The organism is Ralstonia pickettii (genome assembly GCF_016466415.2).
Lineage (GTDB): Bacteria > Pseudomonadota > Gammaproteobacteria > Burkholderiales > Burkholderiaceae > Ralstonia > Ralstonia pickettii.
In genome coordinates this window covers 623,881-681,551 of sequence record NZ_CP066772.2, presented here as the reverse complement: position 1 = coordinate 681,551, position 57,671 = coordinate 623,881, and the positions used below count along the sequence as shown (strand labels likewise).

The window sequence follows — 57,671 nt, the reverse complement described above, 5'->3', positions numbered from 1 at the left end:
GCTGCACGCCGGCGCCGACATCCTCCTGCACGGCAGCCGCTTCGAGCCGTGCGGCCTGACGCCGCTCTATTCGATGCGCTATGGCACGGTGCCCGTCGCGTCACGCGTGGGCGGGCTGATGGACACCATCACCGATCGTGGCTCGCCCGAAGCGGCGCTGCACGGCGCCACGGGTTTCCTGTTTGACGGCGACACCGCCGACGCCATGGTCGCCGCAGTCGAGCGCGCGTTGCACGTCTTCGCCCAGCCGCAGGCGTGGCGCATCCTGCAATACAACGGCATGACGACCGACTTCGGCTGGTCGCAGCCTGCCCGCGAATACATCGCGCTGTATCGCACCCTGGTGCCGGCCGCTACGCCCATGCCCGCTGTGGCGCTGGTACAAGCGCCCGTCGCACCGGACGCTGTGCACACGCCCCGCCCCGAACAACCTGTGCGTACGCCGGCGCGGCGACGCTCGACGGCGCTGTCCGACGAGATCCGAGCGCACGCGGTGGCGCGCGCCGCCAGTGCCGAAAAGATCCGTGCCTGACCGCGCCTGACGCCCTGCCCCGCTTTCACGCATGCCAGAGACCAAGTCGCCCAAGCCCGTTACGCCTCGCAAAACCACAGCCGCACTGAAGGCGACCAAGCCGCCCGGCAGCAAAGCCAAATCGGTCGCGAAGCCGGCCGCCGTGCCCGCCGAGGGCCCGCCGACTGCGGTGGAGCCCGCGTATGCACCTGCAATCTGCTACGTCCATCCATTGCAGTTGGGTAGGCTCGACCGCTGGGACGGCGTGCTCGACCGCATTGCCGCCCTGGGTTTTGACCATGTGTTGATGGCGCCACCGTTTGCCGTGGGCGCGGCCGGCAACGTCTTCGTCACGCGGGACCATGCGCAACTGCATGCCGCGTTGGGCGGTGGGCCGGCCGACGCCGCGCTCGCCACGCTCGCCGAGGGCTGCCGCTCGCGCGGGCTGACGTTACTGCTGGATCTCGTGATCGATCGCGTGGCGATTGATGCGCCGCTGCGATCCGATCATCCCGACTGGTTCATCAGCCACGCCGAAGACGGCGACGCGCTGGACCCGCGCCTGCCGCCGTCCCACCTGGAGGTCGCCTCCTTCCGACACGACGACCCGCGCACCGCCGATGCCATCCTGACGTGGTGGACGCAGCAGTTGCGCAGCTGGGCCGCATTGGGCATCGGAGGCTTCCGCTGCGAAGCCCCGGCCCGCCTGCCTGCCGAACGTTGGCGCACGCTGATCGCCGACGTGCGCAAGGAGGCCGCCGCCATACGCTTCCTGGCGTGGACGCCCGGCATGGATGGCGCGGCCGTCGATGCACTGGCAGGCGCAGGCTTTGACGCGACGTTCTCGTCGCTGCGCTGGTGGGATTTCCGCGCCGGCTGGATGGTGGAAGAGCATGCCCGCCTTGCCGCCGTGGCTCCGCCCATCGCCACCGTGGAAGCGCCGTTCGGCACGCGCTACGGCCAGGCATTCGGCGACGCGATGATCCGCGAACGGGCCTACCGCCGTCTCCTGCACGTGGCGGATACGCTCGATGCCGGCTGGCTGATGCCGTTGGGCTTTGAACGCGGGGCACTGCTGCCGATGCTGGCCGAGCGTGGCGATCCATCCGACCAGCAATGGATTGACGCGCATGCCGCGTTCGACCTGAGCGATGCAGTGCGTGATGTGAATGCAACCATCCGCGCTGCCCGCGAGACGAATACCGTCGCACCGCATGCGGAACTGCGCATGCTGACGGGCCCGGACGCGCCCGCCACCGCCCTCTTGCGCGCTGATGGCCCCGACCTGCGTGCCGGCGATGCCGCCACGCTGACGGTCATCAACCCCGACCTCTACATGGGCGTGTCGGTGCATGCCGACCACTTCCTGCCCGGCGTGGCCGGCGGCTTTACGCGCGGCGTGGCGCTCGATCTGCTGACGGAGCCCGTCGGCAGTTGCGACGACACGCTGCGTGCCAATGCCCGGCCCTTGGCCGAGATCGATCTGCTGCCCGGCGATGTGCAGGTCTGGCGCGTCTTCCGCAATGCCCCGGTGCGCGCTCCCGCGGCCGCCAGGCCAGCCAAGAGCCCGCGCGCCAAGGCGGGCGAAGCGAAGGATCCTGTCAACGCAGCCATCGCCTCGCCGCGCATCGGTATCGAACAGGTGCAGCCCTCCGTTGAAGACGGACGCTTTGCCGTCAAGCGCCTGGTGGGCGACGACATCGTCGTCGAGGCCGACGTGCTGATGGATGGGCACGACAAGCTGGCCGTCCAGCTGCTGTGGCGCGCCCAGGATGAAGACTCCTGGCAGCACGTGCCGATGGTCGCGCTCGGCAACGACCGCTGGCGGGGCGCATTCCGGCCGGAGCGGTTGGGCCGGCACGTGTATGCCGTCGCTGCGTGGCGCGACGCGTTCGGCACCTACCGGTCTGAACTGGAGAAGAAGCACACCGCCGGCGTGGACGTGACACTGGAGCTGGAAGAAGGCGCGCGGCTGGTCGCACAGGCAGCCGAGCATGCGCCCAAGAATGCAGCCGCCGACGCGCTCCACAAGCTCGCCCAACTGCTGTCGGAGCCAGACCAGGCGCACCGTCTCAAGCTGCTGCTGGACCCCGTGACGGCGCTTGTGATGGCGCAGGCCTCGCACTACCGGCCGTTCTATGTCGAAAGCGTGGCGTACCCGCTCGACGTGGAACGCGCTGGCGCGGCATTCGCCAGCTGGTACGAACTGTTTCCCCGCTCGGCATCGGATGACGAACAGCGGCACGGCACGTTCGACGACGTGATCCGCCGCCTGGGCGCCATCCGCGGCATGGGCTTCGACGTGCTGTACTTCCCGCCGATCCATCCCATCGGCCGCACCAACCGCAAGGGCCGCAACAACAGCCTGCGCGCGGAGCCCGACGACCCCGGCAGCCCGTACGCGATCGGCGCTGCCGAAGGCGGACACGACGCCATCCATCCGCAGCTCGGTACGTTGGAGGATTTCCGCCGCTTGATGCGCGCGGCGCGTGAGAAGGGCCTGGAGCTGGCGCTGGACTTCGCCATTCAATGCTCGCCCGATCACCCTTGGCTGCGCGAGCACCCCGGCTGGTTTGCATGGCGCCCTGACGGCAGCATCAAATACGCGGAGAACCCGCCCAAGAAATACGAAGACATCGTCAACGTCGACTTCTATGCCGACGACGCCAGGCCCGGTCTGTGGACCGCACTGCGCGATGTGGTGATGTTCTGGGCCGACGAGGGCGTGCGCCTGTTCCGCGTTGACAATCCGCACACCAAGCCGCTGCCGTTCTGGGAATGGATGATCGGCGAGGTGCGCGCACGCTATCCGGATACGGTGTTCCTGTCGGAAGCCTTTACGCGGCCCAAGGTGATGTACCGGCTGGCGAAGGTCGGGTTCTCGCAGTCGTACACGTACTTCACGTGGCGGCACACCAAGCAGGAATTCATCGATTACCTGACCGAGCTGACGCGCACGCCGGTGCGTGAATATTTCCGCCCGCACTTCTTCGTCAATACGCCGGATATCAACCCGGTGTTCCTGCAGACATCGGGCCGGCCGGCCTTCCTGATTCGTGCGGCGCTGGCGGCCACGCTGTCCGGCCTGTGGGGCGTCTATAACGGCTTCGAGCTGTGCGAAGGCGCCGCGGTGCCCGGCAAGGAGGAGTACCTCGACTCCGAGAAGTACCAGTTGCGCGCGTGGGACCACAACCGCCCCGGCAACATCGTCAAGGAGATCGCACTGCTCAACCGCATCCGCCGAGCCAACCCAGCACTGCACTCGCATCTGGGTGTGACGTTCCAGCCCGCCTCGGGCGACCGGATCCTGTTCTTCAGCAAATCGACGCCGCCCGTGCTGCCGGCGCGGCTGGAAACCGCACCGGCCGAACTGGCCGAACCGGCCAACGCGCTGTCGCCGGACCGCTTTGGAGACAACACGGTGTTCGTGGCGATCAACCTCGACCCGCACCACGCGCACGAATCCGACATCGAACTGCCACTGTGGCAATGGGGCCTGCCCGACCACGGCGCGCTGATGGCCGAGAACCTGGTCAACGGCCAGCGCACCGTGTGGCGCGGCAAGTGGCAGCACATCCGTCTTGAACCCGAGCATCCGTTTGCCATCTGGCGCGTGCGCCCGGCCCTGCCATCGGAGGAACAACCGTCATGACGCGCAATCCGACCGCGCTGCTGGTGGACGACGCGCTCTGGTACAAGGATGCCGTCATCTATCAGCTGCACGTCAAATCGTTCTGCGATTCCGACAACGACGGCGTCGGAGACTTTCCCGGTCTGATCTCCAAGCTCGACTACATTGCCGAGTTGGGCGTGGACGTGATCTGGCTGCTGCCGTTCTATCCGTCGCCGCGCCGCGACGACGGCTACGACATCGCCGAATACCGCGGCGTGCACCCCGATTACGGCAACATGGCCGACGTGCGCCGCTTCATTGCCGAGGCGCATGCACGGGGCCTGCGCGTGATCACGGAACTGGTCATCAACCACACGTCGGATCAGCATCCGTGGTTCCAGCGTGCGCGGCGCGCCAAGCCGGGTTCCGCGCTGCGCGACTTCTACGTGTGGTCTGACAACGACAAGAAGTACGCCGGCACGCGCATCATCTTCATCGATACCGAGCCGTCCAACTGGACGTGGGACCCGGTGGCCAACGCCTACTACTGGCACCGCTTCTATTCCCACCAGCCCGATCTCAACTTCGACAACCCGCGCGTGCTCAAGGCCGTGATCGGCGTGATGAAGTTCTGGCTGAACCTGGGCGTGGACGGCCTGCGGCTCGATGCCGTGCCCTACCTCGTGGAGCGCGAAGGCACATCGAACGAGAACCTGCCCGAGACGCACGAAGTGCTGCGCAAGATTCGCGCGGCCATGGACGGCGAGTTCAAGAACCGCCTGCTGCTGGCCGAGGCCAACCAGTGGCCGGAAGACACGCAGGAATACTTCGGTGCCGGAGACGAATGCCACATGGCGTTCCACTTTCCGCTGATGCCGCGCATGTACATGGCGATCGCGCGTGAAGACCGCTTCCCGATCACCGACATCATGCGCCAGACGCCGGAGGTGCCGCCCGGCTGCCAATGGGCCATCTTCCTGCGCAATCACGACGAATTGACGCTCGAAATGGTGACCGATGCCGAGCGCGACTACCTCTGGGAGGTCTACGCCAGCGACCGCCGCGCGCGCCTGAACTTGGGCATCCGCCGCCGGCTGGCACCGCTGCTGGAACGCGACCGCCGCCGCGTCGAGCTGATGAACAGCCTGCTCTTCTCCATGCCAGGCACGCCCGTCATGTATTACGGCGACGAAATCGGCATGGGCGACAACATCCACCTGGGTGACCGCGACGGGGTGCGCACGCCGATGCAGTGGTCGCCCGACCGCAACGGCGGCTTCTCGCGCGCCGACCCAGAACAGCTCGTGCTGCCGGCCATCATGGGCTCGCTGTACGGCTATGAATCGGTGAACGTGGAAGCGCAGAGCCGCGACGCGCATTCGCTGCTGAACTGGACGCGCCGGCTGCTTGCCACACGCAAGCGGCATCGCGTGTTCGGGCGGGGTTCGATCCAGTTCCTGCAGCCGTCCAACCGCAAGGTGCTGGCGTATATCCGCGCGCTCGAGGGCGAAGCGCCCATCCTCTGCGTGGCGAACCTCTCCCGCGCCTCGCAGGCTGTGGAGCTGGATTTGTCCGCCTTTGCGCAGCGGGTGCCCGTCGAACTGATTGGCGGGACGGCATTTCCGCCCATCGGCCAGTTGTCGTATCTGCTCACGCTGCCGCCGTACGCCTTCTATTGGCTGGAGCTGCGCGAGAACGAGCCTGGCCCAACCTGGTCGCAACCGGCCTCAGAGCAATTGCCCGAGTTCACGACGCTGGTGCTGCGTGCCGGCCTGGATGCCCTGGCCGATACGCGACAGCGCGAGGCGCATCGCCAGTTGATCGAGCGCGAAATCCTGCCGAGCTATCTGCCGAAGCGGCGCTGGTTTGCCGCCAAGGACAGCGTGCTGCGGAGCGCGAAGTTTGCCTGGGGCGCGCCCGTGCCGGTGGATGCCGCATCGACCAACCGCCCGCTGGCTGGGGCGACGCGGCCGGAGGTGTTCCTCAACGAAGTGGCTGTCACGCTGGGCAGTCCGGACGGCACCGAGCGCGTCGAGCGCTACCTGCTGCCGCTTTCCATCGCATGGGAATCATCCACGCTGCCGGCGCTGCCCATCCAGCTTGCGCTGGCGCGCGTGCGGCGCGGCCGCCATGTCGGCTACCTCACTGACGCTTTCACCACCGAGACCTTCGCCCGAGCGCTACTCACCAACCTTGTGCGCGGCACCACGTTGGAGGCCAATGACGGCACCGTGCATTTCGAGCCTGAGCCGAACATCGCAGAACTGGCGGAGCCGGCCGGGTCGGCTGCCAGCCCCGAAGCCGGCAGCACGCGCCCCGCGCCGCTGCCGCTTGCGCCCGACACGCCCATCCAGTGGCTGGCGGCCGAGCAATCGAACAGCTCACTGGTGATTGGCGAGTCGGTCATCGTCAAGCTCATCCGGCGTATCGCCACGGGCATCCACCCCGAGGTGGAGATGACGCGCCATCTCACGCGCGTGGGCTATGCCAACACGGCGGCGCTGATCGGCGAGGTCTCTCACCACGCTGCCGATGGTGAACGCGCCACGCTGGCCGTCATGCAGAGCTTCGTTCCCAACCAGGGCGATGCCTGGACATGGGCATTGGACTATCTGCGTCGCACCATCGACGAGCTGGCCGTGCAGATGGAGGGCGTGACTTCCGGCGATGGTGAGTCGTCTCCGGTTGCCGTGTCGGAGGCGCGCGTGGATACCGACGAGGCGCTGGCCGGCTACGTCAACTTCATCGGCGTGATCGGCACGCGGCTGGGCGAACTGCATGCCGCGCTGGCCGCGCCCACCGAAGACCCGAGCTTCGGCGCGCGCATTGCAGACGCCGACGATGCCGCCTACTGGACCGCCCGCGTGAGCGAACAGCTCACCCGCGCGCACGACAACCTGACGGCATGGCAACAGCAAAACCCCGACAGCCCGCGGCAAGCCGATGTGCAGTGGCTGCTGTCGCAACACCAGGCGCTGCTCGACGCCGCGCGCACGCATGCCGAAGACGGCCTGGGCGCCACGCTCTCGCGCATCCACGGCGATTTCCACCTCGGCCAGGTACTGGTGGCGCAGGGCGATGCCTTCCTGATCGACTTTGAAGGCGAGCCCTCCCGCCCGGTGGAAGAACGCCGGCGCAAGACCAGTCCGCTGCGCGACGTGGCCGGGCTCATGCGCTCGCTCGACTACGTGGTGGGCGCCATGCGTCAGGGCCCCGAACACGTGGCCGGCCCGGCGCAGGAACGCCGCAATCACCTGTTGGAACGCTTCCGCGCTGCGTCCACCGAACGCTTCCTGGAGGCGTATGCCGCTGCCATTCGCGGGCCCGATCTGAACGCGCCGGACCAGCCGGTGGTCGACTTTCATCTGCTCGATCTTTTCCTGCTGGAGAAGGCCGCGTACGAGGTCAATTACGAAGCATCCAACCGCCCGACCTGGCTGCCGATTCCGCTGGAAGGTTTCACGCGGGTGGCACGTCGCCTGCTGCATGCAGACCCAACATCCCCCGCTGCAGAAGACTCGACCGGAGGCCCCCCGTGACAGCGCTCGACTTTGCCACGCCAACCAAAACCGCCGCCCAACCCGAAGCACCGGTCGTGCTGCCGCCCGGCGTCGACCAGATGCAGGTCGATGTGCTCACGCATGGCCGCCTGGGTGACCCGTTTGCAGTGCTGGGGCCGCATCGCCTCGATACCGAAGATGGCCCGCGCTGGGTCGTGCGCGCGTTCTATCCGGGGGCGCGCCGCGTGCAGGCCATCGACTCGCGCGGCCAGATCATCACGGAAATGGATCCGATCGGGCGTACAGGCTTGTTTCACGGCCCGCTGCGCGCCGATGCGCAGGATGTGTATGGCCACCCGGAGCTGTATCGCCTGCGCATCATCTGGCCCGCCGGCACCGGACATGAAGCCGTGCAGGAAACCGAAGACCCGTACGCCTTCGGTCTGCTGCTGGGTGACCTCGACCTGCATCTGCTCAACGAGGGCACGCATTGGGCGCTGGCAAGCTGTCTGGGCGCGCAGGCGATGCGCCTCGACGGTATCAGCGGCGTGCGCTTTGCGGTATGGGCGCCGAACGCGCAGCGCGTCTCGGTGGTGGGTGAGTTCAACCAGTGGGACGGCCGTCGCCACCCCATGCGCCTGCGCCACCAGGCCGGCGTGTGGGAACTGTTTCTGCCCAGCGGCCTGGGCGCGGGACCGGGCGCGCGCTACAAGTTCGAACTGATCGGCGCAGACGGCCGGCTGGTGGTCAAGGCCGACCCCGCCGCCCGCCAGACCGAACCGCCGCCCGCCACCGCATCCGTCGTCGCCGACCCGGCGCCGCTGCGCTGGAACGACGACGCATGGATGCAAACGCGCGCCGAACGCCACAAGCCCGACGCGCCCATCAGCATCTATGAAGTGCATGCCGGCTCCTGGCTGCGCGATCTGGAGGACGGCGGCCGCAACCTGCACTGGGATGAACTGGCCGACCGGCTGATCCCCTACGTCACCGCGCTCGGCTTCACGCACATTGAACTGCTGCCAGTGGCGGAACACCCGTTCGGCGGCAGTTGGGGCTATCAGCCGCTGGGGCTGTTCGCACCGTCTGCGCGCTTTGGGGCGCCCGAGGCGTTCGCGCGCTTTGTCGACCGCTGCCATCAGGCTGGCCTGGGCGTCATCGTCGATTGGGTGCCCGCGCACTTTCCGACCGACGCGCACGGGCTGGCGCAGTTTGACGGCACCGCGCTGTATGAACACCAGGACCCGCGCGAAGGTTTCCATCAGGACTGGAACACGCTCATCTACAACTTCGGCCGCAACGAAGTGCGCGGATTCCTCATCGCGAGCGGGCTGGAATGGCTGGAGCGGTTCCACATTGACGGCCTGCGCGTGGATGCCGTGGCGTCGATGCTCTATCGCGACTACTCGCGCCGCGCCGGCGAATGGGTGCCCAACCGCTACGGCGGCCGCGAAAACCTCGAAGCCGTGGCGTTCCTGCAGCAGATGAATACGGTCGTGCACGAACGCTGCCCCGGCGCCATCACCATCGCCGAAGAGTCGACCGCCTGGCCTGGCGTGACCGCGCCCGTGGAATTCAATGGCCTGGGCTTCGACTACAAGTGGAACATGGGTTGGATGCACGACACGCTGCACTACATGCAGCGCGACCCGGTGTACCGGCAGCACCATCACGACGGCATGACGTTCGGGCTGGTGTACGCGTTCTCCGAGCACTTCATCCTGCCGATCTCGCATGACGAAGTGGTGCACGGCAAGGGCTCGCTGCTGGGCAAGATGCCCGGCGATGAATGGCAACGGCTGGCGAACCTGCGCGCCTACCTCGCGTTCATGTGGACGCACCCCGGCAAGAAGTTGCTGTTCATGGGCTGCGAGTTCGGGCAAGTGGGCGAGTGGAACCACGATGCATCGCCCGAATGGCATCTGCTGGACGACCCGCGGCACCGTGGCGTGCAGCGGCTGGTGCACGACCTCAATGCGCTGTACCGGAATGAACCGTCATTGCATGCGCGGGACACCGCGCCGGAAGGGTTCAACTGGGTGATTGGCGACGACCGCACCAACAGCGTGTTTGCTTTCCTGCGGCTGGATGGCGACGGGCGGCCGATGCTCGTGGTAGCGAACATGACGCCGGTACCGCGGGAAGGGTATCGCATTGGCGTGCCACCTGCTGAAGGCGCCACGCATTGGCGGGAAGTGCTGAACACGGATGCTGCCGTGTATGGCGGCAGCGATTTCGGGAACAGCGGAGCGGTGGATGTGGACCACGTGGCTGCGCATGGGCAGGGGCAGTCGTTGGTGTTGAGGCTGCCGCCGCTGGGGGTTGTTGTTTTGAAGGTTTGAGTTTTGTTTTGGGTTTTTGTTTTGGTGTTGGTGGTTTGCCTTTCTTTCATCCCCTGCCGGGGCTGACTCACTTTCTTTGTCTTGCCAAAGAAAGTAAGCAAAGAAAGGCGCGCCCGAGATGGCGAAAGACTCCTTGAATTTATGTCGCAGAGAGGGGAAGGGAAAAACTCGCTTCGCTCAGACAGTTTCCCTTCCTTTTTCCTCTCTGCAACAGAAATTCAAGGCGCCATCTAGGGCAGGGTACGGCTACACCGTCGTGGCACTAGCGTTGGAGTAGGAGCACGCGGCTTCGTGCGCCATGTTCTTGCTGTGACTTGGGGTTCTGCGGTTCAACTTCGAAGTTCAGAACGCGTACATCGAGGTTGTGAACGGGTGCTTTGGAGTTCGGAGATTTCGACTTTGAGGTTCTGAACCTGGACTTTGAGGTGCTGAACTCCGACTTCGGAGTTCCGAACTTGAGCTTTGGGGTTCTGAACTCGGACGTTGGGGTTCTGGACTCCGACTCTGAGGTTCTGAACTCGGACTTTGATGTTCTGAACCTGAATTTTGAGGTTCTGAACGCCAGCTTTGAGGGTCCGAAGGGCAACGTTGATGAATCGCCCCGGCCCCAGTAGACACCTGTGAGCCTCAAACTAGAGGTTAGACAGGAGTTGCGATGAGTGCGCAGAGATACACCGAAGAATTCAAGGTTGAGGCGGTCAATCAGGTCTTGGACAGAGGCCACAGCGTGGCCGAGGTCGCGCAGCGGTTAGGCGTGAGCCAGCACAGCCTGTACCAGTGGATCAAACAGCGACGCCAGCCCGTGGCAGAGCCGCAAGGGCAGGTATCGCAATCCGAGGAGGTACGTAGGCTCAAGGCCGAGCTCAAACGGGTGACCGAGGAGCGCGACATCCTAAAAAAGGCCGCAGCGTACTTTGCCAAGCAGTCCGGGTGAGGTACGCCTTCATCAAGGCGCACGCGGGTCAATACAGCGTGCGCCGTCTGTGCAAAGCGATGGCGGTGCATCCCAGCGGTTATTACGCGTGGCAGGCGCAGCCCTTGAGCCCGCGTGCGAAGGACGACCAGCGCCTGCTTGGACTACTCAAGCAGGCGTGGTTGGAGAGCGGCGGGGTCTATGGCTATCGCAAGCTCACCCTGGACATGCGCGACTTGGGTGAGCGCTGCGGCAAACACCGCGTGGCGCGGCTGCTCAAGGCCGAGGGATTGCGTTCTCAATCAGGCTACCGCCGACGCCCTGCCGGGCGTGCCGGCAAGCCGGCGGTGGTCGCCCCCAATCATCTGCAGCGGCAGTTCACAGTCGACGCTCCGAACCAGTCCTGGGTGACCGATATCACCTATATCCGTACACACGAAGGCTGGCTGTACCTGAGCGTGGTCATCGACCTGTGGTCACGCATGGTCGTCGGGTGGTCCATGGGGCAGCGCATCGATACCCAGTTGGCGCTGGATGCCTTGCTGATGGCGCTGTGGCGGCGCCGCCCGCACCAGCAGGTGCTGATTCACTCGGATCAGGGGTGTCAGTTCACCGGCCACACCTGGCAAAGCTTCCTGCGCGAGCACAACCTGCTGTGCAGCATGAGCCGGCGCGGCAACTGCCACGACAACGCCGTGGCGGAGAGCTTCTTCCAGTTGCTCAAACGCGAGCGGGTGCGCCGACAGATCTATGCCACACGGCAGGAGGCCAAGTCCGACGTCTTCAACTACATCGAGATGTTCTACAACCCAACACGGCGCCATTCGAGCGCCAACGGACTATCGCCGGTAGAGTTCGAACAACGCCATTCCCCACGGCTCGTGGGTGTCTAGGAAAGTCGGGGCGATTCATGAAGTACTCGAACGCCAACGTTGAGGTTCTGAACTTCATCGTTGAGATTCCGAACGCCAACGTTGACGTTCAGAACTCCAATCCCGGGGCTTTGAGCCCCGACAGAAAGAAGCACCCAGCGCCACGGGAGGTGCCCAGCCGGTATGGCCGCCCCTGCCCTAGATGGCGCCTTGAATTCTCGTAAGCGGGCGGAAAAAAGAACGGGAACTGTCTGAGCGCAGCGAGTTTTCCCGTTCTCCGCCCGGTTACGAAAATTCAAGGGATGGGTCGCCATCTCGGGCGCGCCTTTCTTTGCTTACTTTCTTTGGCAAGACAAAGAAAAGTAAGTCGTGCCCGGCAGGGTACGAAACAGGGATGTACCACCAGGCCAAAAAGACGCACAACGAAACCACTTCTAATGCTCCGCTTCCCCAAAACCCTCTCCCCCGGCAAACCGTTCCCCCTTGGCGCTCATTGGGACGGCCTGGGCATCAACTTTGCGGTCTTCTCGGCAAACGCCACCAAGATCGAACTCTGCATCTTCGATCCCACCGGCCGAAAAGAGATGACGCGGTTTGCCCTGCCCGAATGCACCGACGAGGTCTGGCATGGCTACCTGCCCGGCGTGGAAGCCGGCCTCGTCTACGGCTACCGCGCCTACGGACCTTGGGAGCCGCAGCACGGCCATCGCTTCAACCCGCACAAGCTGCTGCTCGACCCCTACGCGCGCCGGCTGGTGGGCTCGCTGCGCTGGTCCGACGCACTGTTCGGCTATCGGCTCAACTCCAACCGCGGCGATCTTTCATTCGACCGCCGCGACAGCGCGCCGGCCATGCCCAAGGCCATCGTCACCGACGAGTCGTTCAACTGGGGCAACGACGTCCGCCCCAACACACCGTGGTCTCGCACCGTGATCTACGAAGGGCACGTTCGCGGGATGTCGATGCTGCGCGAAGACCTGCTGCCGCCTGAACGCGGCACGTTCAGCGCGCTCGGCGACAGCGTCTTCATCGACCGCCTGCAGCGGCTGGGCATCACCGCCATCGAGCTGCTGCCCATTCACGCCTTCCTGCAAGACCAGTTTCTGGTGGAGCGCGGCTTGCGCAACTATTGGGGCTACAACACGCTGTGCTTCTTCGCGCCAGAGCCGTCTTACCTCTCGGCGCCATCGCTGCATGAGCTGAAAGTGGCGATCCGCCGGCTGCATGCGGCGGGCATCGAAGTGTTGCTCGACGTGGTCTATAACCACACGTGCGAAGGCAGCGAGCTGGGACCGACGCTGTCGTTTCGGGGCCTGGACAACGCGAGCTACTACCGCCTCGTGCCGGGCCAGGAGCGTTACTACATCAACGATACGGGCTGCGGCAACACGCTGAACCTGTCGCACCCGCGCGTGCTGCAGATGGTGATGGACTCTCTGCGCTACTGGGTCAACGCGTTCCACGTGGACGGCTTCCGCTTCGACCTGGGCGTCACGCTCGGGCGCGAGGGCAATGGCTTCGATCAGGGCTCGGGCTTCTTCGATGCCATCCGCCAGGACCCCGTGCTTTCCACCGTCAAGCTGATCTCCGAACCGTGGGACGTGGGCCCAGACGGCTACCAGGTCGGCAACCACCCGCCGGGCTTTGCGGAATGGAACGACCGCTTTCGCGATGGCATCCGCCGCTTCTGGCGCGGTGACTCGGGCCAGCGGCCCGACCTTGCCGCACGCCTGACCGGCAGTGGCGACTTGTTCGACCGCCGCCACCGCAGGCCTTGGGCGTCGGTTAATTACGTCGCCTCGCACGACGGTTTCACGCTGCACGACCTCGTCAGTTATGCCGACAAGCACAACGATGCCAACGGCGAAGACAACCGCGACGGCCACAACGACAACTGCAGCGCCAACTGGGGCGCCGAGGGCCCGACCGATGACCCCGCCATCCAAACCCTGCGCGAACGCGTGAAACGTGCGCTGCTGGCCACGGTGTTCTTTTCCAACGGCACGCCGATGCTGTTGGCGGGGGACGAATTCGGCCGCACGCAAAACGGCAACAACAACGCCTATTGCCAGGACAACGCCCTGTCCTGGCTCGATTGGTCATTGCTGGAAAAAGACCCGGGGCAGGCGCTCGCCCGCTATACGGCGCGGCTGATCGCACTGCGCAAGGCCAGCCCTGCGCTGCGCTGGCCGCATTACGTGCACGGCAACACCGAGATCCTGCCGGGCGTGCCGGACATCGCCTGGTTTGACGAGCGCGGCCAGGTGCTCTCACCCGACGCGTGGAACGACAGCGAGGCACGGGCGTTGGCATTGCGCCGCGCCTGCGTCGAGACCATCGACGCGGAGACGCGCCCGCACGTGGCGTTGTTGCTCATCAACGGTGCCGCGACAGACCTGACGTTCACGCTGCCCGAGCCCGCCATGGACTGGCTACTCGCCATCGACAGCGCAGCGCCCGAGCAAGACGCTCGACCGCACAGCGGCAGCACCCTGGACGTGGCGGGCCGCAGCGTAGTGCTGCTGCTCGCCACGCAGCTGGCCACGATCGCCGAGATTGCTGGGCAGCCGGATGCAGACGCCAGCGGCGAAACCCTCGGGAGGGTGTCCGACACACAGAACGCGCCACAGGGCGCACCGCAGAACACCCCGCCCGAACAACCTGCGACCGACGACGAGCGCACCGCCCCCACCGCCGACCAGGCAGCGAGCGACGACAATGGAGACGCCACGCGATGACCGCACCTGCCCCCCGGTTTGCCCACGACATGCCGTTCGGTGCCACCGTCCTGGCGGACGGCAACACCCGGTTCCGTTTGTGGGCCCCCGACGCGACCGCCGCCTGGATCGACTTCGACGACGTGCGCGGCGACGAGGCCATCCGCATGGACCCGGAACCCGACGGCTGGTATGCCGCCGTGGCACCCGTGGGTGCCGGAACATGCTACCGGTACCGCCTCACCAATCAGGACGGCGTGACACTGTCGGTGCCTGACCCCGCGGCCCGCGCGCAGTGGCAGGACATAGCGGGCCCAAGCCTCGTCGTCGATCCGCAGCGCTACCAGTGGCAGCACGCCGACTGGCAGGGCCGGCCCTGGCACGAGACGGTGCTGTACGAACTGCACGTCGGCGCGCTGGGCGGTTTCAAAGGTGTGCGCGGCCGGCTGCCGGAACTGGCGCGGCTGGGCATCACGGCCATCGAGTTGATGCCGGTGGCGGAATTTCCGGGTGCGCGCAACTGGGGCTATGACGGCGTACTGCCCTTTGCGCCTGACGCCAGCTACGGCACGCCGGACGACCTCAAGGCCTTGATCGACACCGCGCACGGGCTCGGCATCATGGTGTTTCTCGATGTGGTCTACAACCACTTCGGGCCGGATGGCAATTACCTGCACCACTACGCGCGCAGCTTCTTCCGCGACGATGTGCATACGCCCTGGGGCGCCGCCATCGATTTCCGCAAGCCGCAGGTGCGCGAGTTCTTCATCCAGAACGCGTTGATGTGGCTGATGGAATATCGCTTTGACGGCCTGCGGCTCGACGCCGTGCACGCCATCACCGAGCGCGACTGGCTGGGCGAACTCGCCGCCCGCGTGCGACTGTCGGCCGAGCCTGGCCGGCATGTGCATCTGGTGCTGGAGAACGAGCACAACGCCGCATCGCTGCTGCGTGATGGCGACACCCACGGCGACTTCGACGCGCAGTGGAACGACGACGGCCACAACGTGCTCCACGTGTTGCTGACCGGCGAGCGCGAAGCCTATTACGCCGCCTACGCCGAAGCACCGGCGCAGCGCCTTGCGCGCGTGCTGCAAGACGGCTTCTGCTACCAGGGCGAGCCATCCCCGATTCATGAGAACGCCCCGCGCGGCGAACCGAGCGCGCACTTGCCGCCCACCGCGTTCGTGCTGTTCCTGCAGAACCACGACCAGATCGGCAACCGCGCCTTTGGTGAACGGCTGACGCAGCTCGCCCATCCCGATGCGTTGTACGCCGCGCAGGTGCTGTTGCTGCTGAGCCCGCAGATTCCGATGCTGTTCATGGGTGAGGAATGGGGCAGCACCTGCCCGTTCCAATACTTCACCAGCCATCACGGCATGCTGGCCGAAGCCGTGCGGGAAGGCCGGCGCAGGGAGTTCGCCAAGTTCGAGGCATTTGCCGACCCGCACCAGCGCGAGCGCATTCCCGATCCCAACGACGAGTTGACGTTCCTTGCCTCGTCCCCTGGCGAGGCCAACCTGGCCGATCCCGCACAGCTGAACACGCTGAACCGCATGCACCGCCTGCTGGCGCTGCGCCACGCAGAGATCATCCCGCGCCTGCCCCGCGCCCGCGCGCTCGATGCGGTGGCACTGGGCCATGCCGGCGCCCTTGCCCGCTGGCGTATGGGCGACGGCAGCGTGCTCACGCTGATGGTGAATCTGTCCGATCAAGCCGTGGCGGTCCCTACGGTGCTGGCGGGCAGCCCTGCAGATCTGCTGCATGAATCGCGCGAGGGCGCCGCCGCCGCGCTCATCGCGCATCGCCTGCCGGAGCGCACGTGCGTGGCATTGCTGCACACGCCTTCACCAGCCTGACTCCAGCCCCCCTGACAACCGCAACGCGCCAACGTATCAACGCCCCCGCACACCATGGATCGCACGACCAACTCATCCGGCACGCAACGCACCCCGCTCCAGCAACTGGCCACCGAGGCCGGCCTGCTGGTGGACTGGGAAGACGCTGCGAGCCGGCCCATGCACGTGGCCGACGACGTGCTGCGGGCCGTGCTGCACAGCCTGGGGCTGCCTGCCGGCACGCCGGCCCAGGTGTCGGAAAGCCAGGCGCGCCTGCGCGCGGAAGCCGAAGAGGTGGCGATACCGCCGCTCGTGACAGGCGTGGTCGGACAGCCGATCGTGCTGCAGACTTCGGCGCCACAGGCGGCATTGCTGGACGGACAAACCTATCGCGTCGATCTGGAGTCCGGCGGCAGCACTGAGGGCAAAGTCAGCGCGAGCTCAAGCGAGCACCACGCAACGCTGCGCCTGGGGCCTGTGACTGCCGTGGGCTATCACCGCCTGACCATCGACGCCGGGCCGGGCACCGTGATCCAGGCCACGCTCGCCATTGCGCCGGCACGTTGCTACGGCGTGGCCGATGCATTACGCCAGCACAAACGTCAGACCGACACCCGAGTGTGGGGTACCTCCGCACAACTCTATGGCCTGCGATGCGGGGCTGAGCGCGCCGCCAGCAGCGCAGGGCTCGGCGACTACACCGCTGCCGGCGCACTGGCACAGCAGCTCGCGCGGCACGGTGCAGATGCGCTGGCGCTCAGCCCCGTGCATGCCATGTTCACGGCCGACGCGCGTCGCTACTCGCCGTACTCGCCATCGAGCCGCCTGTTCATGAACGCGTGGATGATCGACCCCACCGCCCTTTTCGGAGAGGAAGCCGTCCGGCAAGCCGTGGTCGACTGCAACCTTGTCGCAGACTATGCACGCCTGGAAGCCGCTCCGCTCATCGACTGGCCCGCCAGCGGCAACGCCCGTATGACGGTGCTGCGCGCGTTGCATCACCGTTTGCTGCAGGCGCCGCTTGGAGACACCACCGCCCAGATGCTGCTGGACGATTTTCGTGCGTATTGCATCGACGGGGGCGTCAGCCTGCGCGACCACGCGCACTTTGAGGCGCTGAACGCGCATCTGGGACCCGCGCACTGGAAGCAATGGCCGGAGCAATATCAGGATCCGAGCTACCTTGGCGTGCAGGCCTTCGCGCGCGAGCATGAGGATGCGGTGAATTTCCACCTCTTCCTGCAATGGGCTGCTGCTCGCCAATGGGCCCTCGTGCAGCGCACCGCGGAAAGCGCCGGCATGGCCATCGGCCTGATTGCCGACCTGGCTGTGGGCACCGACAGCGCGGGCAGCCACGCATGGGCCCGCCAGCGGGACTTGCTGATCGGCGTCACCATAGGCGCGCCGCCCGACCTGTTCAACGCGCAGGGCCAGGATTGGGGGCTCACCACCTTCAGCCCGCGGGCCATGCGAACGCAGGGCTTTTCCGCGTTCATCGAAATGCTGCGTGCGGTCATGGCGGTGCCCGGCGGCGTGCGGATCGACCACGTGCTCGGACTCATGCGACTGTGGGTCATTCCGGATGGCGCACAGCCGCTGGACGGCGTGTACCTGCGCTACCCGATGCACGATCTGCTGCGGCTGGTCGCGCTGGAATCGTGGCGCAACCGCTGCATCGTCATCGGCGAGGATCTCGGCACCGTGCCGGCGGGCCTGCGTGAGACGCTGGCCGAAGACGGGCTGCTCGGCATGCGCATCCTCTGGTTTGAACGCGAATACACGCGCGACGATGCGCCCTTTAAGGCCCCTCACACGTGGGCGCCGGCCTCCGTTGCGATGACCAGCACGCACGATCTGCCCACGCTCGCCGGCTGGTGGATCGGCAACGATCTGCGCTGGCAAGTGCAACTCGGGCTGTTGCCGCCCGGCATGAACGAGACCGAGGCGTACGCGCGCCGCATGGACGACCGCGCCGCGCTCGTCGCTGCCTTTGCCGAGCACAACCGGCTGGTGCTGGCCGATGGCGGCGTGCCGATGATCGGCGTGGCGCCTCTGCAGGCTGCGCTGGAACAGGCGCGCGCCGCCAACGCAGCGCAAGCCGAAGTCATCCTGCAAGCAAGCGCACAGGACTTTGCGACGGCAGCCACGGTGTTCACGGGCGCCGCCCACACGCCGCTTGCTCTGGTGCCGCTGGAAGACTTGCTGGGGCTTGTCGAGCAGCCGAACCTGCCGAGCACGATCGACACACATCCAAACTGGCGTCGCCGCCTCCCGGCGCCCGCCCCGACGCTGCTCGACGCGCCCACGGTTCAGGCGCGCCTGTCAGCGCTGGCCAACGCGCGCATCAGCCTGTCATGAGCGAACCTACCACGCCACTCGCCCCCATCGCCCTCCAGCGGGTGCCCCGCGCCACGGTGCGGCTGCAACTGCACCGCGACTTTACGTTCGACCATGTGCGCGCCCTGCTGGACGACTTTGCAGCGCTCGGCATCTCGCACCTCTACACGTCGCCCATCACCACGGCGCAGCCGGGTTCCACGCATGGCTATGACGTTGTCGACCCGACACGTGTGAACCCGGAGCTGGGCGGCGAACCCGCCCTCGAACGTCTGGTTGAGGCACTGCATGCGCGCGGCATGGGGCTCGTTGTCGATATCGTGCCGAACCACATGGGTGTGGGTGGTGCACACAACGCGTGGTGGCTGGACGTGCTCGAATCCGGCCCTGAAAGCGCTTACGCCAACTTTTTCGATATCGACTGGCAGCCGTCGCACCCCGGGCTGCGCAACAAGGTGCTCGCACCGTTCCTCGGCGAAAACTACGCCGACGCACTGGCCGGGGGCCGACTGCAACTGGCCTACGAGGAAGCGGCCGCGCGTCTGGCCATTGCGTACTACGATCACCGGTTCCCGATTGCGCTGGCCGACTACCCCGCGTTGCTGCGCACCGGCAACACGGACACCGCCACGCATGCGGTTGCCGACCGCTTTGCCGGGCTCGGCACCATCCGCTCGGTGCGAACGCGCCGCGAACGTGCAGACGAAGCACGCGATGCACTGCGCAACCTCGCCACCACCGAAGCAGGCGCCGCACACATCGCCGAAGCCGTGCGCACGCTCAACGCGCAACACGATGAGCTTGATGCGCTGATGGCGCGCCAGCATTGGCGCCTTGCCCACTGGCGCACCGCCAATGACGAGATCAACTGGCGCCGCTTCTTCGATATCGGCTCGCTGGCCGGCTTGCGGATGGAGCGCGCCGAGGTATTCGAAGCGACGCACGCGCTGCTGTTCCGGCTCTATCGCCTGGGGTGGATTGACGGCGTGCGCATCGACCACGTTGATGGCCTGGCCGATCCGGCCGCCTACTGCCGCCAACTGCGCCGCCGCCTGCAAGCCGAACACGCGGCACGCCCCGCCGACCGGCTCACGAATCACCCATGGATTGTTGTCGAGAAAATCCTCGCCCACGATGAAGCCATGCGCACCGACTGGGGAGTCGACGGCACCAGCGGCTACGATTTCATGAACCAGGTGGGCGCGCTGCTGCACGACGCCCACGGCGAGACCGCGCTCACGCAGGGCTGGCTCGAGTGGATTGGTGCGCCGGTGGCGCAAGCGCCGTTTTCGGCCACAGCAGTACCTGCACGCCGCGAGATCCTGCATGCGCACTTTGCGGCAGAACTCGATGCAGCCGCGTCGGCGTTGCACGCAGTGGCACAGCAGGAGCGCAGCAGCCACGACGTGACGTGGCACGCCATTCGACGGGCGCTGGCCGAGGTGATCGTCCACTTTCCGGTGTATCGGACCTATGCGAATGCGCAACAACGCGATGCGCAGGACGCCGCCATCGTGCAAGCCGCCCTGTCGGGCGCGGCGAGCTGCCTGCGGCGCGTCGACCAGCCTGTGCTCGGCTGGCTCGATGCCTGGCTGGGCGGGCAGCCGGCCGGGCAGGACAAGTTGCGCCAACTGGCGTTGCGGCGGTGCCAGCAGTTGTCGTCGCCGGTGGCGGCCAAAGCGGTGGAAGACACGGCGTGCTACCGCTACGGGCGGCTGCTCTCGCGCAACGAAGTCGGCGCGGATCCGGGCGAGTTCTCGATGAGCGCCAACGCGTTCCATCACGCCATGCAAGCGCGTGCCCTCACGTGGCCGCACGCCATGCTCACCACCGCCACGCACGACCATAAACGCGGTGAAGACGTGCGCGCCCGGTTGGCCGTGCTGTCGGAGCGGCCCGCGCAATGGTTGGCCGCCGCGCATCAATGGCGAACGGAACACGCTGCGTGGATCCGTCATCTTCCGACAGGCCCGGCCCCCTCACCTGCCGCGCAATGGATGCTGTACCAAACGCTGGTGGGCATCTGGCCGGCAGGGTTCGACTGGCATGACGCCGATACCGTACGCGACCTGGCCGAGCGTGTCGCGCAATGGCAGGAAAAGGCCCAGCGCGAAGCCAAGCTGCGCACTGACTGGTTCGCCCCCGATGCAGACTATGAAGCCGCCAGCCGCGATTTCGTCTTGACGCTGCTGACAGGTGAGGCCGCTTCGACCTTCCTGCCCTCCCTCGCGGCCTTCGTTCAAAGCGTGGCCCCGGCCGCGGCCATCAACAGCCTCGCCCAGACCTTGCTGCGCACCACACTGCCCGGTGTGCCGGACCTGTACCAGGGCACCGATTTCTGGGACACCAGCCTGGTCGATCCCGACAACCGCCGGCCCGTTGATTACGCCGCACGGCACCGCGCATTGCGGGCATTGCAAGCGCATGCCGGAAACAGCTTGACCCCGCTGCTTGCGCATTGGACGGACGGCCGCATCAAGCAAGCCGTGCTGGCCCGTGCACTGGCCCTGCGTGCCGCACTGCCGGCGGTGTTCGAATCCGGCGACTACCAGCCGCTTGCCGTGACCGGCAGCGGCGCACAGCACGTGCTCGCGTTTGCCCGGACGCATGGCGCCGACGCGATTGTCGTCATCGTGCCCCTGCACGCCTCCGCCATGCTTGGCCATACCGCCACACCAACGTTTGCGGACGGCGCATGGCGGGACACTACGGTGAGCCTGCCGTCCGCGCTCTCGCATACCCCGCTGCATAGCGCATTCGACGGCGCGCTGCCGCTCCAGGGTCCGCGCCTGGCGCTGGGCCAGGTGCTCACGCCGTTGCCCGTCGCACTGCTCCACACCTGACCGCTTCTTCACCCGGCCGCACGGGTTAACACTGACTGCGTCGCCAGCCGGCCCGCCCTAGAATTCCTCTATTCATATAGATGACTAGAGCAATGCGTGAATCATGCGCCGCTCACGTCACCCCGAGGAGACTGCATGTTCGGCTGGTTCAAAGAGATTTCGAAAGGGGAAAAGCGCACGTTCTGGGCCTGCTTTGGCGGCTGGGCGCTCGACGCGCTGGACGTGCAGATGTTCAGCCTCGTCATCCCGACCATCATCGCGGCCTGGCACATCGGCAAGGCCGAGGCGGGGCTGGTGTCGGGCGTCACGCTGGTGGCGTCGGCGCTGGGCGGCTGGATTGCCGGCGCATTGACCGACCGCTTCGGCCGCGTGCGCACGCTGCAGATCACGGTACTGTGGTTCTCGCTGGCCACATTCGCCTCGGCCTTCGCGCAGAACTTCGAGCAGTTCCTGGTGCTGAAGGCCATCCAGGGCTTCGGCTTTGGCGGTGAATGGGCGGCGGGTGCCGTGCTGATGGCCGAGAGCATCCGCGCCAGCCATCGCGGCAAGGCCATGGGCACCGTGCAGAGCGCCTGGGCCGTGGGCTGGGGCGCCGCGGTGCTGCTGTATGCGCTCACCTATTCCTTCATCGAGCCCGACCTCGCCTGGCGCGTGATGTTCGCTGCGGGGTTGCTGCCGGCGCTGCTCATCATCTACATCCGCCGTGGCGTGAAGGAACCGGTGCCGGCCGCCAAGCCGGACGCGGACGCCAACGCGATGCCGATCTCGCGCTTTCCGCTGCTCGACATCTTCCGCCCGCAGGTGCTGCGCATGACGCTGATCGGCGGCCTGTTGGGGGTGGGCGCGCACGGCGGTTACTACGCACTGATGACGTGGCTGCCGACGTACCTCAAAACGGAGCGCCACCTGTCGGTGCTCGGCACGGGCGGCTACCTGGCGGTGATCATCTTTGCTTTCTGGTGCGGCTGCGTGGCCAGCGCATGGCTGCTGGACGTGCTCGGCCGTCGCGGCAACATCCTGCTGTTCTCGTGCTGCTGCGTGGTCACCGTGCTGGTGTATCTGCTGGTGCCGCTGTCGGATGGCGCGATGCTGGTGCTGGGCTTTCCGCTGGGCTTCTTTGCGGCGGGCATTCCGGCCAGCATGGGCGCGTTGTTCAACGAGCTGTATCCGCAGGGGGTACGCGGCACGGGCGTGGGCTTTTGCTACAACTTCGGCCGCGTGGTATCTGCCGCGTTCCCGGTGCTGGTGGGCAAGATGAGCGCATCCATGTCGCTGGGCACGGCCATCGGCATCGACGCGGCCATCGCGTATTCGATCGTCGCAGTGGCGGTGCTGATGCTGCCCGAGACGAAGGGCCGTGACCTCGCTGCCGTCACGGTCTGAACTGCACCACAACATCATGACGACGCACTTGATCCGTCGCCGCCAGGAGACCCGATGCCCACCCGCCGCGCCTTCAACACCGGACTGCTTGCCATGCTAGGTTCCACCGCCCTTGCCGGCTGCGCCGCCACCGGCAGCAGCGACGTTTCGCGGGGGGGCCCCGCGCGCATCACGGCCATCGATACGCACGCACATGTGTTCGAACGCGGGCTGCAACTGGCCGATGCGCGCCGCTATGCGCCCACGTATGACGCACCCCTGCCGGCCTATCTGGCGCAGCTCGACGCGCACGGCGTGTCGCACGGTGTGCTGGTGCAGCCGAGCTTCCTGGGCGTCGACAACAGCTACCTGCTGGCTGCACTCAAACAGGCGCCGCAACGCTTGCGCGGTGTGGCCGTGATCGACCCGGCGGCGCCCGAGACCTTGCTCACGCAGATGAACGCCGAGGGCATCGTCGGCATCCGCCTGAACCTGATCGGTGCGGCGGACCCGCAATTGAAATCGCCCGTGTGGCAAGCCGCGCTGGCACGCCTGCATGCGCTGGGCTGGCATGTGGAACTGCACGTCGAGGCACGCCGCCTGCCCGCGCTACTGCAGCCGCTGCTGGAAGCGCAGGTGAACGTGGTGGTCGATCACTTCGGCCGCCCCGATCCTGCACTCGGCGTGGACGACCCGGGCTTTGCCGCATTGCTCGCCGCCGGCCGCTCGCGGCGCGTGTGGGTGAAGATTTCCGGTGCCTACCGGAACGGCGCAAACGGACGCGGCGAAGCCATCGCGCAGGCCGCCATGCCACGGCTGAAAGATGCACTCGGCCTGGACCGCCTCGTCTGGGGCAGCGACTGGCCGCACACGCAGTTCGAATCGCAGATCGACTACGACAAGATGTGGGCCTTCGCTGGCGTGCTCCTGCCCAGCGCAGCGGACCGCAAACAGGTGCTGGTCGACACGCCCGCGCAGCTGTTCCGCTTCGTCTGAAGGCGCCAGCGCCGCACCGCGTCTGCGCGATACCCCGTTTCGCGAATCACGAATTTCGCCGCGCGGGCCGCGCTCCTACACTGGCCGCTCCTCGTCCCCACAAGCCGTAAGGAGCAGCCATGCAGCAGCATCGACTCGTCGACGCGCAATTCGGCCAAGTCGCCCAGGCCTACCTGACCAGTGCCGTGCATGCGCAGGGCGACGATCTCGACGCCCTGGCCGCGCTGGCGCAATCGGCGCCGCACGCCAAGGTGCTCGATCTGGGCTGCGGCGGCGGGCACGTGAGCTTTGCCATGGCGCCGCACGTGGCGGCCATGGTGGCGTATGACCTGTCCGAAGACATGCTGAGCGTGGTGGCCGCCGAAGCCGCGCGCCGTGGGCTTGCGCAATTGCACACGCAGGCGGGCCGCGCCGAGCGCCTGCCCTTTGACGATGCTGCGTTCGACATCGTTGCCACGCGCTTTTCCGCTCACCACTGGTACGACGTGCGCAAAGGCCTGGCCGAAGCGCGCCGTGTGCTGAAACCGGGCGGCAAGCTCGTCATCGTGGATATCGTCGCGCCGGAGGTGCCGCTGCTCGACACACTGCTGCAAACCGCCGAGGTGCTGCGCGATGTGTCGCACGTACGCGACTACCGTGTGTCCGAATGGCAAGCCATGCTGGCCGAGGCCGGTTTCCAGTCCGACACGCCCCGCACCTGAAAGCTGACGATGGCCTTTGACAGCTGGATCGCCCGCATCCGCACCCCGCAGGTCCGGGCGGATGCCATCCGCGACCTGTTCGACCGCGCCGCCGACGAAGCGCGCACGTACTTTGCCGTGGCGCCCGACCATTCCTTTGCGATCGACGCGATGCTGATCGAGGCCACCTGAGCCACCTGAGCAACCTGTGCGGCGTAAGCGACCCGGGAGCCCTCATCCCCGCCTCGTCCTTTTTGTCACACCCGTTAGAGGGGGACCGCGATGCGGCGCGGTTTTGGGGGTTTCGTTTAATCCAGAATAAAAAAAATGTGACAACGGAACACGTGTACGAACGCGGCGTTGTCGGTAGCCTTCCGGGTTACCGTCGGCTCCGGTCGGCATTGGCGCGCGGCCACTGCGCCAACTCCCCGATTCCATGTACGCCCTGTTCCCCGCCTTCGTCTCGTCGCTTTTCCTGTTCTACGGCGTCTACGTCGTGACCACGCGCGGCCGCACTCGAGCGAGCCTGGCGTTTCTCGGCATGACAACGCTCACATGCCTGTGGCAGGGCATCTGGGCGTTCCTCTTCCAAACGCAGGACGTCGGCACGGCCCAGGTGCTTGCCAAGCTGGGCTGGATCGCCATCCTGATCATGCCGACCATGCTGTATCACTTTGCGGTGGAGGTGGCCGAAGCCCCGGGCGAGCGGCACTGGCTCCTGGCCGCCTATGCACTGGACGCCGCGCTGATCGGCTTGCTACTGACCACCAACCTGGTCATCGATGGCGTGCATCAGTTCCACTTCGGTTTCTATCCAAAGGCTGGCGCGCTGGAGGCCGTGCATATCGCCCAGACGGCGGCGCTGGTCTCGCGCGGCATGTGGGTGCTCTACCGCGAGCAGCGGCATGCCACCGCAGAAAAGCGCAAACGGTTGCTGACGTCCCTGTTCGGCGTCGGGCTCATTTCGCTGGCAGCGGCCGACTACGCGGTCAACTACGGCGTTGCGTTCTACCCGCCGGGTGTGCTCCCGCTGGCCGTTGCGCTGGGCATCATCGCCGTGGGTGTGGTCAAGTTCGACCTGATGCGCCCTTACGCGCTGGCCGCCACCGTTGCGCACGAGGTCCGCACGCCGCTGACCACCATCCGTTTGCAAGCCGCCGAAATTGCCCGCGCCTGGCCTGATGTGTACCGCGGCTATCTGCTCGCCATCGACAACGGCCTGTGCCAGCCGCCGCAGCATCCGGCCATGCTCGATCGCCTCTCCAAGCTGGCGGGGGCCATCACGTCGGAAGTCGCGTCCGCGCACAGCGTGATCGAAATGGCGTTGGCGTCCGTCACGCTGGAGCGCCTCGACCGGCGCACCTTTGCGGCCCACTCGCTGCGCGAATGCGTGGAGACGGCCGTGGCGCAGTATCCGTTTCAGGCCGGCGAGCGCGAACGCGTGCACGTGCAGACGTTCAACGCCGACTGGCGGTTCGTTGGCTCCGACACGCTGCTCGTGTATGTGCTGTTCAACCTGCTGAAGAACGCGCTGCATGCCATCCAGATCGCGCGCAAGGGGCACATCGAAATCTCCGCCCGCCAGGATGGCGACAGCTACGTGCTCGTGGTGCGCGACAGCGCCACCGGCATTCCGCCCAGCGTGCAGCGTCGTATCTTTGACCCGTTCTTCTCCACCAAGCATGTCGGCAAGGGCTCGGGCGTGGGGCTGACGTTCTGCCGCCGCGTCATGCAGGCATTCGGGGGGCGCATCCAGTGCGAATCCGTGGTTGGGGAATACACGCTGTTCTCCATGCGGTTTCCCCAACCGCCTGCTATCTGACGTTTACACCTTTAGAACGTCAGGACGCGTGTGCCAGCTCTGGCAGCGTGTCCAGTTCGTACGCCTTCACACGCACGCGCACGTGCTCCGGCAACCGCTGGATGACGCGCTCGGCGTTGGCGCACACCACCTGCTGATACCCCAGCGACACCAGCCGCCCGCCTGAAACGAACCGGAACACCATGTAGAACGAGCACGGCTGCACCCGGAAGGTGTTCAGATGGCATTCCACGCGCTGAAACGGAAATGTCTCTTCAACGAATTCCTGATGCGCCAGCTTGGTCACGAAGATCACACGTCCGCTCATGAGCAGCTCAGCGTCAATGCATTCGTGGAACCAGCGCTCGCGCACCACGCCCTGCCACTCGAAATACCGGGCGAAATACGTGTTTGCGTAGGCGTTGGAATCCTTCAGATAGACATCGAAGGCGTGCTGGAACGTCTGCTGCGCAGAAATGGCTTTGGGCAGCTCGGCATTGCGCAGATAGTGGTTGACGACTGTGGCAATGGATTGGCCTGTCGGCATCGCATACTCCAAGAATGGATTTGGCTGCTGGCGGCAGCCGCGCATGCGCGGTGGTCCCGCGCATGTGTCCATTCTTCCGATGCACTTGCCATTGCGTAACAAGGCAATGGCGTAGCCCTACGAACGGGCGGTCTACTCCCGGCCCGCAACACTCCGCAGCCCCGGCGGCCCCTGATGAAAGCGGAACGTGTTGCGTCCGTTGCGCTTGGCATCGTAGAGCGCCGCATCGGCCCACTCGAAGAGCACGTCCAGTCGTTCGTCGCCGGGCGTGAGCGTGACGGCACCGGCTGATAGCGTGACGTACGGCGCAGCAACGGATGCCGCGTGCGGTTCGGCACGTTCAGCCACCATGGCCACGGCGCGGGCCACAGCCTGGCGGGCGTCATCGCGGTTCAGATCAAACAGCATGGCGACGAATTCTTCGCCGCCCACACGCGCAATGAAGTCGTCGGGGTGACGGCACGCCATGCCCAGCGTGTCGGCCACCATGCGCAGGCATTCGTCGCCTTGCAGGTGGCCGTAGGTGTCGTTGTATTGCTTGAAGCAGTCGATATCGAACAGCGCCAGCGTGACGGGTCGATTGTCGCGCCGGGCATGGTCGAACAGGCGAGGGGCCTGCGTTTCAAAGAAGCGGCGGTTGAACAGGTGTGTGAGCGCGTCGCGGTTGACGTCATCCTCGAGCACAGTCAGCAAGGCCTGCGTGCGCTGCAGCTCGCTGCGCAGGGCATTCTGGGCGCTGGCCATGCCGGCGCGCTGCAACTGCTCGACCGTCACGTCGCGCAACAGCAGGAAGACGCCGGCGTGCCGGCCGCGCGCGTCGCTCAGGCCTTCAAGCGTGACTTCCAGCGTGCGCCCGGTCTCGGGCAGCCAGACCTGGTGGCGGTTGGGCAGGCGAGTCCGCTCGAATTCGCGCAGGATGCCGGCCACGTCCAGCACGGCGGGCGGCATTGCATGCACGCGGGCAGTCGGCAACAGGTAACGCGCGGCGGCGTTGATGCTCGCGATGGAGCCATCGCGGGCCAGCACGATGCAACCGTCACGCATGGCTTCGATGATCTTGCCGCGTGCATACACGGCGGTATCCCGCAGGCGTGGCCGCAGGACGATCCACCCGAGCAATGCGGTGCTGACGGCAAAGGTGGCGGGGGTCAGGTCACCGCCCAACGCCGTCGTCCAGCGTTGCAGATAGGCGAGATGCGCGACCAGCGGCAGCAGTTGCCCGATGACGAGCGCCAGCCGCACCTGCGTGCGCGATGAAACGTAAAGGTCCGAGGCGCCTTCGTCGATGGGCAGCACCAACAGCACAAGACTGATGGCCAGCAGCACGTAGTTGTAGGCGGTGCCGAGCCAGAACATGCGCCCGTGGTCGAACACCGCACGCTTTGCACCATCAAGGACGACGAAGCGCGAATCCAGCCATACCAGGTGGTGCAACTCATTGGTGGCGACCAGCCCGATGAAGGCGACGGCCACCAGCAGCGTCAGCACCCAGCCCGCACGCACCAGCGGCAATGCGTTCAGCTCGGGCCGTATGAGGCCAACGACCATGCGCAGCCACGCCGCGGGCACTATCATGATTCCGAGATAGGCGACCTTGGCCCAACCCACGCGCACGGGCATGTCGAAGGTGACGACTTCCATGAGACGCGCGCCGCTCCACAGCGCGGTGCCGAGCGCCAGCAGCATGAAGGCGGAGACTTCCGCGTCATCGCGGCGCGGCCACGATAGACCGATCAGCGCGATCGAAACGAGTGCAGCGCAAGCCAGTGCAGCGATCAGCATGATCGGCACGCCCAGCGCGCATGGCGATGCCGGCGAATGACGACGCCAGCCGATTGCTCCACGTGTATTCCCCGTTCGTTCGTTGTTCTTGCAGTGTATCGCGCACTGTTGTTGGGTGAACGACAGCGTGGTGCGCCTTCGATCACCCGCGACTTCTATCGGCATGAAATGTGAAAACTGAAGGCCCGCGCGGCTTTGCGGCGCATGGCTGGACCGGTGCACGCAGCCGGACGCATATCGATCTGCCAACGAATTCGTTTGCGCGGCGCAACAACCGCCCTACGCTTGACCCCCTAAAAATTCATCAGGGGGTTGTCCATGCAGGCAAGCATTTCGGGCGCATTTTCGTTGCAAGGTCTGGCGCAAGCGTTGACGAAATTGTCGCGCCAGGCGGTGGGTGTGGTCATCGGGGCGGCGCTCGCGGTGGCGGTGCTGCACGCGCCGCAAGCCCGCGCCGACAAGCTGGACGACATCAAGAAGGCGGGCGTGCTGCGCGTGGGCGTGTTCGACGCCAATCCGCCATTCGGATACGCGGATGCCAAGACGGGTGAACCCGTTGGGCTGGACGTGGACTACGCTCAGGAAATCGCCAATAAGCTGGGCGTCAAGCTGGAACTGCGCGCCACCAACCCGGCCAACCGCGTGCCGCTGCTCACGTCCGGCAAGGTCGATATCGTGGCCGCCAACTTCACCATTACCGACGAGCGAAAAAAGCAGATTGAATTCAGCACGCCGTACTTCGCCAGCGGCCTGCAGTTCATCGCCAAGAAGGGTGTGCTCAAGCAGCCGGACGACTTGAAGAAAGACGGCATCCGCCTGGGCGTGGACAAGGGCACCACGCAGGAAACCACGCTGCGCGAAGGCTATCCCAACGCCCGCGTGATTGCCTATGACGATTCTCCGCTGGCGCTCACCGCACTGCGCACCGGTGCCATCCAGGCATTTGCACAGGATGGCGCCAAGCTAGGCGCGCTGCTTGCCACGCTGCCCAACCGCAGTGAGCTGGAGATCTCGCCTTTCGTGCTCACGCGCGAGTACATGGGCATCGGTGTACCGAAGGGTGAAACCAAGCTGACGGCGACCATCGACCAGATCCTGCAAGGTCTCGAGAAGGACGGCACCGCCGGCCGCATCTATGACCGCTGGTTCGGTCCGAAGAGCGCCGCCCCGCTGCCGCGCGACTTCATCATCGGCAGCACCAAGTGAGCTTGAGCCTGCCAGCCCTCCTCCAACCCCTGCCGCCGCGTTATCTCGGCTGGATGCTGGAGGGCTTCGGGATGACGCTGCTGGTGTCGGCGGCTGCCATCGCGGGCGGGCTGGTCATTGGCCTGCTCCTGACGGCGCTGCGCGCGAGTGCTCAGCCGTGGCTGCACTTACCGGCCCGCGCGCTGGTGGCCTTCCTGCGCAAGACGCCGTTATTGGTCCAATTGTTCTTCTGGTATTTCGGCGCGGCGCAATTGCTGGGCGAAGACGTGGTCGGGGCCATCACCGGCTGGGGCGGCATCGCCGTGGGTGCCTGGCGATTGCCTGCGCCGTCGTTCGAATTTCTGGCGGCGACGTTCGGCATCGCGCTGTACGCCGGCGCGTTCTTCTCGGAAGAGCTGCGCGCCGGCATTCGGGCGGTGCCGCGCGAGGCCGCGCTGTCGCTGGGTTTCACGCCGCGTGCCGCCTTCCTCCGTGTGGTGCTGCCGCAGGCGCTGCGCGTGTCGGCGCTGCCGCTGCTGGGGCAATGTGCCAACACCATCAAGAACACCTCGCTCGCCATGGGTATCGGGCTGGCCGAACTTGCGTATAGCGCGCGGCAGGTGGAAACCGACACGCTGCTCGCCTTCCAGGCCTTTGCCGTGGCAACCGTGCTGTATGCCGGAGTGATTCTGTTGCTGCAATGGGTGGCGCCCCGCGTGCTGCGGCGGCTTGGCTGGACATCGGCATCGACGCTGCCGGACGGAGCCCCCGCGTGACGATGGAAGCTGTACTCCTGCACCTGCGTTACCTGCTGATCGGACCGTATCCGAATGGTCCGCTGGCCGGGGCGGCGCTCACGTTGTGGATGGCGCTGTGGGCTTGCATGATGGCCACGGCAGCGGGCGTCGGTTGTGCGCTGTTGCTGGACAGGCTCGACGCCACGCCGGGCTTGCGCCGGTTGGCGCGCCTGCTGCGCGGGCTGCTGGCCACGCTGCGGGCCATCCCGGTACTGATGCTGATGTTCTGGGCGTACTTTCTGATCCCCATGGCCCTGGGCGTGTCGGTGCCGGAAACCGCCACGGTGGTCGCCGCGCTTGCCGCCGTGGGCGCGGCCTACATCACCCAAAGCATGGAAGCCGGCTTGCGTGCCGTCGGTGCCGGGCAGCGCAATGCGGCTCTGGCGCTGGGCATGTCGCCCCCACAGGCGCTGCTGACCGTGGTGCTGCCGCAGGCGTGGCGCATCATGCTGCCGTCACTCGCCAACCAATGGGTATCGACGGTCAAGGACACCTCGCTGGCCTACATCGTGGGCGTGGTGGAATTGTCCACCGCCGCCAGCCAGGTCAACAGCCGCACGGTGGCCTACCCGGCCGAGGTGTTCGGCGCGGTGGCCGTGCTGTATTTCCTGCTGTGCACCGGCATCGAGGCCTTGCCCAATTGGTTGCGCGCAGGCCCCCGCACGCCTGCGGCGCAACCGACCCACATGTCGACCTGGCAACGCTTTTTGCGCTGGCGCGAACGCCCTGTTTCTGATGCCGTGACTTGAGCCACACCGCTATCTTGGCTTCACAAAACGTCGGTATCATCGAGATCATGACCGATACCCGCGCCACTACCCATCTCTATCCCGCGCACGACCTGGCGATCTGCACCGACGCCAACACTGCCGTCGAGCGCATCACCGCCATCTACGAGCGCTCCGCGCAGGCGATCCGCGATCGCTTCCACGCCTTTGCGCGCGGCGAGGACTGCAGCGAAGACCTCGCCGCCTGCTATCCGTACCTCGGCATCACCGTCGACCCGAAAACGCTGGTGAGCGACGCCCGGCCGGCATGGGGCACAGTGGCGTATCCCGGCGTGTACGGCACGACGCTCACGCGACCGGACCTCTTCCGTGACTACTACCGCGTGCAGATCGAACGGCTGCTGCACTATCACAACAGCCCCGTCGTGGTGGGCGTAAGCAACCGGCCGATTCCGCTGCCGTTCGTGGTGGAAGCGTCGACGGTGGACATCACGCCGGAACAGGCGCGCGCGCTCGGCGGTGCGTTCACGCTGCCCGACCTTGCGCAGATCGACGATTCCATCGCCAACGGCACATACCGCCCGGTTGGTGATGAACCGCAGCCGCTGTCGATGTTCACAGCCGAGCGTGTCGACCTGGCCCTGCAGCGCCTGTACCACTACACCGCCACGCACCCGAAGCACTTCCAGCGCTTCGTGCTGTTCACCAACTACCAGCGCTACGTCGATGAGTTTGCCGCCCTCGGCCGCAAGCTCATGGAAGACGGCAACGACGAAGGGTACATCCGCTTTGTCGAGCCCGGCGACACGGAGCACGACCTCGGCATGCCTGCGCCGGACGACTCCCACCGCATCAAGGGCCTCCCCCAGATGCCCGCCTACCACCTGGCGCGCGAAGACCGCCTGGGCGTGACGCTGGTGAACATCGGCGTGGGCCCGTCCAACGCCAAGACCATCACCGATCATCTGGCCGTGCTACGACCGCACTGCTGGATGATGATCGGCCACTGCGGCGGCCTGCGGCGTTCACAGCAGCTGGGCGACTACGTGCTCGCCCACGCCTATGTGCGCGACGACCACGTGCTCGACCAAGACCTGCCGCCGTGGGTGCCCGTGCCGCCCATCGCCGAGATCCAGGTGGCGCTGCAGGAGGCCGTGGCGCGCATCACGGGGCTGTCGGGCGCCGACATGAAGTCGCGCATGCGCACCGGCACGGTGGTCTCCACCGACGACCGCAACTGGGAGCTGAAGTACCAGGCGCTGTACAGCCGCTTCAACCAGTCGCGCGCGATTGCCATCGACATGGAAAGCGCGACGATTGCCGCCAACGGCTTCCGCCTGCGCGTGCCCTACGGCACCCTGCTGTGCGTGTCCGACAAGCCGCTGCATGGCGAACTGAAGCTGCGCGGCATGGCCAACCTGTTCTACCGCCAGCGTGTCAGCCAGCATTTGGACATCGGCATGGAGGCCGTGCGCCTGTTGCGCGAAAGCGGGGTTGAGGCGCTCCACTCGCGCAAGCTGCGCAGCTTTGACGAGCCCGCGTTCCGGTAGTGCGGGTCAGTGCGGCTGAGTGCGGGCGCTCCTCCGGCAGTGCTTCGGCCTGCTGACGCACGCGCTCTGAGCCGCCACTGCGTTTAAGCCGCGCGAAACAATCCATGCAGCCCGAGCGGCGCCACGCCGTTCAGGCTTGCCGTGGCGACGGGCCCTGCAGCAACATGCTGCGCATCGAACGCCGTCAGCCTCGTACAGCCGGCATCCACATCGAATACCGTCCCGATCAGCCAACCCTCGCCTTCACGGGCGCTGGCCGATGCAGGCACGAACACGTGTTCTTCCACCAGCGTGCGGTGCCCGAAGCGGTATTGCTCGGCCTGCCCTGACTCCGTATCGACGCGCATGACGGTGTCGAAGCTGTGCAACGCCTGTGGGCCGCCATCCGACGATGGCGCCGTGTGGGCCACCATGAACAATGCGCGATGTCGCTGCGCGGTGCGCCGCGTGTCGATCTTCGGGAATTCGGCCACGTGCGCGCTGCTGAACTGCTCAGCCCGACCCGTTCGCAAGTTGAGTTGCACCTGCGTGTAGCGCGCACCGGGCGATGGGCGAATCTGCCCGCGCATCAATTCACGCAGCGACGTGGTGACGACCGAGGCGTCGTCCGAGCGGATGTAGTCAAAGTGAATCTCCTGCCCATCCGGCGAAGACCACGCATTGCCGAGGTGGAAGACGAAGCCTGCCGGCAACTCCAGCCAGCGCACGCGCGTGACATCGTCTTTGTCGAGCACCAGCACGCGCATACCCAGCTCCGGCCGCCAGACATGGGAATCGAGAAACGACATGCCGGCGTGCGAGCGATCCACGTCGTACACGAACGGCGGCAGCAGAAACACCAGGTGGCGCTGCGTCACGGCAAAGTCGTGCACCATCGCCATGTTCGCAACCTTGATGGACTCCACGCGCTTGAGTGCGCCGTCTGCACCCACGCAGTACACGGTCAGCAGACCGGCCGCGCTGCTCACGCCAAAATTCCACAGCGTGCCGTCCGGCTCGACCTTGGGATGGGCGGAAAACGGCATGCCCTTGTAGTCGTCGCGCCAGGTCTGTACGCCCAGCGTGCGCAGAGAATCCGGATCGACACGCGTGGCCGAGCCGCCTTCCCACAGCGCGAGCATCTCGTCGCCGTGCATCACCAGGCTCGTGTTGGCAACGTTGATGCTGTCCGGCGAGGTTGCCGGCTCCATGTCCGGGCTGGCGGTGCCGAACGTCGCGCGCAACGGCCGGCCGGCGGTGGTGTCGGCGACGAACTTGTCGGTGCGCACGAACACGCCGCGGTGCGTCACGCCCTTCTCGCTGATGTCGTAGCGCTGGATCAGGCCGTCGCCATCAAAGAGATGGTGATAACGCACGCCGCCGATCTCATGCCGCGCCGGGCCATTTCGGTAGAACGCACCGCGCAACGCAGGCGGGAAGACGCCGTCCACCTTTGCCTCGCGGGTCGGCATGTCGGCGCCGACACCCTGGTAACCGGCAAGCCATGGAGTTTGCGCGCGAGCTGCTGCAAACCCGGCAGCCCACGGGTCGGGGGTGGCGGCCATCACGTCGGTCAAGGTCAAACCAAAGGGTGCGGCGCCCAAGGCCGCAAGAAAGGATCGGCGTTGCATGACGGGCCCTCGCTCAGCATCAGTGCAGGTGGATCGTCACGCGCTGGTCGCCCTGCACGTCGATGGCGGCGTCGTCAAATGCGGGCGGACCGAAGCGGCCACGTGCATCGCGGCTGAAACCGTAGGGCTCGATGGGAATGCCGGCCGGGTTGGTGCCAAGTTTGCCGTCGTTATTCGCGTCATGAAAGACCGACAACGCGTAGCGCCCCGCCGGCAGATCTGCATACACGAAGGTCACGTTGCCGCCCGATACGCTATCGAGCGCGGCAATGTCAGCGCGGACGGCCGAATCGGGCTTCAGCCAACCGGCGGTATCGCGGAACATTGCCGCGCGCACCGCACCTTGGCGCCCTTGTGCGCCCTCCACCACTACAGTCAGCGTCGCGGCGGACGCGCTCGCGGCGAGTGTGGTCGCGAGCAGAGGCAGGGCAATGCGCGGCAGAGAAAACATCGCAGTCATGAGCGTCTCCTGAGTGGCCGGCGATGCGTTGATGGCCGGCGGTCAGGAGGCAATGTAGGCGGGTGCCATGCTGTAGTCAGCGCGCATGCGACGAAGTGCGGATACCGGGGCGCAAACGGTCGCTTGCGGGCGATGAACGCGTCACAGAATTCTCAGGACATCCACGCCTGACGTGCCAACGAAAACGCCCGCCGGAGGGGCGGGCGCTTATGGCGTGGGAGGCTAATGCGGCAGGCTCGACAAACGGTGGTCGGCCAGCAGCACACTCGCACTCAAGGCAAGCTGGGCCGAGATGAAGCCCTCGGGCATCTCAACGTCTTCCCAGTCACAGATGATGTGGCCGGCGCGGCAGATCTGGAAACGGGCCGTCCAGCGATGATCATCGCGTTGCAGCGGATCAACGAAGATGACATGCGCGCCATGTGTTACTTCTTGAATCGGCATTGTGGTTCCCCGTTGTTGATCGTTGGAAGACCACGTTAACAAAGACGCATGACACAAATCTGTCCGCCGCTCACCTACAAATGGGGGAGGGCGCACCTCAACCGACCAGGGGATCGGGCCGCGCCGACGAGCGCGTGCCCGGCAACGGGTAGTTATCGGGACCGTAATACGTAAACACTGCCGAGAACTTGACGGCGGCCGTCTGGTTGGCGCGGGCCGCATGGAAGGTGTTGCAGTGGAAGAGCAGCACGTCACCGGGCAGCAGCGGCACGGGGCGCGCGGTGTCGATCAGCGCGCGGTTCTCTGGCAGCTCCTGGCGCAGGAACAGCTTGGCGTCGAACCGGTCGGCGGGCAGGTCAAGCTTGTGGCTGCCTGGAATGACCCACAGACAGCCGTTATCGACGGTCTCTTCCACCAGGGCCAGCCACGACGACACCAGTTCGTTCCGTTCGAACGACCAATAGCGGCTGTCGCGGTGCCAATGGGTGGCCGTGCCAAACGCGGGGTGCTTGGTCATCACGCAGTTGTGGTGCGCGAGCGAAAGATGCACAGGGCCACCGATCAGTTGCGCAATCGCGGCGGCCACGCGCGGGTCGCGCGCCCATTCCGTGTAAGGCGTGCCGCGCGAATCGGCGTCGAGCAGGCGGCGTACCGTCTGGCCGCCCTCGGCCTCGCGCGAGAGGGGTGCGCCGGCATAGCCGACGTCGGTTTCCAGCTCCACCGGCGCCGCCGCGCTGGCCAGCCCGTCCTGTGCGGCGGCAAGCAACGCGGCACTCACTTGCTGGCTGGCGAAGCCGCGCAACACGACGTAGCCGTGCTCTTTGAAAAAGGCTTGCTGATCGTCGGAAAGCGGGCGTACCTGGGCGGCGGTGGGGGCAGACGCAGACATGTCGAAAAGAGCGTACGAAGACGGCCAAAGACAACGAGTGTAACGCGCCGCCGTATGCGTTGCAGGCCTCACACGCAACCGGCCTGCGCAGGATCAAACGCGGTATGTGCCGTCCTGCCCGAGCCTTACCAGAACGCCTGCTGGCCGGACAATCGAAAATACTTCGCGATCACCATCAAACCGAGCAGGCGCTCCTGGTCACGGTTCAGGAACTGCGCCACCCACCGGTTCGCGTTACGGACGATTGCCAGCGCATCGCCCGGGTATTTCCGGTAATGGTCCATTTTCTCCTGGAGGTCGGAATAATCATCCTTCAGCAGAACATAATGCACTTCCGGGATCAGCCTCCCCTCCATGAACCACGTCTCATATCGGGGCCGCCGCATGAAGCAAAGCGAATTGGACGCCATGATCCATTTCAAATTCGTTGCAACGTCGTTCCCCTCGACGCTGACAATGAATTGATATCGCAATTGCTCCGCAATCGTCATGGGCGATTTGTAAGTCGCTTTTCCAATCTCCGATTTCCGAGTATCGCCGATATTGACGTTTGGCAGGTCATGACATCGCTCCACAAACGCCCTGCGGTGTTCCTGATGGCACGGCCCCCGAAAGACCGCCATGGGCTTCTTGTCGTGGAAATGGATGGGGTCGCGTGCCAGCGAAAAATGCCGGATGGCGTCGAGCTTCAAGAGAATCCCATTATGAGAGCTACTCTTGATCGGGCGGCTTTTTACGAACGCCGGGTGGTTCGGCTCGGCAGTCACATCCCCGCAGTCGTAGTCAAAGCTGTAGCCCGGGCCAAAATAATCCATCAGGTCGACCAGATCATAGAAATAGGTGCTCCCTATTTCACAATCTTTGTTGACAATGGTGCTGGTGGAGGATTTCAACAAGAACTTTGAATACTCCACGGCATTCTTGCTGGGGTCGAATTTTTCAGAAACCGAGTTGTAATAACTCAATCGATCAAAGACGTCCTGCATACGCCGCTGATCGCTTTTCCTTTTCAGAATCGCTTCAGCTCTTCCATTTTTTGTAGCACGGGCGAGAAAATGGCTGGAGGCATTCGAAAAGTAATACCAGAATTTTCTTGCAGAGACCCTGCTCAAACGGTACGTGAGATGACGCATGAACCAAAAGATGCCGCAAAAATAAACTTGGGGGCGTTGCTTTTCGGGTGAAAAATTTAAAGCCCCAACGTGCAGTTGAAGTGGCGCATGAACCACTCAGAATTTGCCGCCGATGCAGCCGATCGCGCTCCCCCCCTAAGACAGCACGTGGGCCCTCATCCGCGGCGGACCTCACTGTACCGTAAGAATCCTGCGGCTCATCCCTGCCCGAGACGATTCCTGACGCCGAGCCCTCGGCTTGCGTACGGTGCGCATTGGCCGCCGCATGGCCGTTGTCGTGACGTCACACTTTTCTGCCACCCAAGGCTGGCGAGCCATCGGTACTGCGGCCAGTGCATGGAACGCGAGCAGGCATGCGCCCGCACGCGTCCTCGTTACTGAATCTCCAGGGCCGTCACGGTCAGTGCGCCATTCACTTTCTCCGCAACAAACCGAACTTTGCTGCCGACCTGCACTTTGCCAAGCATGGCCGGATTCTGGACGCGAAAGACCATCGTCATCGGCTCCATGCCAAGGTTGTCGAGGGGACCATGCTTGATGGTCAGCTTACCCGCAGCGGTGTCGATCTTCTTGATCTCGCCTTCTGACATGGGGGCGGCAGCGGTAGCCGCAGACGCAAAGGCAGCGTCTTCCGCTGCGTGGACGAACGGCGCGCCGGCCAGCAGCGCGGTCAGCATCAGGGCGTGACGAAACATGTTGGGCTCCTTGTCGAACGAGATGGTTGGGGAGGGGTCAGGACTTGTTGCCGCGCACCTGCACGGCGCCGCGCATGCCGGCCTCGAAATGGCCGGGCTGCAGACAGGCAAACTCGATCGAGCCGGCGTGCGTAAAGTGCCAGACGATCTCGCCGCGCTGGCCCGGGTCAACGGTGACGGCGTTGGCGTCGGCGTGCTCCATCTCGGGGTGCTTGCGCATCTGCTCGGCGTGGGCAACGAGATCGGCCGGCGTGCCCAGCGTCATCTCATGCCGCACCTGCCCGCTGTTGATGACTTCGAAGCGGATGGTCTCGCCGCGCTGAACGGTGATCTGCGCGGGCATGAAGCGCATGGTGTCGGTCATGTCGACGCGCACCGTGCGCGTGATGCGGGTGGCGTCGCCGGGTTCACCGATTGCGGCATCGCTGTGGTCATGCCCGCCGGCGTGATTGCCGGAGGCGTTGACGATGGCGGCTATCGACATCAGCGCGGCCAGGAAGGTCGTACGGATCAGATTGCGTTGCATGTTCGGTCTCGGTTTCGTATTGGATGTGGATTGAGGCATCGCTCAGTCGTCGATGCTGGAGCCGGTGTATTCGTAGGCGACGGTGCCCTTGGGGTGCTTGTACCAACCGGGGTCTGCATAGCTGTTGCGCGGCAGATCTCGGCGCACCTTCATCACCGTGAACATGCCGCCCATTTCAATGGCGCCGAACGGGCCCTGCCCCGTCATCATGGGGAGCGTGTTGTCGGGCAGAGGCATTTCCATCTCGCCCATGTCGGCCATGCCGGCCTGGCCCATGCCCATGTAGTCGGGCACCAGGGCGTTCATCTTCTTGGCGAGGTCTTTCTGCTGCACGCCGATCATGGTCGGCACGTTGTGCCCCATCGCGTTCATCGTGTGGTGCGACTTGTGGCAGTGGAAGGCCCAATCGCCGGGGTTGTCCGCGATGAACTCGATGGCGCGCATCTGGCCCACGGCAATGTCCGTCGTCACCTCCGGCCAGCGCGCGCTGGGCTGAACCCAGCCGCCGTCTGTGCCGGCCACTTCGAAGGTGTGGCCATGCAGGTGCATCGGGTGGTTCGTCATCGTGAGGTTGCCCATGCGGATGCGCACGCGGTCGCCCAGACGCACCGGCAACGGGTCGATGCCGGGGAAGACGCGACTGTTCCACGTCCACATGTTGAAGTTGGTCATCTCGGCCACGCGCGGCGTGTAGGAACCGGGGTCGATGTCGTACGCGGCAAGCAGGAAGACAAAGTCGCGGTCCACGCGGTGCTGCGCCGGGTCTTTCGGATGCACGACGATCAAGCCCATCATGCCCATCGCCATCTGCACCATCTCGTCGGAATGCGGGTGGTACATGAAGGTGCCGGACTTCTTCATCTCGAACTCATAGACGAAGGTCTTGCCGGTTGGAATGTGCGGCTGCGACAGGCCACCCACGCCGTCCATGCCGGCGGGCAGGATCATGCCGTGCCAGTGCACCGTGGTGTGCTCGGGCAGCTTGTTGGTGACGAAGATGCGCACGCGATCGCCTTCCACGCATTCGATCGTCGGGCCGGGGCTCTGGCCGTTGTAGCCCCAGAGGTGGCCCGTCATGCCGGGTGCGAATTCGCGCTCGACGGGCTCGGCCACGAGGTGGAACTCCTTCCAGCCGCCGCGCATGCGCCATGGCAGCGTCCAGCCGTTGAGGGTCACGACGGGGTTGTAGGGCCGGCCGTTGGGCGGCGCAAGGGGCGGCTGCGTGACGGGCTTCGTTTGCAGCGGTGCTTCGGGCAGCGAGGCTGCGCCGGCGCGCGAGACCATCGCTGCGCCCAGCATGGCCGCGCCCGTGCCGCCGAGAAATTGACGTCGGGAAACCATGTTCAATGTCCTTGAGGAGGGTTCGGCGCTGTGGTGGCCGCATTCGCTTCAGCCGTCGGCAGCTTGCCGCCCAGCGCCATCTGCAGGTCGGTCTGTGCAATCCAGTAACCGCGCAGCGCGTCGATGTAGCCGTTCACGGCATTCACCTGCTCGCGCGCATCGGCCAGCAGTTCGAACACACTCACGAGCATGCCGTTGTAGCGCAGCAGCATCTCGTCGGAGATGCGCTTGCGCACGGGCACGAACTCGTCGCGGTAGTGGCGCGTGAGGTCATATGCGATCTGGTACCGCACGTACGATTCGCGCACTTCAGAACGCGCACGCACAGCCGTGTCGGCAAGCTGATCGGCGGCCTGCATGTAGATCGACTGCGCGCGCGCCACGCGGGCGCCGCCCCAGTCGAACAGCGGGATCTCGATGCCGATCTCGTAACCCGTTTCGCGTGGTTCGTTGGATTTGCTGTTGCGCACGTAGCCGAGGTCGAGCACGTTGATGAAGCGCGTGGCCTGCGTGAGCCCCAGCGACGATGCCAACCCCTCGACCTGCAACTTGCCCGCCTGGATATCGAGCCGGTTGCGCAGCGCATAGGCCTCGATCTGCTGCAGTTCAGGGCGATCCTTCGGCAGGTCGGGCAGGCGCTCCGGCAACTGGAAGCCGGTATCCGCGCCCCACACACCCAGCAGGCGGATCAACGCTTCGCGCTCGGCCTGCGCCTGCTGGCGCGCGCGCGCCAAGGTGGCGGTGGCCTCTGCATAGAAAGCGTGCTCACGCGCGCGATCCAGTTTGCTGAAGTTGCCCGCAGACGCCAGGCGCTTGGCGAACTCGGCCCCGGCTTCGGCAGCTTGCTGAACCTGCTCGGCATAGCGCGCAGATTGCTCCGCAGCGACGGCATTGACGTATGCGCGGCGTGTCTCTGCGGCCACCTGCAGCATCTGATTGGCGACCAGCAGCTTGGTCTGCTCGAAGTAACGGCCTTCGATGCGCGTAGCCATCGGCAGCGTCAGCAGGTTCAGGAACGACAGCGAGAACGTGCGCTCGATCGACAAGTCGTCGCCGCTGCGCGTGCGCTTGAAACTGAAACCGGGATTCGGCAAGCGGCTGGCCTGCACGAGCGCGGCTTCCGATAGCCCCAGCTCCGCATACGAAGCCTGCAGACCACGGTTGTTCAGCAGTGCGATCTGCACGGCTCTGTCCATCGTCAGCGGCTGGGCCAGCAGCTCGCGCGTGCGTTGCGCGGCGCTGTCGCGTGCTTCCGGTGAACGCTGCCACGTGGCGTCTTTGCCGAGCCTTTCGCGCGCCATATCGGCAACGGTCTTGAAGCCGCTGTCTTCCGTGATGGTGGCGCAGCCGCCCAGCAGCAGCGTGGCGGCCAGCGCCCCCAGGACAAGGCGGCGTGTGGGTGGTTTGAGCACGGCGCCTCCTAGTGGTGATGCATGCCGGGCATGGACTCGCCGGCAGGCTTGTTGGAGGAAGCGGGCGGCGCGCTCGCGGGCAGGCTGTGTCCTGCGTGGCTGCCATGCGCCGCGCCGCCGGGCTGGGGGCTCACGGCCGCGTTGGTCTCGCGCCAGGGCGAGGGTCCGGTATCGCGATACGCGTGATAACTGTCGAATGTGCGCGGCGCGGCTATGGCCGGCACAGCGGCGTCCGCGTTCAGTGGATCAGTGGGGAAAGCTGTCGGCGCAGACGCCCCGCCCTGCGCCAAAACCCATGGCGGCGCCAACGCCAGCAGCGCGGCGGCCACGAACCATCGTGTGGAAAGCATGAGAAACCTCGATCAGGCGTGATGACATACGGCCGCGTGTCGTGCACGGGGCCGCAGAACCAGAGGCCAGCCCGCTCTATGGACGGACTAGTGGCGTCAAACGCGAATCGAGGGTGGACGTTGGAGCGCTTCGGGAATGAAGCTGCGGAAGGAAACGGCGAGGCCACGCGGCACAGCGCCCGACAGCTTGACCAGAGGCACACCAAGACTGGCGGCCAGAGGAACAACCGACCCGAGCGAACAGGCCGCGCAGATCGGGCAGGTCTTGCAGTGCGACTGCGCTGGCGCTTTCGGCTCGGCGCCGGTTGCCACGACATCTTCGTGCTCATGGCAGCCGTCGGACATGACGGCGCCGTCATCCGGCGTTGCCAGGGCAACCCTTGCATCGTCCATGGCACCGCCGCGCGCCATCATGGCCGTCGCGGCAAACCCTTGCAGGGGCAGTGCCAGGACGACCAGCCAGAGCAGGAGGCGGGTCAGCAAGCGGTGCATGGAAAACCGGAGGGGCTGAAAATCGTTTGCGGCGGAAGGCGCTAGTGTAGCGCGATACCATCAAATTTCACGCAATGCAGCACAACGTGCGCCGCGCACGGCACAATGGCTGGCAGTTGCGTACCCATTTCTGCGCGGCCCTGCTCTCCCCATCATTTCTGCTTCAACGCCCCATGAATACGCAATCCCACCAGCTCAGCATGACCGTGCTGATGACGCCCGACATGGCCAATTTTTCCGGCAACGTGCACGGCGGCCACATCCTCAAGTTTCTCGATCAGGTTGCGTATGCATGCGCGAGCCGCTATGCCGGCCGCTATGTGGTCACGCTGTCGGTGGACCAGGTGGTGTTCCGCCAGCCGATTCACGTGGGTGAACTGGTGACGTTCCTGGCGTCGGTCAACTACACCGGCCGCACGTCGATGGAAATCGGCATCAAGGTGGTCACGGAGAACATCCGCAACCAGGTCGTGCGCCATACCAACAGCTGCTACTTCACGATGGTGGCTGTCGATGACGACGGCAAACCGGCCGACGTACCGCCGCTGATGCCCGCCAACGCAGAGGAAAAGGAACGCTTTGAAGCCGCGCAGCAGCGCCGCGCCCTGCGTCAGGAAATGGAAGCCCGGCACAAGGCGATCAAGGCGACCTACGGCCCGTCCGGCACGCGCAACTAAGCGCGCATTGAAATCGGCAGCGCGGCGACACCCCGCGTCGCGCCAGCCTGCCTACGCAGACAGCAAAGAACTGCGAACCGCGTGGTATCGCGGTCGCGCATTGTTATCCACAGGCTTACCCACTGTTTCTGTGGATAACGCATCGGCCCTGACGCAGCCTACAGCGGAGGAAGCCCGTGCAGAAATGCGAGCACGGCGTCGTTGAACAACGCGGGCTTCTGCAACGGCGCGAAATGGCTCACGCCCGGCAGCAACACGAACCGGGCATCTGGGATGGTCCGCGCCAAATAGTGGGCGTGTTCGGGGCGGATGAACTCGTCGTGTTCGCTGTATGCGATCGTCACGGGCACGCGCGTCGCCGCCAGCTCCGCGGCCGTTGCGTTCGGCTGCGTCTGCATCATTTCGGTGACGGCCGCGACGAATGCATCGAAATCGCCGGGCGTGGATGAGAGCGCGGTGTAATCCTTTCGGTGGCGCGCAAAACAGCGATCGATGACGGGCGTCGGTTCAAAAGGCTTGGCGCCACTTGGGTCCATGTTGCAGCCAAAGAAGAACACGCCGATAGCGCGTTCCGGTGTCTGCATGGCCAGGGTGAGCGCAACGCAAGCACCATCGCTCCAGCCGATGAACGGCGCGCAGTCGATGCGCAGCATATTCATGACGGTGCGCACGTCAGACGCCATGCGTGCGTAGGCATAAGGTTGCGCATCGCGTGTGCTGCGGCCGTGTCCGCGGCTGTCGATGACGATGGGCCGGTAGCCGGCAGTCATGAGTGCCGGCACCTGATACCCCCAGTTGCCGCTGTGGCCCAGCCCGCCATGCAGCAGGATCACCGGCCTGCCGGTGCCGAAGGTCGCATACCAGATGCGGGCGCCATCGTGCTCGACATGCCCTTGCGCAGCGGGGGCCGGCAGCGGTTTAGCCCCGTGGGCTGCAAACTCCGTAAGATCGTCGTCGAAGGCATCCATGTCGATCAGGTCTCAGTTGGCATAGCAAAGCGCCGCTAGCGTGCCTCTTCGATCTCGATACCGAGTTCGTTGAGCACCTCACGCGCCGAACGAAACGCCTCAATGGCAGCCGGTGCGCCGGCATAGATGGCGCTATGCAGCAGCACTTCGCGAATCTCCACCGCGGTTGCGCCGTTGTTGAGGGCGCCCCGCACATGGCCCTTCAGTTCAGTGCTGCGGCCCAGCGCGGCGAGCATCGCGCAGGTGCAGAGGCTGCGCGTCTTGAGGTCGATACCCTCACGCTGCCACGTGCTGCCCCAGGCGTGCTCGTTCAGCCAGTCTTGCAGCGGCGCCGAGAAGGCATCCAGCCCGCTCATCGCGCGTTCCACGAACGCGTCGCCCATCACCTGCGCCCGGCGTGCGCGTCCGGCCTGCTTGTCTTGCTCCGACACGATGCCCTCCTCCGTTCTGAAAAAATCAGCCAATCAGGCTGGCTTGACCAGCAGCATCATCAGCGCGGTACCCAGCAGCACGGTGCAAAACGCCAGCCGCAGACGCCGCGCTGAAAAGCGATACGCCAACGCGACACCCCACGACACGCTCGCAATACCACCGGCCGCCAGCGGGATGCCCGTTCCCCAATCCACATGGCCGGCATGCGCATACGTGGCAAGTGCGATCAACGAGCCCGGCACCACCAGCGCGAGCGCCATGCCCTGGGCACGCGTCTGCGGCATTCCGAAGAACGTCACCAGCGCCGGCACCACCACCAGCCCACCGCCCACCGTGAAGATGCCCGACATCGCTCCGCTGGCGACGCCCATCAATGGCAGGGCAGCGGCCGGCATGGCACGTGGAGCAGCGTGCGCCGTATCACCGGCATGCGGCTTCTCTTTGAGCTGCGAGGCAAAGTACAGCGCCAGCACGATCAGAAATACCGCAAACGCCGTATGCAGCAGATGGGCATCGAGGCCCGCTGCAAAACGTGCGGCAACGTAGGTCGCCGCCATCGAAAACACGCAGATCAGCGCGACGGAACGCAGATGCACCGGATGCCGCTGGTGATAGCGCCAGAAGCCGATCAGCACATTGGGCGCAATCATCACCAGCGCAGTGCCCTGAGCCAGGTGCTGGTCCATTCCATACAGATAGCCGAGCACAGGAATGGCGATCAGCCCGCCGCCAATGCCGAGCAAACCGCCTGCAACGCCAAGGCCCATGCCGAGCAGCACATTGACCAGAGCCGTGAGAACCGCGTGAGACGCCATGCCGACAAGAAAGGGGGGACGAGAAACAAACGCGGCGGCGCGCTGTATCCGCTACAGCGCGCCGCCGGAAGTGAAGCTCGAATTGTAGCGCCCGTCGTCACGCAGGGGTCTACGCAAGATGCGTAGCGAAGCCTGATTTCCCGGGTGCGATTCCATCCCGCAACGTGAGCGCCGGAATGTCGCAATCACCCGCATTCTGCCGGCGGAAGGGGATCGGCGCAGTGGTGAACAAGGTGTCCAGTCGCTCGGCCAGCGCCTGCGTGATCCGCGCAAAGCGTGCCTCGTCCATGCGCCCGGTGCGGTAGCTCACGAACGGCGGCACCACATCGAAAGCGGGGTAATACAGGAAGCCGTGCTGGATCGGGAACAGGATCTCGTCGATCGGGCCATTGATGCCGCGCGGTCTGTAGTGCGACTCCCAACCGCCCGTGGTGACGATCAGCATGGCGCGTTTGCCGGCGAGCGAGGCGATGGTGGATGGCCGTGGCAATGCGCAACGTGGGCTGCCGACAACGCTTCGCATGGCTGCCAGCCCCTTTTGCGCAATCTCCGTTTGCCGGGCCGGCGCGGCCCCGGTAGAGTCTCTTTCCAATGGGTTCTCACCCAGAGGTCTGGGCAAAACCGGAGTGATCCGGCGACGCAAAGCTATAGGGACTTCGCTGGACGAAGTCAGCCAGTTGCCCGCCAACCCGCAACGGGAGCGGGCCTGATGACGCACGCACAGAATGGCGTGGTCGGGGGGCACACAATGAAAACGATACAAACGGGGGGGCGTTCGCCTGCATCCGCCACGCTGACCGTGGCATCGCAAAAGGGCAACGCAAAGCGCAGCTTCGCGCGGGCCGCCTATGCAGCCTTCGCGCTGGTGTCCGGTGCGCTGATGGGCGCATCGCATGCGCGCGCTGAAGGGCTGCTGGTGCCGTCCTACATCTATCCGGCGGGCACGGGCGCCACGCAATGGAGTGCGCTGGCCACCGCGGCAACGTCGGTACCCACCACGGTCATCCTCAACCCGAACAGCGGTCCTGGCACCACGCAGGATGCCAACTATGTTGCCGCCGTCGCCAAAGTGCGTGCTGCAGGCGGCAAGGTGATCGGGTACGTGTCCAGCTCGTACGCAAACCGGCCGTTGTCGGCTGTGGTGCAGGACATCAACACCTACCAGGCGTTGTACCAGGTCGACGGCTTCTTCATCGACGAGATGACGGCCGACAGCACAACCGCGCATATGCAGTTCTATCAGTCGGTCTACAACTACATCAAGGGGTTGTCGCCCAACTACACAGTTACGGGCAACCCCGGCACCAATGTGCCGGAGATCTATGCCAGCCTGCCGGTGGCAGACCAGCTCGTCGTATTTGAAGACAGCGCCCGGCACTACGCCAGCTATGCGCCGCTGGCGTGGCAGGCCAACTATCCGACGGCACGCTTTGCGCACATCGTCTACGCGGCGTCGGCCGCGCAGATGCAAACGTTCGTTCGCAACGCGTCAGGCAAGGGCGCTGCTGCCGTCTTCATCACCAACAAGACGTTGCCGAACCCGTATGGCGCGCTGCCGACCTACTGGAGCCGGGAGGTGTCGGCCACGGCCGTCGCCCCGTGATGGCGCTGGTATGACTTACGCGATATGTGCGGGCTGATGCTCCGCACATGCTTTATATTCGGGCCACACCGCACCCCCCCCTTCGCCGCATGCCGGCGTTGAGGCAACAACAAGGAGAACCCCGTGGCCCTTTCTTCCAACAAGCTGCCCCCCTGGACAATCGCCGCGCCGCTGCTGGCTTGGGTGGTGCTGGTGGGCGGCTCGTTCATGACGCCCCCGGGCTGGCTGATCGCGCTGATGGCGCTTGCGCTGGCCGGTGCCGTCTTCGCCGCCGTCCACCATGCCGAAGTCGTCGCGCACAGGGTGGGCGAGCCCTTCGGCACGCTGGTCCTGGCGATTGCCGTGACGGTGATCGAAGTCGCGCTGATCGTGTCGGTGATGCTCTCTTCCGGGCCAGAGAAAGCGGGATTGGCACGCGACACGGTGTTTGCCGCCGTCATGCTCATCTGCAACGGGATCGTAGGCGTATGCCTGTTCGTGGGCGGCCTGCGCCACCGTGAGCAAGCCTTCCAGGCGCCGGGCGCCACCGCGGCGCTGGCCGTGCTGGCTGCGCTCGTCACACTGACCATGGTGCTGCCCAATTACACGAGTTCAACGCCGGGCCCGGTCATGACGTCGTCGCAGCTGGCATTTGCCGGGGTGACATCGCTGGTGCTGTACGGCTGCTTCGTCATCGTGCAGACCATCCGCCACCGCGATTACTTCCTCGTCGACAGCGCCAACGAAGACATGCACGCCCCACCGCCGCCCGCACGCGTGGCCGCGCTCAGCGCGGTATTGCTGATGGTGTCGCTGGTGGCTGTCGTCGGTCTGGCGAAGGTGCTGTCGCCATCGGTGGAAGCGGCCATCCTGAATGCAGGCGCGCCGCCGGCCACCGTCGGCATTGTCATCGCCGCGCTGGTGCTGTTGCCCGAATGCCTGGCCGCCCTGCGCGCCGCCAATGCAGACCGCATCCAGACAAGCCTGAACCTCGCGCTGGGCTCGGCGCTGGCGAGTATCGGCCTGACCATACCGACCGTGGCCGCCGTGTTCATCTGGATCGGCCGACCGCTCGAACTGGGTCTGGGCCCGAAGGAAATGGTGCTGCTGTTCCTGACGCTGATCGTGTCGTCGCTCACGCTGGGCAAGGGCCGCACAACCATCCTGCAAGGCGTCGTGCATCTGGCAATCTTTGCGGCGTACCTGTTTCTCTCGATCGTGCCCTGAGCGGCACGCACAGCAGGTTGATGTTGGGGGCGCCGCAAGGCGCCCTTCGTTTTTCGTGCGCCATGCGCGACGTTACTGCACAGGCTCCATGCCCTGCAGCAACGTGGGAATCAGTTCCGACACCGTGGGGTGAATGTGCATGGCGCGGCTGATAGTGGTGTACGGCGCCTTGGCATACATCACGTCGAGGAGCGAATGCACCGCCTCATCGCCGCCCACACCGAGAATCGACGCGCCCAGGATTTCGTGCGTCTGCGCGTCGACCACCACGCGCATGAAGCCCTGGCTCTCGCCCTTCTCTACCGCGCGGCCGACACGCGTCATCGGGCGGTTGCCGACCAGCAGCGTGTGCCCCGATTGCTTCGCTTCCGACAGCGACATGCCGACACGCGCAAGCGGCGGGTCGATATACATGGCGTACGCCTGGATGCGGTCCGACACCTTGCGCGGGTCGCCATCAAGCAGATTGGCCGCGACGATTTCGTAGTCGTTGTAAGCCGTGTGCGTGAATGCGCCCCGGCCGTTGCAATCGCCCAGGGCCCAGATGCCGGGAACATTGGTGCGCAACTGTTCGTCCACGCGGATATTGCCGCGCTTGTCCATTTCCACCCCGGCCTTGTCGAGGCCGAGATCGTCGGTATTAGGCACGCGCCCGACGGCCATCAGCAAATGCGAGCCGGATACCTCGCGCGCGCCGCTGCCGCACTCCAGGCCGACCACGACGTTGGCGCCGTCGCGTCGCACGCTCAGGCAATCGGCGTTGACTTGCACGTCGATGCCTTCCGCTTCCAGAATCTCGCGCACCGCCTGCGATACGTCTTCGTCTTCGCGCGCGATCAGGCGCGGGCCTTTCTCGACAATCGTCACGCGCGATCCAAAGCGGCGAAACATCTGGCCGAACTCCAGCCCGACGTAGCTCCCGCCAATCACAACAAGGTGCTCGGGCAGGAAATCCACGTCCATCATGGTGGAGTTGGTCAGAAACGGCACCTGATCGAGCCCGGGCATGGGCGGCACCAACGCCCGGCCGCCGACGTTGATGAAGATGCGCTCGGCTTCGAGCAGTTCGTCGCCGACGCGCACCGTACGCGCACTCTCGAAGCGGGCGTGGCCCTGGAAAACCGTGCCGTGCTCCAGGCCGCGTACCCATTGCTCGACGCCGTGGCTGGAGCGGCCGGAAATTTCATCCTTGCGGGCCTTTACGCGTTGCATGTCGACAGAGACGCCGCCATTGATCACCACACCGTATTCAGCCGCACGCTGCACCATGCGCGCCGCATAGGCGCTGGCCACCATCGCCTTCGTGGGAATACAGCCGGTGTTGACGCACGTACCGCCAAAGCGGCCGCGCTCGATGATGGCCACCTTCATGCCGGCGCCGGACAAGCGCGCAGCCAGCGGCGGCCCGGCCTGCCCAGTGCCGATGATGATGGCGTCGAAACGTTGGGTCATGGCGCTCTCCTTCGTGTGCGGGCCGAACGGGGCCGTCTCGGTATGGTAGGCGGCACACGTGGCAACGGCGAGTCTCGGTGACTGTTTTGGCCGACGCACCGCGCGACGGACACGGACAGCGCCGTCGCCGGAAAGAAAGCAGGAAGGTGGCGGTGCGCTCAGTATCGAGCGCACCGGCGCATCAGATCAGTGGTGGTGGTGATGTTTGCCGTGGCGACGGTAGCCGCGGTCGTCGCGGTCGGAGTAGGAATTGCGCTGCACGTTGCCGCCCAGCGCTGCGCCCGCACCGCCGCCCAGGCCAGCGCCCACGATGCCGCCCGCGTGGCCACCCATCGCATTACCTGCAGCCGCGCCCACGCCGCCGCCCAATGCACCGCCCACGATGGCGCCCTTGCGCTCGCGGCCGTTGGCCGTCAAGGCGCCGCCCGCGCCGCCGCCGATCGCCCCGCCGATCACGGAGCCGGTCTGCCCGCCGAGCGCGCCGCCAACGGCCGCTCCGCCCGCCCCACCCAGCGCGCCACCCAGCGCATTGCGCAGGTCATCCGCTGCTGCGGGCAGTGCCGTCAGGCCGGCGAGCGTTGCCACAATCAGGGCCGGTGCAATTTTCTTAAACATGGTGTTCTCCTTATGCGCAAATGCAGGATGCGGCACTCGACTCGACAAATGAGGGGGCCGATCCGGGCTCGATGACTTCGGGGCGGAGAATACAAGTCGCGCAGCGGGGCGGGTTAAACACATTCGTCAATCTCGTAACAGAATGTTGCTAGTTCGAGCGCGCCTGTGAGCCGTTGATAAGCCAGACAAACATCAGAACCGGAGACCGCATGCCCAGCTACATCGCCTTCCTGCGCGCAGTCAACGTCGGCGGCACTGGCAAACTGCCCATGGCCGAGCTGCGTGCGATGTGTGAATCGATCGGGCTGATTGGGGTACGCACCTACATTGCGAGCGGCAACGTGGTTTTTCGGAGCCGGCTCGCGGAAGCGACCATCAAGGCGAAGCTCGAACGCTGCCTGGAGGACTACGCCGGCAAACCCGTGGGCGTGCTCGTGCGCACGGGAGCGGAGCTGGCAGCGGTGCTGGAAGGCAATCCGTTCAAGACAGCGGCGCCCAACCGGACGGTCGCGATCTTTCTGGATACCCCACCGCCCCCCGATGCATTGGCCGCCGCCACCGGCCTTCGGACGGAAGAGATGGCACTGGGCACGCGCGAAATCTACGTGCACTACGGCGACGGCATGGCCGATTCCAAACTCAAGATCCCCGCCGCCAAGACGGGGACGGCCCGCAACATGAACACCATCGCCAAGCTGGTCGACTGGGCTACCGAATAGCGCCGGTCATTGCGCTGCCGCCTTGCGCTTGGTCATATGGTGCAAGTACGCCAGCAGATCGTTGAGCTCCGTATCGGACAGCGTCTTCTCGTCGATGCCGGCCATGCGTGCGTTGGGCCACCAGCGCAGCGATTGCGGATCGCGGATCAGGTGGCGCAGTTTCTCATCGCCGAGGTATTCCACCGGACTGTACGGCACGTTCAGATCGGGGCCCAGGTTGGCATCGCCAGCCCGATTGAGCGTATGGCACGAAAAGCAGACGCGCTGGAACGTGGCGAAGCCACGCATGACAGGCCCATCTGCGGGCAGCCCTGCTGCGGGCCGGATAGCCGCGAAGCGCTCGCCCGGCAGCGCGGCCACGTCGATGCGCACGATGCTGTAAGTCCACAGGCTTTCGTTCACGACCGACGCCTTGGCCGGCGGCGCCGTCCAGATCAGCCGGAACGGGCCAATGTCCTGGCCCTTGAGCGCCGGCCACGGCGCGGCGGGGTCTTCCACGGCCAGCCACGCGCGCGGGCCGTCGGCGCGATCGCCCAGCAACAGGCGCATCGGCAGGTGCGAAACGTAGCCGTCGCTGGCGGCGGTGGTGGCGCTGGCGTCGGGGCTGACCGTCTGCCCTTGGAACAGCGCCGTCACCGGGATCGCCTTGAAGGTCAGGCGGCGCTTCAGATTCTGGTCTTCCACCGTCACGCTGGTCAGGCGTGGATCGTGCAGTAAGGCGTCGCGTGACAACGTGCGGTGGTCCGTACCGATGTTGACGGTCAGCGTCGCGCCGTCATCCGGGGCATCGGCCGCATGGGCGGCGCTACCGAACGCTGCGCATGCGCAGAGCGCCCATCCGGCCATCGTTGCAAGCCAGTTCTTCATGAGGTCTCCTATGGACAAATTTGGGCGATTTCGTTGCGACGAGAGTGTAGGCAAGCGCACGCGCTTTGGCACGGTTTTCGTTATCGATACCTCTGTGCTTCCACGCGCTGCCTGACGGTCTGCAACGCGGCATCGAGCCGGTCGAGCGCGACGGAACCAAGCGCCAGCCGCAGCGCATGCGGTACCTGCTTGGACGTCGCAAACGGCTCTGCGGTCGACACGGAGATGCCGTCCTCCTGCAGCGCCACGGCGACGCGGTCGGCAGCGGCATCCGCACACGCGATGTGGTGTCCGATCCGGCCTTGATGGCGCGTCTGGCGCTCGATCCGTCACGCCAGTTAATCGGGGCGCACTGCTCAGGGACGTTGGTATCGGCCAAGCTGGGGCTGCTGGGCAGCGTCCCGGCCTGCACGGACCTGACCACCAAACCCTGGGTGCAGGAAACCGGCGTGGAAGTGCTGAACCAGCCGTTCTACGCCAACGGCAATGTGGCGACGGCGGGCGGGTGCTTTGCTTCGCCGTACCTGGCGGCATGGGCGATTGCACGCACGGAAGGCATCGAAGCCGCCACAGAAGCGGTGCACTACGTCGCGCCCGTCGGCGAGAAAGAAGCCTACGTGGAAAACGCCCTGCGCAACCTGCGGCCTCACCTGCCTGGTTGATCGCAGGTGTGTGGGCGAGCCGATAGACTGGTACGCCCCCCCTTCACGCATCGCAGTGTCAAGTCCTGCCATAGGTTGACACAGTGCTCAGTCAGCGAGCGCCCGATGCACCGCATCGGGCGTTTTGTATTTCAAGGCCAGATGAGGCCGTTCGTGGTTGTAGATATGCACGGCCTGCGCCACCATGCGTGCGGCCTGCTCTAGGTCGGCGGGGCGCTTGAGCAGCAACTCCCCTTTGAGGATGCCGTTGACCCGTTCGGCCAGGGCATTCTGGTAGCAGTCGTAGCCGTCGGTCATGGAGCACGTGATGCCGTGCCGCTGATGGATGCGCTGGTACTCGGCTGAACAGTATTGGATGCCCCGATCCGAGTGATGAACCAGAGGCTGTCGCGTATGGCGCGTCTTCAGCGCCATCTTCAACGCCTGGGCGACCGACTCGGCATGCAGGCTGTCATGCACGCGGTAGCCCACGATCTTGCGCGAGTAGGCGTCAGTCACCAGACTCAGGTACGCACAGCGCTGGGCGGTCGGCAGATAGGTAATGTCGGCCACCCAGACCTGCTCCGGCCCGGTGGGGATGACCTGGTTCGGGCCGTCCTTGAGCAGATTGGGATGGCGCCGGAAGCGATGATGACTGTGTGTGGTCTTGTGATACGCCCGCTGCGGCACGACCAGCAGCCGGGCTGCACGCAGGATATCGAACAGGCGATCCCGGCCAACCTGGATGCCTGCCTCGGCCAGGGGCGTGCGCAGCACGTGCTGGAGCTTGCGCGTACCCAAGCGCGGCTGGCGCAGCCGTAAGTGGTTGACCAACGCACAGACCTTGGCCTCACGCGCGCTTTGCCGTGTCTCGCTTTGCTGGCGTTTGTAGTACGCCTGGCGGCTGATGCCAATGTAGCGGCAGGCCCTGCCCACACTCAGCCCTTGGACGAGCTTTTGCGTGAGGACCTGCCCGAAGGCTTTTTTACGACGCGCGCCCCATGCTCTTTCTGGATCACGTCGATCACCGCCTCGAACAGGCGTGCCTTCTCTTGGGCCTCCCGCAACTGCACTTCCAATTCCTTGATGCGCTGCTCTGGCGTGAGCGACTTGCGCTGGCTGCTTTGATTTTCCATCGTGGTTTTGGCCTCCGCTGAGGCGCTCCAGTCCTGTCGTCCGTGCTTGCGCAACCATACCAGCACCGTCGAGCGACCCTGAATGCCATAGCGTCGCTGTGCCTCTTTGTAGGTCAGCTCGCCTTTTTCCACCTGCTCAACCACTGCCAACTTAAAAGCCAGCGTGTAGTCCCTCTGCGTTCGCTTCTTCTGCCCTTCCATCTTGACGCTCACTCCCTGTCGGGGAAAAAGTGTCAACCTTATTCAGGACGGGTCACAGACATGCGATCAGGAGTCACTTCTTGAACACGCTGACGACACTGAAGACGCTCGCCCTTCCCGTTGCCGTTGTGCTGCTGACACACAGCACCGGCGCATTTGCAGCCGAGAGCCTGGCCAACGGCATCAAGCGCCGCGCACCCCAGGGCATTACCACCAGGCTCTATGCCTGCGTCGACAAGGCGCCGGACAACGCCGACGCGATCGGCGCATGCCTGTCTGCAGAGAAGGCCGCGCAGACTAAGCGCCTCGACCGTACGTACAAGACGCTGCTCGGCACATTGGACGGCAAGGCGAACGACGCACTGGTGAGTTCAGAGCAGGCGTGGCAGGACTTCCACACCAGAACAGCGGCCTTTGAGACCGCCATCTACGGCAAGGGCAAGCTCGACGATCTGCAGCGCCTGGAGAACGAAATCTTCCGCCTAAGCGAGCGCGCCAACGCACTCGACAAGTATCTGGCCGCGAAGGGTCATTAAGCCGTTCAGGCGCCAGCGGCCGTCGACAGCCATTTGCGCAGGATGGCCACGGCGTAGCGTGAATCCACCTGGGTGATGAACTGCGCGAAGTCCACGCTGGCCGCGTCATCCGCGCGGTCGGAAATCGTGCGGATGGCGGCAAACGGCACGCCCCACTCGTGGCACACCTGCGCCACCGCGGCGCCTTCCATCTCGACGGCCAGGGCATCCGGCAATGCCGTGCGCAGCACCGCGCTTTCCGCCGAGGTGCAGACGAAGCGGTCCCCGCTGACGATCAGACCACGATGCGCCTGCGGCGCGGCAATCCCGAACGCCCGCATGACATCCGGACCGAGCAGCGCATGCGGATCCGCCAACACGGCGCCGGCGCTTTCCAGCAGCCCGCTGGCCAGTGCCGCGTCGGCGGGAAAACGCGCCATGCCGGTCAGCGGAATCTCCCAGCGCGGGAATAGCGGCGACGCGTCAACATCGTGCTGCAGCAGTTCTTCCGACACCACCACGTCGCCCACGGCAACGCCCGGGGCCAGCGCGCCGGCCACACCGGCAAACACGGCCGCGCGTACGTTGAACTGCGTGATCAGCACCGCGGTGGTGGACGCCGCCGCCACTTTGCCAACACGCGACAGCACCACAACCACAGCATGGCCGTCCAGCCGGCCGGTCCAGAAATCTCGGCTGCCAATGTGGATGCACTGCGCGTCAGACAGCCATGTCAGCAATTCGTTGATCTCTTCATGCAGGGCAGCAACGATGCCGATCGGACCACGGGCGTTGGGTTGGGAAGACGGTGTGTTCATGCAGAATGCGGCGCCAGTCTGGAGCGTGGATACGTCGAAAGACGCCATTGTCGCCGCAATCCGGCTCCGCCCGGCGCCGGCGCTCAGAGGCGCTGCGCCGCCCGCTGCACGGCGTCATGGCGATCCGCACGCAAATGATCCAGCCGCGACGTCACTGCTGCAAGAATCTCCGGTGCCGCACGCTCGGGGCGGCCGCAATCGAACGGCGGCGCGGGGGCATATTCGATACCGAGCTGCACGGCCTGCGCATGCTCGGCACCGGCAATGTCGGCCATGACCGTCAGCGCCATATCGATGCCCGCGGTCACGCCGCCGCCGGTAATGAGGTTGCCGTCACGCACTACGCGGGCTTCGTCGACGGTGGCGCCAAACGCGGGCAGCAGGTTGCGCCATGCCCAGTGGCAGGCCGCGCGCTTGCCCTGCAACAACCCCGCCGCGCCCAGCACGAGCGAGCCGCTGCAGACGGACGTCACATAGCGTGCGCCGTCGGCCAGGCGCCGCACTTGGCGCACGAACTCTGCGTCTTCCATGGCTTCGATCACACCGAAACCGCCGGGCACGCAAATCAGGTCAGCATGCGGAATGTCCGCCAACCTCTGCACGTTCGAGATGGTGAGACCGCCATCGGCATGGATCTCACCACCGGCTGCGGAAGCCACCACGCATTGCGCGCCGGGCAGCCGCCAGAACACCTCATGCGGACCGGTGAAGTCGAGCTGGGTGACACGGTTGTACAGCGCAAAGACAACGATGAATGGGGAAGTCGTCATGGTTCGGATCTCCTGAAAGTGATGTGATGGCAGGTTGACGCTTCACAGGATCGCGCTCTATCGTGTTGGCAGCAATGACCAGTCTCCCACATTTTCTGCCATGGCCCACCGCATCGCTGTACTCATTTTTCCGGACTTCCAACTGCTCGACGCTGCGGGGCCGGTGGCGGCGTTTGAAGTCGCCAGCCGGTATCGGGACGACCACTACGCGCTGCGCACGGTTGCCGCGCAGGCTGGCCTTGTACGCAGTTCTTCCGGGGCCCGCTGGGATGCCGACGCCCTGCCCCCGGCCAGCCAGGTCGACACGCTGCTCATTGCCGGCGGCGACGGCGTGGATGCCGCCATGGCCGATGCACGCACGCGCCGCTTCGTGCAACGCTGCGCAACCCGCGGCGCGCGCGTTGCCAGCGTGTGTTCGGGCAGCCTGCTGCTGGCCGCCACGGGCTTGCTGAACGGCCGGCGCGCCACCACCCACTGGAGCCGCAGCGAGCAGTTCGCGCGCGCGTTCCCGCAGGTGCAGCTCGAACCGGACCACATCTACGTAAACGACGGCCCCATCTGGACCAGCGCCGGCATCAGCGCCGGCATTGACCTGGCGCTCGCGCTCATCGCCGACGACCTGGGCGAGCGCCTGGCACGCGCGGTGGCGCGGCAGTTGGTCGTGTACTACCGCCGGCCGGGCGGGCAGTCGCAGTTTTCCGCGCTGAATGAGATGGATTCGGCACGCGGCCGCTTCAAGCCGCTGCTCGACCACGTGCGGCGCAACCTGGGCGCACCGCACCGCGTGGGCGATCTGGCCGAGCACGCCTGCATGAGCCCGCGCCATTTCGCCCGGGCGTTCCAGGTCGAAACCGGTCTCACCCCCGCAAAAGCCGTGGAAAAATTGCGCGTTGAGGCGGCCCGCGCCGCGCTGGAAAGCGGGGCCGTCTCCATGCAGCGGGTGGCCACCGAGTGCGGATTTGGCGATACCGAGCGCATGCGCCGCAGTTTTCAGCGCTTGCTGGGCGTGCCGCCGTCTTCGTTGCGCGCACGGTAAGACAGCAAACACCCGCGTCACTCCGCCATTTGGCTTCCTCAGGCCTGAACTTTGCGTCCGTGCTGCAACGCCGCCCGACACCGACAAGACAGGGCGCAAACCACGCACACAAGGAACCTAAGGAGCCAAGGAGGAGATGCGTATGGACACCCGGGAAATGCTGGCCATCGTGGGCGTCACGCTGGCCGTGATCACGGCGTATTCGCTTGCCCGCGATCTGACCGACGAGCCGCTGGGCCTGCACGCGCCGCAAACCGGCCTGATGCACGTGCAAGCGCAGGTGAGCGCGCCGCATCGGTGACGCGCACCGCGCGCACAGGGCAACCCGCATTCCTGATCGAATGGCCGCTGCGGCTGGTAGAGGACATCGCGTCGACCTCCGCCTGCATGGCGCCGATGCGCTCTACAGCGGCGCCTATGCCGATGCCGCGCTCGACCGCTGGGCCGATCGCATCCGCTGATAACGATAAAAAGGTCGAAGCGCCTTCCGATACCCGGCGCCTGCTCGAACGGCTGGGTCTTGCCGAGTGAAACGGCGGCTCGCGCCTGAGCGCTAACGCTCAGCCCGCCTTCGCCCGCTGGCGCTTCGTCGGCCTGATGGCCGATGGGTGGACGACCACCGTATCCTCCGGTGCCAGCGCGCGCCCGTCCTGCGCACGGAGTTCAAGGCGAGGCACCGGCTTACCCGTTGCCTTGTCGACGAGTACAACGTGCGCCTCATCCGGCGCAAAGCAGAACGCTTCACCCCACTGCCGCAGCGCCACCAGCAGGGGAAACAGCGCGCGCCCTTTCTCGGTCAGCACGTAGTCCTGATACGCGCTGCCGTCGGACGCCGGCACCGTCTCGAGAATGTCGTGCGCAACCAGGTTGCGCAGGCGCACCGCCAGGATGTTCTTCGACAGTCCGAGACTGCGCTGAAACTCACCAAAGCGGC

General features: G+C 65.5%; 46 protein-coding genes, 3 pseudogenes and 1 riboswitch (2 of these 50 only partly in view). Of the genes and pseudogenes, 25 read left to right on the top strand and 24 right to left on the bottom strand.

Annotation, left to right across the window (positions count from 1 at the left end):
* From glgA to RP6297_RS19255, 13 genes and pseudogenes are all read left to right on the top strand, one after another.
* Positions 1-532, top strand: the end of a protein-coding gene (gene glgA, locus RP6297_RS19315; protein ID WP_009277009.1) for a glycogen synthase GlgA. Its footprint begins 1,100 nt before the window's first position; 532 of the gene's 1,632 nt are visible here — the last part of the coding sequence; the start codon falls outside the window, past its left edge; it ends in the stop codon at positions 530-532.
* 31 nt (positions 533-563) lie between these two features.
* Complete coding sequence (locus tag RP6297_RS19310) at positions 564-4,163, top strand: maltotransferase domain-containing protein (RefSeq protein WP_009240359.1); 3,600 nt, start codon at positions 564-566, stop codon at positions 4,161-4,163.
* Complete coding sequence (treS, locus tag RP6297_RS19305; protein ID WP_009240358.1) at positions 4,160-7,663, top strand: maltose alpha-D-glucosyltransferase; 3,504 nt, start codon at positions 4,160-4,162, stop codon at positions 7,661-7,663. The genes RP6297_RS19310 and treS overlap by 4 nt, the downstream gene beginning before the upstream one ends.
* Positions 7,660-9,966 (top strand): 1,4-alpha-glucan branching protein GlgB, encoded by a 2,307-nt coding sequence (gene glgB / locus RP6297_RS19300; RefSeq protein WP_009240357.1) that lies wholly within the window; start codon positions 7,660-7,662, stop codon positions 9,964-9,966. Before treS ends, glgB begins: the two co-directional genes overlap by 4 nt.
* A 655-nt stretch (positions 9,967-10,621) precedes the next feature.
* Positions 10,622-11,772, top strand: a protein-coding gene (locus RP6297_RS19295; protein ID WP_086003189.1) for an IS3 family transposase whose coding sequence is annotated in 2 segments (ribosomal slippage) — positions 10,622-10,868 and positions 10,868-11,772 — 1,152 coding nt in all. Because the reading frame shifts where the segments join, the coding sequence is not laid out codon by codon here.
* A gap of 416 nt (positions 11,773-12,188) precedes the next feature.
* A complete protein-coding gene (gene glgX, locus RP6297_RS19290; RefSeq protein ID WP_009240355.1) occupies positions 12,189-14,489 on the top strand; it encodes a glycogen debranching protein GlgX in 2,301 nt (766 codons plus the stop codon).
* On the top strand, positions 14,486-16,327 hold the full coding sequence (gene treZ / locus RP6297_RS19285) for a malto-oligosyltrehalose trehalohydrolase (protein WP_009240354.1): 1,842 nt from the start codon (positions 14,486-14,488) through the stop codon (positions 16,325-16,327). Before glgX ends, treZ begins: the two co-directional genes overlap by 4 nt.
* Before the next feature lie 54 nt (positions 16,328-16,381).
* Positions 16,382-18,664 (top strand): 4-alpha-glucanotransferase, encoded by a 2,283-nt coding sequence (malQ, locus tag RP6297_RS19280; RefSeq protein WP_009240353.1) that lies wholly within the window; start codon positions 16,382-16,384, stop codon positions 18,662-18,664.
* The gene (gene treY / locus RP6297_RS19275; RefSeq protein WP_009240352.1) at positions 18,661-21,486 is read left to right on the top strand and encodes a malto-oligosyltrehalose synthase; all 2,826 of its coding nucleotides are present in this window, start codon (positions 18,661-18,663) and stop codon (positions 21,484-21,486) included. Before malQ ends, treY begins: the two co-directional genes overlap by 4 nt.
* A 135-nt stretch (positions 21,487-21,621) precedes the next feature.
* On the top strand, positions 21,622-22,869 hold the full coding sequence (locus RP6297_RS19270; protein ID WP_009240351.1) for an MFS transporter: 1,248 nt from the start codon (positions 21,622-21,624) through the stop codon (positions 22,867-22,869).
* Positions 22,870-22,923: 54 nt separating this feature from the next.
* Positions 22,924-23,844: an amidohydrolase family protein gene (locus RP6297_RS19265; protein WP_009240350.1), complete on the top strand. Its 921-nt coding sequence runs from the start codon at positions 22,924-22,926 to the stop codon at positions 23,842-23,844.
* A 119-nt stretch (positions 23,845-23,963) separates the two neighbouring features.
* Positions 23,964-24,716, top strand: a pseudogene (locus RP6297_RS19260) (class I SAM-dependent methyltransferase).
* Between the two features lie 244 nt (positions 24,717-24,960).
* Complete coding sequence (locus RP6297_RS19255; protein ID WP_009240347.1) at positions 24,961-26,346, top strand: sensor histidine kinase; 1,386 nt, start codon at positions 24,961-24,963, stop codon at positions 26,344-26,346.
* Positions 26,347-26,365: 19 nt separating this feature from the next.
* On the opposite strand, the gene RP6297_RS19250 is transcribed toward RP6297_RS19255, so the two are convergent.
* Together RP6297_RS19250 and RP6297_RS19245 are read right to left on the bottom strand one after the other, a co-directional pair.
* Positions 26,366-26,872, bottom strand: coding sequence for an acyl-CoA thioesterase (locus RP6297_RS19250; RefSeq protein ID WP_009240346.1), 507 nt, complete (start codon positions 26,870-26,872; stop codon positions 26,366-26,368).
* A 132-nt stretch (positions 26,873-27,004) separates the two neighbouring features.
* A complete protein-coding gene (locus RP6297_RS19245; protein WP_009240345.1) occupies positions 27,005-28,654 on the bottom strand; it encodes a diguanylate cyclase domain-containing protein in 1,650 nt (549 codons plus the stop codon).
* A 318-nt stretch (positions 28,655-28,972) separates the two neighbouring features.
* On the opposite strand from RP6297_RS19245, the gene RP6297_RS19240 reads away from it, so the two are divergent.
* From RP6297_RS19240 to RP6297_RS19225, 4 genes are read left to right on the top strand one after another with little or no spacing between them, the layout of a single operon-like run.
* A complete protein-coding gene (locus RP6297_RS19240) occupies positions 28,973-29,860 on the top strand; it encodes an ABC transporter substrate-binding protein (protein WP_009240344.1) in 888 nt (295 codons plus the stop codon).
* Positions 29,861-29,913: 53 nt separating this feature from the next.
* Complete coding sequence (locus RP6297_RS19235; RefSeq protein WP_009277013.1) at positions 29,914-30,615, top strand: amino acid ABC transporter permease; 702 nt, start codon at positions 29,914-29,916, stop codon at positions 30,613-30,615.
* Positions 30,616-30,617: 2 nt separating this feature from the next.
* Positions 30,618-31,385, top strand: coding sequence for an amino acid ABC transporter permease (locus RP6297_RS19230; RefSeq protein ID WP_009277014.1), 768 nt, complete (start codon positions 30,618-30,620; stop codon positions 31,383-31,385).
* Positions 31,386-31,432: 47 nt separating this feature from the next.
* Positions 31,433-32,914 (top strand): AMP nucleosidase, encoded by a 1,482-nt coding sequence (locus RP6297_RS19225; protein ID WP_009240341.1) that lies wholly within the window; start codon positions 31,433-31,435, stop codon positions 32,912-32,914.
* An 83-nt stretch (positions 32,915-32,997) separates the two neighbouring features.
* Here the strand turns inward: RP6297_RS19225 and RP6297_RS19220 are convergent, their stop codons facing one another.
* The 11 genes from RP6297_RS19220 to RP6297_RS19170 form a co-directional block, all read right to left on the bottom strand.
* Positions 32,998-34,524 carry a carotenoid oxygenase family protein gene (locus RP6297_RS19220; protein ID WP_009240340.1) on the bottom strand — a complete coding sequence of 509 codons (1,527 nt, stop codon included), beginning with the start codon at positions 34,522-34,524 and terminating at the stop codon, positions 32,998-33,000.
* Positions 34,525-34,543: 19 nt separating this feature from the next.
* A complete protein-coding gene (locus tag RP6297_RS19215) occupies positions 34,544-34,984 on the bottom strand; it encodes a DUF2141 domain-containing protein (RefSeq protein ID WP_009240339.1) in 441 nt (146 codons plus the stop codon).
* 222 nt (positions 34,985-35,206) lie between these two features.
* Positions 35,207-35,428 (bottom strand): hypothetical protein, encoded by a 222-nt coding sequence (locus RP6297_RS19210; RefSeq protein WP_009240338.1) that lies wholly within the window; start codon positions 35,426-35,428, stop codon positions 35,207-35,209.
* A gap of 97 nt (positions 35,429-35,525) precedes the next feature.
* Entirely contained in the window at positions 35,526-36,317 is a 792-nt protein-coding gene (locus RP6297_RS19205; RefSeq protein ID WP_009240337.1) for a phytanoyl-CoA dioxygenase family protein, read from the bottom strand.
* A gap of 125 nt (positions 36,318-36,442) precedes the next feature.
* Positions 36,443-37,450, bottom strand: a complete 1,008-nt coding sequence (locus RP6297_RS19200) for a glycosyl transferase family 90 (protein ID WP_009277015.1) — start codon at positions 37,448-37,450, stop codon at positions 36,443-36,445.
* A 374-nt stretch (positions 37,451-37,824) separates the two neighbouring features.
* On the bottom strand, positions 37,825-38,145 hold the full coding sequence (locus RP6297_RS19195; RefSeq protein ID WP_009240335.1) for a copper-binding protein: 321 nt from the start codon (positions 38,143-38,145) through the stop codon (positions 37,825-37,827).
* A gap of 37 nt (positions 38,146-38,182) precedes the next feature.
* The gene (locus RP6297_RS19190; RefSeq protein ID WP_009240334.1) at positions 38,183-38,671 is read right to left on the bottom strand and encodes a cupredoxin domain-containing protein; all 489 of its coding nucleotides are present in this window, start codon (positions 38,669-38,671) and stop codon (positions 38,183-38,185) included.
* A 42-nt stretch (positions 38,672-38,713) separates the two neighbouring features.
* Positions 38,714-40,012, bottom strand: coding sequence for a copper oxidase (locus RP6297_RS19185; RefSeq protein ID WP_009240333.1), 1,299 nt, complete (start codon positions 40,010-40,012; stop codon positions 38,714-38,716).
* Positions 40,013-40,014: 2 nt separating this feature from the next.
* A complete protein-coding gene (locus RP6297_RS19180; RefSeq protein ID WP_009240332.1) occupies positions 40,015-41,424 on the bottom strand; it encodes a TolC family protein in 1,410 nt (469 codons plus the stop codon).
* 8 nt (positions 41,425-41,432) lie between these two features.
* Entirely contained in the window at positions 41,433-41,774 is a 342-nt protein-coding gene (locus RP6297_RS19175) for a hypothetical protein (RefSeq protein WP_009240331.1), read from the bottom strand.
* Positions 41,775-41,870: 96 nt separating this feature from the next.
* The gene (locus tag RP6297_RS19170; protein ID WP_009240330.1) at positions 41,871-42,266 is read right to left on the bottom strand and encodes a hypothetical protein; all 396 of its coding nucleotides are present in this window, start codon (positions 42,264-42,266) and stop codon (positions 41,871-41,873) included.
* A 173-nt stretch (positions 42,267-42,439) separates the two neighbouring features.
* On the opposite strand from RP6297_RS19170, the gene RP6297_RS19165 reads away from it, so the two are divergent.
* Positions 42,440-42,943 (top strand): acyl-CoA thioesterase, encoded by a 504-nt coding sequence (locus tag RP6297_RS19165; RefSeq protein ID WP_009240329.1) that lies wholly within the window; start codon positions 42,440-42,442, stop codon positions 42,941-42,943.
* Positions 42,944-43,101: 158 nt separating this feature from the next.
* Here RP6297_RS19165 and RP6297_RS19160 read toward each other — a convergent pair whose 3' ends face one another.
* The 4 genes and pseudogenes from RP6297_RS19160 to RP6297_RS19145 all read right to left on the bottom strand — a co-directional run.
* On the bottom strand, positions 43,102-43,911 hold the full coding sequence (locus RP6297_RS19160) for an alpha/beta fold hydrolase (protein ID WP_009240328.1): 810 nt from the start codon (positions 43,909-43,911) through the stop codon (positions 43,102-43,104).
* 35 nt (positions 43,912-43,946) lie between these two features.
* Positions 43,947-44,342, bottom strand: coding sequence for a carboxymuconolactone decarboxylase family protein (locus RP6297_RS19155; RefSeq protein WP_009240327.1), 396 nt, complete (start codon positions 44,340-44,342; stop codon positions 43,947-43,949).
* Positions 44,343-44,375: 33 nt separating this feature from the next.
* A complete protein-coding gene (locus RP6297_RS19150; protein WP_009240326.1) occupies positions 44,376-45,158 on the bottom strand; it encodes a sulfite exporter TauE/SafE family protein in 783 nt (260 codons plus the stop codon).
* A 109-nt stretch (positions 45,159-45,267) separates the two neighbouring features.
* A pseudogene (locus tag RP6297_RS19145) lies at positions 45,268-45,624 on the bottom strand (NAD(P)H-dependent oxidoreductase); the annotation flags it as partial.
* Between the two features lie 138 nt (positions 45,625-45,762).
* Positions 45,763-45,843: riboswitch (cyclic di-GMP riboswitch) on the top strand.
* A 63-nt stretch (positions 45,844-45,906) separates the two neighbouring features.
* Here RP6297_RS19145 and RP6297_RS19140 point away from each other — a divergent pair.
* Positions 45,907-46,761 (top strand): spherulation-specific family 4 protein, encoded by an 855-nt coding sequence (locus RP6297_RS19140; protein ID WP_037028562.1) that lies wholly within the window; start codon positions 45,907-45,909, stop codon positions 46,759-46,761.
* Between the two features lie 123 nt (positions 46,762-46,884).
* The gene (locus RP6297_RS19135) at positions 46,885-47,967 is read left to right on the top strand and encodes a calcium:proton antiporter (protein ID WP_009240323.1); all 1,083 of its coding nucleotides are present in this window, start codon (positions 46,885-46,887) and stop codon (positions 47,965-47,967) included.
* A 72-nt stretch (positions 47,968-48,039) separates the two neighbouring features.
* On the opposite strand, the gene RP6297_RS19130 is transcribed toward RP6297_RS19135, so the two are convergent.
* Positions 48,040-49,419 (bottom strand): FAD-containing oxidoreductase, encoded by a 1,380-nt coding sequence (locus RP6297_RS19130; RefSeq protein WP_009240322.1) that lies wholly within the window; start codon positions 49,417-49,419, stop codon positions 48,040-48,042.
* A gap of 186 nt (positions 49,420-49,605) precedes the next feature.
* A complete protein-coding gene (locus RP6297_RS19125; protein ID WP_009240321.1) occupies positions 49,606-50,034 on the bottom strand; it encodes a hypothetical protein in 429 nt (142 codons plus the stop codon).
* A gap of 209 nt (positions 50,035-50,243) precedes the next feature.
* Between RP6297_RS19125 and RP6297_RS19120 the strand changes: the two genes are divergently transcribed.
* Positions 50,244-50,753: a DUF1697 domain-containing protein gene (locus RP6297_RS19120; RefSeq protein ID WP_009240320.1), complete on the top strand. Its 510-nt coding sequence runs from the start codon at positions 50,244-50,246 to the stop codon at positions 50,751-50,753.
* Between the two features lie 6 nt (positions 50,754-50,759).
* Here RP6297_RS19120 and RP6297_RS19115 read toward each other — a convergent pair whose 3' ends face one another.
* Positions 50,760-51,620, bottom strand: coding sequence for a c-type cytochrome (locus RP6297_RS19115; RefSeq protein ID WP_009240319.1), 861 nt, complete (start codon positions 51,618-51,620; stop codon positions 50,760-50,762).
* Between the two features lie 65 nt (positions 51,621-51,685).
* Between RP6297_RS19115 and RP6297_RS19105 the strand changes: the two genes are divergently transcribed.
* On the top strand, positions 51,686-52,282 hold the full coding sequence (locus RP6297_RS19105; RefSeq protein ID WP_009277018.1) for a type 1 glutamine amidotransferase family protein: 597 nt from the start codon (positions 51,686-51,688) through the stop codon (positions 52,280-52,282).
* Between the two features lie 99 nt (positions 52,283-52,381).
* Here the strand turns inward: RP6297_RS19105 and RP6297_RS19100 are convergent.
* Positions 52,382-53,598, bottom strand: a pseudogene (locus RP6297_RS19100) (IS3 family transposase); the annotation flags it as partial.
* A gap of 80 nt (positions 53,599-53,678) precedes the next feature.
* Here RP6297_RS19100 and RP6297_RS19095 point away from each other — a divergent pair.
* Positions 53,679-54,134 (top strand): lysozyme inhibitor LprI family protein, encoded by a 456-nt coding sequence (locus RP6297_RS19095; RefSeq protein ID WP_009240315.1) that lies wholly within the window; start codon positions 53,679-53,681, stop codon positions 54,132-54,134.
* A gap of 5 nt (positions 54,135-54,139) precedes the next feature.
* Here the strand turns inward: RP6297_RS19095 and RP6297_RS19090 are convergent, their stop codons facing one another.
* Positions 54,140-54,931, bottom strand: a complete 792-nt coding sequence (locus RP6297_RS19090; protein WP_009240314.1) for a 5'-methylthioadenosine/adenosylhomocysteine nucleosidase — start codon at positions 54,929-54,931, stop codon at positions 54,140-54,142.
* An 83-nt stretch (positions 54,932-55,014) separates the two neighbouring features.
* Complete coding sequence (locus RP6297_RS19085; RefSeq protein ID WP_009240313.1) at positions 55,015-55,701, bottom strand: DJ-1/PfpI family protein; 687 nt, start codon at positions 55,699-55,701, stop codon at positions 55,015-55,017.
* A 100-nt stretch (positions 55,702-55,801) separates the two neighbouring features.
* Here RP6297_RS19085 and RP6297_RS19080 point away from each other — a divergent pair, with 100 nt between their 5' ends.
* Both RP6297_RS19080 and RP6297_RS19075 read left to right on the top strand, forming a co-directional pair.
* Positions 55,802-56,737, top strand: coding sequence for a GlxA family transcriptional regulator (locus RP6297_RS19080; protein ID WP_009240312.1), 936 nt, complete (start codon positions 55,802-55,804; stop codon positions 56,735-56,737).
* A 142-nt stretch (positions 56,738-56,879) separates the two neighbouring features.
* The gene (locus RP6297_RS19075) at positions 56,880-57,038 is read left to right on the top strand and encodes a hypothetical protein (RefSeq protein ID WP_004628097.1); all 159 of its coding nucleotides are present in this window, start codon (positions 56,880-56,882) and stop codon (positions 57,036-57,038) included.
* A 259-nt stretch (positions 57,039-57,297) separates the two neighbouring features.
* On the opposite strand, the gene RP6297_RS19065 is transcribed toward RP6297_RS19075, so the two are convergent.
* Positions 57,298-57,671, bottom strand: partial view of a winged helix-turn-helix transcriptional regulator gene (locus RP6297_RS19065; protein ID WP_024974505.1) — the 3' portion only. Its footprint extends 112 nt past the window's final position; only the last 374 of its 486 coding nucleotides appear in the window; its start codon lies beyond the right edge, outside the window — the gene reads right to left on this strand; it ends in the stop codon at positions 57,298-57,300.

Coding starts and splice junctions, on each gene's coding strand:
- RP6297_RS19310 (WP_009240359.1), top strand. CDS start 564: ATGCCAGAGACCAAGTCGCCCAAGCCCGTTACGCCTCGCAAAACCACA.
- treS (WP_009240358.1), top strand. CDS start 4,160: ATGACGCGCAATCCGACCGCGCTGCTGGTGGACGACGCGCTCTGGTAC.
- glgX (WP_009240355.1), top strand. CDS start 12,189: ATGCTCCGCTTCCCCAAAACCCTCTCCCCCGGCAAACCGTTCCCCCTT.
- treZ (WP_009240354.1), top strand. CDS start 14,486: ATGACCGCACCTGCCCCCCGGTTTGCCCACGACATGCCGTTCGGTGCC.
- malQ (WP_009240353.1), top strand. CDS start 16,382: ATGGATCGCACGACCAACTCATCCGGCACGCAACGCACCCCGCTCCAG.
- treY (WP_009240352.1), top strand. CDS start 18,661: ATGAGCGAACCTACCACGCCACTCGCCCCCATCGCCCTCCAGCGGGTG.
- RP6297_RS19270 (WP_009240351.1), top strand. CDS start 21,622: ATGTTCGGCTGGTTCAAAGAGATTTCGAAAGGGGAAAAGCGCACGTTC.
- RP6297_RS19265 (WP_009240350.1), top strand. CDS start 22,924: ATGCCCACCCGCCGCGCCTTCAACACCGGACTGCTTGCCATGCTAGGT.
- RP6297_RS19255 (WP_009240347.1), top strand. CDS start 24,961: ATGTACGCCCTGTTCCCCGCCTTCGTCTCGTCGCTTTTCCTGTTCTAC.
- RP6297_RS19250 (WP_009240346.1), bottom strand. CDS start 26,872: ATGCCGACAGGCCAATCCATTGCCACAGTCGTCAACCACTATCTGCGC.
- RP6297_RS19245 (WP_009240345.1), bottom strand. CDS start 28,654: ATGCTGATCGCTGCACTGGCTTGCGCTGCACTCGTTTCGATCGCGCTG.
- RP6297_RS19240 (WP_009240344.1), top strand. CDS start 28,973: ATGCAGGCAAGCATTTCGGGCGCATTTTCGTTGCAAGGTCTGGCGCAA.
- RP6297_RS19235 (WP_009277013.1), top strand. CDS start 29,914: ATGCTGGAGGGCTTCGGGATGACGCTGCTGGTGTCGGCGGCTGCCATC.
- RP6297_RS19230 (WP_009277014.1), top strand. CDS start 30,618: ATGGAAGCTGTACTCCTGCACCTGCGTTACCTGCTGATCGGACCGTAT.
- RP6297_RS19225 (WP_009240341.1), top strand. CDS start 31,433: ATGACCGATACCCGCGCCACTACCCATCTCTATCCCGCGCACGACCTG.
- RP6297_RS19220 (WP_009240340.1), bottom strand. CDS start 34,524: ATGCAACGCCGATCCTTTCTTGCGGCCTTGGGCGCCGCACCCTTTGGT.
- RP6297_RS19215 (WP_009240339.1), bottom strand. CDS start 34,984: ATGACTGCGATGTTTTCTCTGCCGCGCATTGCCCTGCCTCTGCTCGCG.
- RP6297_RS19210 (WP_009240338.1), bottom strand. CDS start 35,428: ATGCCGATTCAAGAAGTAACACATGGCGCGCATGTCATCTTCGTTGAT.
- RP6297_RS19205 (WP_009240337.1), bottom strand. CDS start 36,317: ATGTCTGCGTCTGCCCCCACCGCCGCCCAGGTACGCCCGCTTTCCGAC.
- RP6297_RS19200 (WP_009277015.1), bottom strand. CDS start 37,450: ATGCGTCATCTCACGTACCGTTTGAGCAGGGTCTCTGCAAGAAAATTC.
- RP6297_RS19195 (WP_009240335.1), bottom strand. CDS start 38,145: ATGTTTCGTCACGCCCTGATGCTGACCGCGCTGCTGGCCGGCGCGCCG.
- RP6297_RS19190 (WP_009240334.1), bottom strand. CDS start 38,671: ATGCAACGCAATCTGATCCGTACGACCTTCCTGGCCGCGCTGATGTCG.
- RP6297_RS19185 (WP_009240333.1), bottom strand. CDS start 40,012: ATGGTTTCCCGACGTCAATTTCTCGGCGGCACGGGCGCGGCCATGCTG.
- RP6297_RS19175 (WP_009240331.1), bottom strand. CDS start 41,774: ATGCTTTCCACACGATGGTTCGTGGCCGCCGCGCTGCTGGCGTTGGCG.
- RP6297_RS19170 (WP_009240330.1), bottom strand. CDS start 42,266: ATGCACCGCTTGCTGACCCGCCTCCTGCTCTGGCTGGTCGTCCTGGCA.
- RP6297_RS19165 (WP_009240329.1), top strand. CDS start 42,440: ATGAATACGCAATCCCACCAGCTCAGCATGACCGTGCTGATGACGCCC.
- RP6297_RS19160 (WP_009240328.1), bottom strand. CDS start 43,911: ATGGATGCCTTCGACGACGATCTTACGGAGTTTGCAGCCCACGGGGCT.
- RP6297_RS19150 (WP_009240326.1), bottom strand. CDS start 45,158: ATGGCGTCTCACGCGGTTCTCACGGCTCTGGTCAATGTGCTGCTCGGC.
- RP6297_RS19140 (WP_037028562.1), top strand. CDS start 45,907: ATGAAAACGATACAAACGGGGGGGCGTTCGCCTGCATCCGCCACGCTG.
- RP6297_RS19130 (WP_009240322.1), bottom strand. CDS start 49,419: ATGACCCAACGTTTCGACGCCATCATCATCGGCACTGGGCAGGCCGGG.
- RP6297_RS19125 (WP_009240321.1), bottom strand. CDS start 50,034: ATGTTTAAGAAAATTGCACCGGCCCTGATTGTGGCAACGCTCGCCGGC.
- RP6297_RS19120 (WP_009240320.1), top strand. CDS start 50,244: ATGCCCAGCTACATCGCCTTCCTGCGCGCAGTCAACGTCGGCGGCACT.
- RP6297_RS19115 (WP_009240319.1), bottom strand. CDS start 51,620: ATGAAGAACTGGCTTGCAACGATGGCCGGATGGGCGCTCTGCGCATGC.
- RP6297_RS19090 (WP_009240314.1), bottom strand. CDS start 54,931: ATGAACACACCGTCTTCCCAACCCAACGCCCGTGGTCCGATCGGCATC.
- RP6297_RS19085 (WP_009240313.1), bottom strand. CDS start 55,701: ATGACGACTTCCCCATTCATCGTTGTCTTTGCGCTGTACAACCGTGTC.
- RP6297_RS19080 (WP_009240312.1), top strand. CDS start 55,802: ATGGCCCACCGCATCGCTGTACTCATTTTTCCGGACTTCCAACTGCTC.
- RP6297_RS19075 (WP_004628097.1), top strand. CDS start 56,880: ATGGACACCCGGGAAATGCTGGCCATCGTGGGCGTCACGCTGGCCGTG.